44 protein-coding genes (1 of these 44 only partly in view) are annotated in these 43,235 nt (G+C 67.1%); 22 read left to right on the forward strand and 22 right to left on the reverse strand.

Annotation, left to right across the window (positions count from 1 at the left end):
• From rpsL to NN2_RS13630, 5 genes are all read right to left on the reverse strand, one after another.
• A protein-coding gene (rpsL, locus tag NN2_RS13610; RefSeq protein ID WP_014353064.1) for a 30S ribosomal protein S12 crosses the window boundary here: on the reverse strand, window positions 1-206 show its 5' portion. Its footprint begins 169 nt before the window's first position; only the first 206 of its 375 coding nucleotides appear in the window; the start codon lies at window positions 204-206; its stop codon lies beyond the left edge, outside the window.
• 422 nt (window positions 207-628) lie between these two features.
• A complete protein-coding gene (locus NN2_RS13615) occupies window positions 629-1,201 on the reverse strand; it encodes a DUF3558 domain-containing protein (protein WP_245658698.1) in 573 nt (190 codons plus the stop codon).
• An 11-nt stretch (window positions 1,202-1,212) separates the two neighbouring features.
• Window positions 1,213-1,743 carry a DUF3558 domain-containing protein gene (locus tag NN2_RS13620; RefSeq protein ID WP_063013630.1) on the reverse strand — a complete coding sequence of 177 codons (531 nt, stop codon included), beginning with the start codon at window positions 1,741-1,743 and terminating at the stop codon, window positions 1,213-1,215.
• 63 nt (window positions 1,744-1,806) lie between these two features.
• Window positions 1,807-2,499, reverse strand: a complete 693-nt coding sequence (locus NN2_RS13625) for a response regulator transcription factor (protein WP_280639212.1) — start codon at window positions 2,497-2,499, stop codon at window positions 1,807-1,809.
• Window positions 2,496-3,656, reverse strand: coding sequence for a sensor histidine kinase (locus NN2_RS13630; protein ID WP_063013634.1), 1,161 nt, complete (start codon window positions 3,654-3,656; stop codon window positions 2,496-2,498). The genes NN2_RS13625 and NN2_RS13630 overlap by 4 nt, the downstream gene beginning before the upstream one ends.
• 206 nt (window positions 3,657-3,862) lie before the next feature.
• On the opposite strand from NN2_RS13630, the gene NN2_RS13635 reads away from it, so the two are divergent.
• Complete coding sequence (locus tag NN2_RS13635) at window positions 3,863-4,540, forward strand: VC0807 family protein (RefSeq protein WP_063013636.1); 678 nt, start codon at window positions 3,863-3,865, stop codon at window positions 4,538-4,540.
• 14 nt (window positions 4,541-4,554) lie between these two features.
• Here NN2_RS13635 and hppD read toward each other — a convergent pair whose 3' ends face one another.
• Window positions 4,555-5,748: a 4-hydroxyphenylpyruvate dioxygenase gene (gene hppD / locus NN2_RS13640; RefSeq protein WP_063013638.1), complete on the reverse strand. Its 1,194-nt coding sequence runs from the start codon at window positions 5,746-5,748 to the stop codon at window positions 4,555-4,557.
• Between the two features lie 165 nt (window positions 5,749-5,913).
• Between hppD and NN2_RS13645 the strand changes: the two genes are divergently transcribed.
• A complete protein-coding gene (locus NN2_RS13645) occupies window positions 5,914-6,435 on the forward strand; it encodes an Lrp/AsnC family transcriptional regulator (RefSeq protein ID WP_063013640.1) in 522 nt (173 codons plus the stop codon).
• Window positions 6,436-6,443: 8 nt separating this feature from the next.
• On the opposite strand, the gene NN2_RS13650 is transcribed toward NN2_RS13645, so the two are convergent.
• The gene (locus NN2_RS13650) at window positions 6,444-7,562 is read right to left on the reverse strand and encodes a winged helix DNA-binding domain-containing protein (RefSeq protein ID WP_063013692.1); all 1,119 of its coding nucleotides are present in this window, start codon (window positions 7,560-7,562) and stop codon (window positions 6,444-6,446) included.
• 58 nt (window positions 7,563-7,620) lie between these two features.
• Window positions 7,621-8,595: an NADPH:quinone oxidoreductase family protein gene (locus tag NN2_RS13655; RefSeq protein WP_063013642.1), complete on the reverse strand. Its 975-nt coding sequence runs from the start codon at window positions 8,593-8,595 to the stop codon at window positions 7,621-7,623.
• 123 nt (window positions 8,596-8,718) lie between these two features.
• On the opposite strand from NN2_RS13655, the gene NN2_RS13660 reads away from it, so the two are divergent.
• Both NN2_RS13660 and NN2_RS13665 read left to right on the forward strand, forming a co-directional pair.
• Window positions 8,719-9,039, forward strand: a complete 321-nt coding sequence (locus tag NN2_RS13660) for a hypothetical protein (RefSeq protein ID WP_051756726.1) — start codon at window positions 8,719-8,721, stop codon at window positions 9,037-9,039.
• On the forward strand, window positions 9,036-10,250 hold the full coding sequence (locus NN2_RS13665) for a lytic transglycosylase domain-containing protein (protein ID WP_063013644.1): 1,215 nt from the start codon (window positions 9,036-9,038) through the stop codon (window positions 10,248-10,250). The genes NN2_RS13660 and NN2_RS13665 overlap by 4 nt, the downstream gene beginning before the upstream one ends.
• A 43-nt stretch (window positions 10,251-10,293) precedes the next feature.
• Here the strand turns inward: NN2_RS13665 and NN2_RS13670 are convergent, their stop codons facing one another.
• Both NN2_RS13670 and NN2_RS13675 read right to left on the reverse strand, forming a co-directional pair.
• On the reverse strand, window positions 10,294-12,159 hold the full coding sequence (locus tag NN2_RS13670) for a serine/threonine-protein kinase (protein WP_063013646.1): 1,866 nt from the start codon (window positions 12,157-12,159) through the stop codon (window positions 10,294-10,296).
• Window positions 12,156-13,991, reverse strand: a complete 1,836-nt coding sequence (locus tag NN2_RS13675) for a serine/threonine-protein kinase (RefSeq protein WP_169812406.1) — start codon at window positions 13,989-13,991, stop codon at window positions 12,156-12,158. The genes NN2_RS13670 and NN2_RS13675 overlap by 4 nt, the downstream gene beginning before the upstream one ends.
• Before the next feature lie 302 nt (window positions 13,992-14,293).
• On the opposite strand from NN2_RS13675, the gene NN2_RS13680 reads away from it, so the two are divergent.
• Complete coding sequence (locus NN2_RS13680) at window positions 14,294-15,067, forward strand: acyl-[acyl-carrier-protein] thioesterase (protein ID WP_181064150.1); 774 nt, start codon at window positions 14,294-14,296, stop codon at window positions 15,065-15,067.
• A gap of 81 nt (window positions 15,068-15,148) precedes the next feature.
• Here NN2_RS13680 and NN2_RS13685 read toward each other — a convergent pair whose 3' ends face one another.
• The gene (locus NN2_RS13685) at window positions 15,149-16,816 is read right to left on the reverse strand and encodes an FAD-dependent oxidoreductase (RefSeq protein WP_063013650.1); all 1,668 of its coding nucleotides are present in this window, start codon (window positions 16,814-16,816) and stop codon (window positions 15,149-15,151) included.
• A gap of 187 nt (window positions 16,817-17,003) precedes the next feature.
• Here NN2_RS13685 and NN2_RS13690 point away from each other — a divergent pair, with 187 nt between their 5' ends.
• A complete protein-coding gene (locus NN2_RS13690) occupies window positions 17,004-17,495 on the forward strand; it encodes a SixA phosphatase family protein (RefSeq protein WP_063013652.1) in 492 nt (163 codons plus the stop codon).
• Between the two features lie 23 nt (window positions 17,496-17,518).
• On the opposite strand, the gene NN2_RS13695 is transcribed toward NN2_RS13690, so the two are convergent.
• A complete protein-coding gene (locus NN2_RS13695; RefSeq protein ID WP_030517105.1) occupies window positions 17,519-17,719 on the reverse strand; it encodes a hypothetical protein in 201 nt (66 codons plus the stop codon).
• An 84-nt stretch (window positions 17,720-17,803) separates the two neighbouring features.
• On the opposite strand from NN2_RS13695, the gene NN2_RS13700 reads away from it, so the two are divergent.
• From NN2_RS13700 to NN2_RS13720, 5 genes are all read left to right on the forward strand, one after another.
• A complete protein-coding gene (locus NN2_RS13700) occupies window positions 17,804-18,172 on the forward strand; it encodes a VOC family protein (protein ID WP_063013654.1) in 369 nt (122 codons plus the stop codon).
• A 139-nt stretch (window positions 18,173-18,311) separates the two neighbouring features.
• On the forward strand, window positions 18,312-18,737 hold the full coding sequence (locus NN2_RS13705; RefSeq protein WP_030517103.1) for a MerR family transcriptional regulator: 426 nt from the start codon (window positions 18,312-18,314) through the stop codon (window positions 18,735-18,737).
• Window positions 18,738-18,801: 64 nt separating this feature from the next.
• Window positions 18,802-19,278, forward strand: coding sequence for a carboxymuconolactone decarboxylase family protein (locus NN2_RS13710; RefSeq protein ID WP_063013656.1), 477 nt, complete (start codon window positions 18,802-18,804; stop codon window positions 19,276-19,278).
• A gap of 4 nt (window positions 19,279-19,282) precedes the next feature.
• Window positions 19,283-19,594, forward strand: coding sequence for a GNAT family N-acetyltransferase (locus tag NN2_RS13715; RefSeq protein WP_063013658.1), 312 nt, complete (start codon window positions 19,283-19,285; stop codon window positions 19,592-19,594).
• Window positions 19,595-19,636: 42 nt separating this feature from the next.
• The gene (locus tag NN2_RS13720; RefSeq protein WP_063013659.1) at window positions 19,637-20,620 is read left to right on the forward strand and encodes a pirin family protein; all 984 of its coding nucleotides are present in this window, start codon (window positions 19,637-19,639) and stop codon (window positions 20,618-20,620) included.
• Here NN2_RS13720 and NN2_RS13725 read toward each other — a convergent pair whose 3' ends face one another.
• The gene (locus tag NN2_RS13725) at window positions 20,621-21,496 is read right to left on the reverse strand and encodes a helix-turn-helix transcriptional regulator (protein ID WP_063013660.1); all 876 of its coding nucleotides are present in this window, start codon (window positions 21,494-21,496) and stop codon (window positions 20,621-20,623) included.
• A gap of 101 nt (window positions 21,497-21,597) precedes the next feature.
• On the opposite strand from NN2_RS13725, the gene NN2_RS13730 reads away from it, so the two are divergent.
• Window positions 21,598-22,599, forward strand: coding sequence for an aldo/keto reductase (locus NN2_RS13730; RefSeq protein WP_063013661.1), 1,002 nt, complete (start codon window positions 21,598-21,600; stop codon window positions 22,597-22,599).
• A 33-nt stretch (window positions 22,600-22,632) separates the two neighbouring features.
• Here NN2_RS13730 and NN2_RS13735 read toward each other — a convergent pair whose 3' ends face one another.
• Window positions 22,633-23,103, reverse strand: coding sequence for a PaaI family thioesterase (locus tag NN2_RS13735; protein ID WP_063013662.1), 471 nt, complete (start codon window positions 23,101-23,103; stop codon window positions 22,633-22,635).
• Between the two features lie 227 nt (window positions 23,104-23,330).
• On the opposite strand from NN2_RS13735, the gene NN2_RS37150 reads away from it, so the two are divergent.
• Window positions 23,331-23,468, forward strand: a complete 138-nt coding sequence (locus tag NN2_RS37150) for a hypothetical protein (RefSeq protein ID WP_156055745.1) — start codon at window positions 23,331-23,333, stop codon at window positions 23,466-23,468.
• 81 nt (window positions 23,469-23,549) lie between these two features.
• On the opposite strand, the gene NN2_RS13745 is transcribed toward NN2_RS37150, so the two are convergent.
• Window positions 23,550-24,482: an AraC family transcriptional regulator gene (locus NN2_RS13745; protein ID WP_063013664.1), complete on the reverse strand. Its 933-nt coding sequence runs from the start codon at window positions 24,480-24,482 to the stop codon at window positions 23,550-23,552.
• Window positions 24,483-24,664: 182 nt separating this feature from the next.
• Here NN2_RS13745 and NN2_RS13750 point away from each other — a divergent pair, with 182 nt between their 5' ends.
• The 4 genes from NN2_RS13750 (at window position 24,665) to NN2_RS13765 (ending at window position 27,430) form a co-directional block, all read left to right on the forward strand.
• Window positions 24,665-25,219 carry a cupin domain-containing protein gene (locus NN2_RS13750; RefSeq protein ID WP_169812407.1) on the forward strand — a complete coding sequence of 185 codons (555 nt, stop codon included), beginning with the start codon at window positions 24,665-24,667 and terminating at the stop codon, window positions 25,217-25,219.
• Between the two features lie 13 nt (window positions 25,220-25,232).
• The gene (locus tag NN2_RS13755) at window positions 25,233-25,787 is read left to right on the forward strand and encodes a hypothetical protein (protein WP_146098790.1); all 555 of its coding nucleotides are present in this window, start codon (window positions 25,233-25,235) and stop codon (window positions 25,785-25,787) included.
• Between the two features lie 69 nt (window positions 25,788-25,856).
• On the forward strand, window positions 25,857-26,930 hold the full coding sequence (locus NN2_RS13760; RefSeq protein ID WP_104364588.1) for a DNA polymerase III subunit beta family protein: 1,074 nt from the start codon (window positions 25,857-25,859) through the stop codon (window positions 26,928-26,930).
• Window positions 26,927-27,430: a hypothetical protein gene (locus NN2_RS13765; RefSeq protein ID WP_063013669.1), complete on the forward strand. Its 504-nt coding sequence runs from the start codon at window positions 26,927-26,929 to the stop codon at window positions 27,428-27,430. The genes NN2_RS13760 and NN2_RS13765 overlap by 4 nt, the downstream gene beginning before the upstream one ends.
• Before the next feature lie 24 nt (window positions 27,431-27,454).
• On the opposite strand, the gene NN2_RS13770 is transcribed toward NN2_RS13765, so the two are convergent.
• The 3 genes from NN2_RS13770 to NN2_RS38160 all read right to left on the reverse strand — a co-directional run bounded on the left by NN2_RS13770 (window position 27,455) and on the right by NN2_RS38160 (window position 31,932).
• The gene (locus NN2_RS13770; protein WP_063013696.1) at window positions 27,455-28,585 is read right to left on the reverse strand and encodes an alkaline phosphatase family protein; all 1,131 of its coding nucleotides are present in this window, start codon (window positions 28,583-28,585) and stop codon (window positions 27,455-27,457) included.
• 78 nt (window positions 28,586-28,663) lie between these two features.
• Window positions 28,664-29,833 carry a GGDEF domain-containing protein gene (locus NN2_RS13775; RefSeq protein ID WP_082856976.1) on the reverse strand — a complete coding sequence of 390 codons (1,170 nt, stop codon included), beginning with the start codon at window positions 29,831-29,833 and terminating at the stop codon, window positions 28,664-28,666.
• 113 nt (window positions 29,834-29,946) lie between these two features.
• The gene (locus tag NN2_RS38160; protein WP_063013673.1) at window positions 29,947-31,932 is read right to left on the reverse strand and encodes a serine/threonine-protein kinase; all 1,986 of its coding nucleotides are present in this window, start codon (window positions 31,930-31,932) and stop codon (window positions 29,947-29,949) included.
• Window positions 31,933-32,068: 136 nt separating this feature from the next.
• Here NN2_RS38160 and NN2_RS13785 point away from each other — a divergent pair, with 136 nt between their 5' ends.
• The 4 genes from NN2_RS13785 to NN2_RS13800 all read left to right on the forward strand — a co-directional run bounded on the left by NN2_RS13785 (window position 32,069) and on the right by NN2_RS13800 (window position 36,129).
• Entirely contained in the window at window positions 32,069-32,746 is a 678-nt protein-coding gene (locus tag NN2_RS13785) for a hypothetical protein (RefSeq protein WP_063013675.1), read from the forward strand.
• Between the two features lie 79 nt (window positions 32,747-32,825).
• Window positions 32,826-33,263, forward strand: a complete 438-nt coding sequence (locus NN2_RS13790) for a helix-turn-helix transcriptional regulator (RefSeq protein ID WP_030517087.1) — start codon at window positions 32,826-32,828, stop codon at window positions 33,261-33,263.
• A gap of 17 nt (window positions 33,264-33,280) precedes the next feature.
• Window positions 33,281-33,691 carry a VOC family protein gene (locus NN2_RS13795; RefSeq protein ID WP_030517086.1) on the forward strand — a complete coding sequence of 137 codons (411 nt, stop codon included), beginning with the start codon at window positions 33,281-33,283 and terminating at the stop codon, window positions 33,689-33,691.
• Window positions 33,692-33,753: 62 nt separating this feature from the next.
• Window positions 33,754-36,129 carry an ATP-binding cassette domain-containing protein gene (locus NN2_RS13800; RefSeq protein WP_063013677.1) on the forward strand — a complete coding sequence of 792 codons (2,376 nt, stop codon included), beginning with the start codon at window positions 33,754-33,756 and terminating at the stop codon, window positions 36,127-36,129.
• 152 nt (window positions 36,130-36,281) lie between these two features.
• On the opposite strand, the gene NN2_RS13805 is transcribed toward NN2_RS13800, so the two are convergent.
• Window positions 36,282-37,124, reverse strand: coding sequence for an SDR family oxidoreductase (locus NN2_RS13805; protein WP_082856977.1), 843 nt, complete (start codon window positions 37,122-37,124; stop codon window positions 36,282-36,284).
• Window positions 37,125-37,204: 80 nt separating this feature from the next.
• Here NN2_RS13805 and NN2_RS13810 point away from each other — a divergent pair, with 80 nt between their 5' ends.
• The gene (locus tag NN2_RS13810) at window positions 37,205-37,828 is read left to right on the forward strand and encodes a TetR/AcrR family transcriptional regulator (protein WP_063013681.1); all 624 of its coding nucleotides are present in this window, start codon (window positions 37,205-37,207) and stop codon (window positions 37,826-37,828) included.
• A gap of 37 nt (window positions 37,829-37,865) precedes the next feature.
• On the opposite strand, the gene NN2_RS13815 is transcribed toward NN2_RS13810, so the two are convergent.
• The 3 genes from NN2_RS13815 to NN2_RS13825 all read right to left on the reverse strand — a co-directional run.
• Complete coding sequence (locus NN2_RS13815; protein ID WP_063013683.1) at window positions 37,866-38,468, reverse strand: Uma2 family endonuclease; 603 nt, start codon at window positions 38,466-38,468, stop codon at window positions 37,866-37,868.
• 158 nt (window positions 38,469-38,626) lie between these two features.
• Window positions 38,627-42,580, reverse strand: coding sequence for a DNA-directed RNA polymerase subunit beta' (locus tag NN2_RS13820; RefSeq protein ID WP_063013685.1), 3,954 nt, complete (start codon window positions 42,578-42,580; stop codon window positions 38,627-38,629).
• Between the two features lie 128 nt (window positions 42,581-42,708).
• A partial coding sequence (locus NN2_RS13825; RefSeq protein ID WP_501193551.1) for a DNA-directed RNA polymerase subunit beta occupies window positions 42,709-43,235 on the reverse strand: 527 nt, incomplete at its 5' end.

The following is a 43,235-nucleotide window of genomic DNA, read 5'->3' on the forward strand; positions in this document are numbered from 1 at the left end:
CCCGGGATGTAAGCCGTGACCTCGACCGCGCTGGTCAGGCGAACACGCGCGACCTTACGCAGCGCGGAGTTCGGCTTCTTCGGGGTCGTGGTGTACACGCGGGTGCACACGCCACGACGCTGCGGGCTCCCCTTCAGGGCCGCAGTCTTGGTCTTGGCGACCTTGTCGCGACGACCCTTGCGGACCAGCTGGTTGATGGTTGGCATATACCGGCTTTCCTTATTCAGTAACCAGGTGTCTGGAACTCTTCGATGTCTGTTTGTCGGCGGTGCTGCCCGATTCCCCGGAGTTCACACCGACGTCATAGAGCTGTCACCACTTGCCCGGATCGCGTTTCCACGCGTCCCGAGGTCGGGCGTGTCGCGCGCAGTACATGCCTACTTTTCCGGGCACGCTGAAACGGTCGGCCGCTCTCGCTGGCTTACGTTCTACGCACAAACCTGCCCGCACGCTTCCGGGCACAGCGATCCACGATACCCGTCGGCGCGGCGGGGGGCAAAAGTGGGGTCCGGCAAGCACGCTTCACCACTCACGATGCACAACAACTATCTCTCGAGCGCTCCCCGGCCCCACACGCGGGCACCCGAGGCAATACATCTACCCTGCCGGAGCGAAGCGGAGGCCAAAATTACCGCGCCAGGTTCAAGGTCAACTCCGCCAGCTTCTTCGCCCCGGCACACGGATCCGGATGACCACCCGGCCGGTAGTTCACCCACCAGCCGATGATCCCGGTGTCCGCGGCCGGCGCCATCACACCGCACGAATCCGGATCGCCCGGCCGCTGCACCTGCAGCGAGCGCCGGCCCTGCACGTTCACATCGGTGGTGGTGTAGCCGAGCCGATCGTTGTTGGCCTTCTCGTTCGGCAGCGAACCCATCTCGTACCAGTTCAGCGTGGCCATACCGTCGCCGCCGGGCGTACCCGACAGATCCCACATGCACACCGCGCCGTTGAACGAACCCTGCGCGTCCTGAGCACCGGTCGCCTTGGCGATGTCCTCCTGTTTGACGACCTCGCATTCGCGCAGCAACTTGTCGAAGTTCATGTTCACGCCGCCGCCGCTACCCGCCGGCAATGCGGTTCCCGAGACCGTGCGACCACAGCCGCCTACCGTCAGCCCGACCGCGAGTGCGAGGACCGCGATCCCGCCCGCCCGCACGCCGCGCCGGACGCGGCCCTGATCACGCATGGCGTCGCTCATTTCAGCCGCCCTCACTTCAGCCGCTGCACGGTCAGTTCGGCCAGTTTGCGGTTCTTGTCGCACGGTGTCGTCGACACCTGCCCGAATGCGCCGGCCGAGGTCGACCATTCGAAGAAGTCGTCGCCCAGCTGCACCGCGAAGTCACAGATGGTGCCGTCCGGGCTCGCATCCTGGAAACCCTGATGCCCGCCGACCTCGATCGACTCCGGATTGCGGCCCTGCGCGGTGACCCACGCCTTCTCCCGCCCGATCGGACTGCCCCGATACGACGCGAACGTCACGCTGGGACCGCCGATTCCGCCGGCCTGCCAATTGCAGCCGACCGAATTCTTGAACACCTGCGAGATCTGACCGAGCCCACCGAGATTCCGGACCTCGTCATCGGTGACATGCCCGCACTCCCCCACGAACGGGCCCAGCGCCGCCACCTTCGCGGGCGGACGAACCGACGGGGAATCACTGTCGGACTTGTCGCCCGAACCGCAGCCCGCCAGCAGTGCCGCGAGAGCCGTCCCGGTGACAATCGCCGCCGTCAATCGCATGATGGGCACTCTACTGGTTTCGGCGTCCTGGGCCCGGGTGTCGCGTAGCACAGGGCCACCACCTCAGTCGGCGGTCGGGTCGGCCAGGCCGTGGCGGTAGCCGTAGCGGACGGCGTCGGCGCGGTTGCGGGCGCCGATCTTGGCGAAGGCGTTGTTGATGTGAGTTTTCACCGTCGCCGGCGAGACGAACAGGTGGGCGGCTATTTCGGCATTGCTCAGTCCGCGCGTGATCAGCGCGACCACCTCCGCCTCGCGAGCGGTGAGGCCGTCGGGATTCGGCGTACCGGCGGCAGGGGCACTCGGCGCCGGCCGGTCCCGTGCTCCGATCAGGGCGTCCACCAGCCGCTGGGACACCGTGGCGTCGAAGGTGGACTGCCCGGCCGCCGCGGCACGGATGGCGGCGACGATCTCCGCCCGGCCGGCGTCCTTGGTGAGGTAGCCGCGCGCGCCCGCGCGCAGCGCGCTCACGATCGAGGCGTCGTCGGCGTAGGTGGTCAGTACCAGTACCGCGGTGCCGGGATGGTCGGCCGCGATCCGGCGGGTCGCCTCGACGCCGTCGAGTACGGGCATCCGCAGATCCATGAGCACCACATCCGGGCCGGTCTCGGCCACCGCCCGCAGCGCCTGTTCACCGTCACCGGCGGCGCCGACCACACGCACCTCGTCGACCAGGCCCAGCAGTGCGACCAGACCCTCACGCATCACCTGCTGGTCGTCGACCACCAGCACCCGGAGCGGTTCCTGTCCCTCACTCAAATCGGAACCTCCGCTGTCACAACCCATTCGCCGTCGGCCGCACCGGACGACAGCGTGCCCCCGGCCAATGCGATCCGCTCACGCATCCCGGTCAGACCGTACCCGCCGCCGGGCAGCGGCTCGCGATTCTTCTGCTCCGCGAACGCGTTTCGCACCGACAGTCGCACCTCGCCGGCCGCGAACTCGAGCGCGACATGCACCGGCCGGCCCGGTGCGTGCTTGGCGGCATTCGTCAGCGCCTCGCGCAGGGTGCGCAGCAGCGATACCGCGGCACCGGAATCCATCGGCCGGGCGGGGCCGTCGCAGCGCAGTTCCACCGTCATCCGGTGATCGCGCCGATAACTCTCGACCAGTTCACGCACGGCATCGGGCAGCGGTGGCACGTCGCCGCGCAGCGCGGCCACCGCACCGCGCGCCTCGATCAATCCGTCGCGGGCCAGCCGGTGCGAGCGCCGCACATGCGCCAATGCGCCCGGTATATCGCCCCTTTCGTCGAGCAGCAGCTCCGCGACCTCCAACTGCATACTCAGCGCTCCCAGCGAATGTGCCAGTACATCGTGCAATTCCCGCGCGATCCGGGCACGTTCGTCCAGCGCGGCCGCCCGAGCCTGTTCGTCCTGTGCGCGCCGCGTCTGTTCGAGCAGCAGCTGGGTCTGGCGTACGCGCAGTCGATGCTGTCGACGATACAAACCGAGCAGCAGCAGTATGACGAGCACGCCGACGTAGGTCAGCAGGTCGCCGAGGCTCTTCCCGGCCGCCGCACAGCCGACAATCAGAACCGCGACCTGTGCCGCGAAGCCGAGCAGGATGATTCGCGTAGCGGACCGGAACTGCTGGGCGAGCACACTGGCCGCCGCGCACAGCATGATGAACGCGGAGATGTCCGGGGCCGCTCCGACAACCGCCGCACTCGACAAGGCGCACCAGGTCAACGCCAGGGTGGCCACCCGGGGATACCGGGATTCGACCACCGCGAACACGAGCCACCCGGCATAGGCGGCCGCCAGCACCGCCCACAGCCACGCCGCCGGCGCTCCCCGGTGGTTGAACACCAGATTGGCCGCGAGCAGCGTCGCGCCGATCGAACGCATCAACGGGCTGGCGTCGGGATCGTTGCCGATCAGCCTTCGCCCGAACTCCCGCAGCCCCTCTCGCATAACCCTCCTGGTGGCATGTCGTGCCGGTACCACGACGGTAGGCGCGGTCGAATCGTTGCCGGAACGACCGTCGGGCCGAGATTCGGCCGCGCAGGCTCCACCCGTGGGTGGAGATCCCGTGGTCCATCTCCCGGCCGAGGCGCACACATGCGCGAAATCCCTAGCGTGTCAACGACATAGCGCCAGTACTCACAGGGGAGATTCCGATGACCGACACCGCCACATTCACCGCCGCCGACACCGGGAGCGAACCACGCCGGCTGTGGCGGGTGCTCGGATTCGCGGCCGATATCGGCCTGTCGCCCGCGACCTACTATCTGCTGCTCGCGGCCGGGTTCACCAGCTATCGAGCGCTGGTGGGTTCGACGATCGTCGCGGGCGGGTGGGCGCTCGGTGTCGCGGCGGCGCGCCGCAAGGCCGACGGCATCGCCGTGTTCGTCTTCCTGCTCAACGCACTGGGCCTCGTCCTGGCCGTACTCGGCGGTGACGAGCGAATGATGCTGGCCAAGGACCCGATCACCTCCGCTGTGATCAGTGTGCTGCTGGCGGGCAGCTGCCTGCTGGGCCGACCGGCGATGTTCGCGATCTCGCAGCGCATGCACGCGCTCGGGCCGGATTCCGCCGTGCACTGGGAGACGTTGTGGCACAACGACTCCGTCGTGCGCCGCGCGTTCACGATCGCCACGGCGGTGTGGAGCGCCGGACTCGCGGTCGATGCGGTGGTGCGCCTCCTGGTGATCTATTGCCTGCCGGTGCCGGCGGCGGTCGCGCTGATGAACCCGGTGCAGTGGACGATCATCGCCGCGCTGGCCGTCTACACCGTGCGGTCACGACGGCGCCTCGACATCAAGGCGCGCCTGCGCGCACTGCCCGGCGCCGGGTGAGGACGCGCGCCCGGTCACAGATTCCCGCGCGCGTGCTGTTCCCGCTCGATCGCCTGGAACAGGGCCTTGAAGTTGCCCTTTCCGAAGCCCAGCGAGCCGTGCCGCTCGATCAATTCGAAGAACACGGTGGGGCGGTCGGTGAGGGGCTTGCAGAAGATCTGGAGCAGGTATCCGTCCTCGTCGCGGTCGACCAGGATGCCGCGCGATCGCAGTTGTCGTACGGGGACGCGGACGTGGCCGATGCGGGCGCGCAGATCGGGATCGTCGTAATAGGCGTCCGGGGTGTCGAGGAATTCGATGCCCTCCCGGCGCAGGGCGTCGACGGTGCTCGAGATGTCGCCGGTGGCCAGCGCGATGTGCTGGACGCCCGGGCCGCCGTAGAACTCCAGATATTCGTCGATCTGTGAGCGTTTGCGCCCGGCGGCCGGTTCGTTCAACGGGAATTTCACCCGGTGGTTGCCGTTGGCCACGACCTTGCTCATCAAGGCCGAGTATTCGGTGGCGATATCGTCGCCGACGAATTCGGCCATATCGGTGAAGCCCATGACGCGCCGATAGAACTCCACCCATTCGTCCATCCGCCCGAGCTCCACATTGCCCACGACGTGATCCACGGCCTGGAACAGCCGATGCGGCGCCCGCGGCTGATAATTCGAACGGCGCGCGATATATCCCGGCAGATACGGACCGTGATAGCGCGACCGGTCGACGAGGGTGTGGCGGGTTTCGCCGTAGGTGGCCAGGGCAGCGATGCGGACCGTGCCGAATTCGTCGGACTCGTCGTGCGGCTCGACCAGGATCCGCGCGCCCTGCCGCCGGGCGTGCGCGATGCAGCGGTCCACATCGGGCACCTCGAGCGCGATATCGACGATGCCGTCACCGTGCCGGTCGTGGTGGGCGACCAGCGGACTGGCCGGATCCACCGCCCCGCACACCACGAATCGCGCACTGCCGCTGCGCAAGACGTAGGACTTGTGATCGCGGTTGCCGGTCTCCGGTCCGGAATAGGCCTCCAGCGCCATCCCGAAGGCCTGCAGGTAGTGCGTGAACTGGGTCGCGTTGCCGACCACCCACACCAGCGCGTCCCAGCCGAGGACGGGAAACGGATCCGCACCGGGATCGTGGTCGACCAGACCGACGAGCCGGCGCAGCTCCGCATCGCTCGCCACCGCGGGCCGGGTGTCCCGGGAGATGTCCTCGATCGTCATGCATCCAGATAATCTCCGAGGCGTGGTGCTGGGCAATATCGAGGATTTCGAGTAGACACCCTGGCGTAATTGGTCACCATATGCCGCCGAGTGCTGGACAATTTGAATAGCTGCACCCGGGCCTCGTCCGGTGGCGCGGCGCCGGACCGAATACAGGAGACGACGATGACGCGCACCCCCGCCAACCTGGACGAACTGGATCTGGCGATCCTCACCGCCATGCACGAGTACCAGAAGGCGGGCGTACTCGAGCTGTCGCGACGCACCCGGGTGGCGCGGGCGACCGTCCAGTCGCGCATCGCGCGCATGGAGGAGGCCGGGGTCATCGCCTCCTACGATCCGCGGGTCGACGTCACCGCCGCCGGATTCGATGTGCAGGCCTTCGTGAGTCTGGAGATCGCGCAGGGCGCACTGGACGCGGTGACCACCGATCTGGACGCCATCCCCGGCGTGCTCGAGGCCTACGCGACCACCGGTTCCAGCGATGTCCTGTGCCGCATCGGCGCCGATTCGCATTCGGGCCTGCAGGCGGTGCTGCTGAGTATCGACCGCAGCGCCGCGGTGGTGCGGTCGCACAGCGTGATCGTGCTGTCCACGGTGGTCGCACATCGGACGCTGCCGCTGCTGCGCACGCTCACTCCGGCGGGGACGAGCAAGGCTCCGGCATACCGGAATTCGACGCCCTGAGCGCGCGCCTACTTCCCGGTTCTGAGATTCGCTCCGGGTGCGAGGATTTCGACCTCCGGCCGCAAATTCGGTTCCAGAAAGCCCAGCAGATTCCGGGCCTCCGCTTCGACCTCGGACGCTTCCCGCGCCGACCATTCCCGGCTCGGTGCGATGCGCAACCGCGCCGCCGACTTGTCGGCGAATATTTTGTAGATGCCGGCCAGAAACCCGTCGATGAGCACCGGACACACCTGGGCGGCCATATGTTGCAGGGGCAGTGGGGCATTCCCGGGAATGATCCGGCTGCGATCCCGATGCGACAGCAGCACATTGTCGTACCACCCCAGCAGCCGGACGGGTGCGGGCAGATCGGGATCGGCGAGTTCGGCGTCGGCGGCGTCGTAGAGAACGCGGCCGCGCTCGTCGGTGTAGGTGCGTACGCGCTCGCCCAGCCCGGCCAGTATTTCCCTGATTCCGAGCAGCCGCGACCAGGTCTGCACATCCATCGTGGTCGCGGGACCGAAGGCACGCAGATAGCGAAGGACCAACTCCTGCACCGGATATGCGTCATCGAGCGGCACGTCCAGCCACGGTTCGATGCGCGACCACACCGGCCGGCTGTTGTTCCGCCACAGGCCGCGCGGCGGGGTCTGCAGCACCGGGAGCTGGTAGAGCCAGGTCTGGGTCACGGCCGTGGGGTCGCGGTCGGGATAATTCTCGACGGCACGGGCCCGCAGATCCGCCGACGACATCGGCTCCGCTCCCAGCACCTTCTCGCCCCGGGCGCGAACATCCTCCGGATCCAGCCCGACCATCGCGCCGTAGAAGAAGCCCTTGCGAAACGGGATCTTCTCCAACTCCGGCTGGATGTGCGGCGCGATGCGCACCGCATCGGCCGCCGTCACCAGGTGAATCGTGGCGCGCATCAGGGTGATTCGCACCAGCGAACGGTTCTCGAGGCCGACCGAGACCGTCGCCGGATCGAAATCGCTGATCCGGCTCCACAATCCGACGTAGGGCGGCGTCACATCCTGGGCCTGCAGCCCGACCAGATGTTCACACAGCTGCGAGACCGGCACCGGGGACCGCTCGAGCAGGTGCTGCCGGGCCAGCAGGGTGCGATTCAGAATCCGGTCGGACAGTTCCATGATGCGCACACCCTACGGCCCGGCACCGACATCCGGCGGGTGCCGAACGAAGGCCCGCTCAGCGGACGGTGACGACGACTTTGCCCTTCGCCGAACGGTTGTCGAGCGCGGCCACCGCGGCCGCCGTCTCCGTCAGCGGGTACAGCACGGGCTGCGGCGCCGCGATCTTGCCCGATTCCAGCAGCGGCGCCACCTCGTCCCACTGCTCCTGCAGATACCCCGGATGGGTCATCACCCATTCGCCCCAGGCGGCGCCGACCACCTCGACGTTCTTGAGCAGCAGGCGATTCACCTTCACGGTGGGGATCTCGCCCGCGGTGAAGCCGACCACGAGCAACCGGCCGGCCGGGGCCAGCGAGCGAATGCTGTCGGTGAACCGGTCGCCGCCGACCGGGTCCAGCACGATGTCGACGCCGCGTCCGCCGGTCAATTCCTTCACCGCGGCCAGCCAGCCGTCGGTCAGCACCACATCGGATGCGCCGTTGGCCCGCGCGACCTCGGCCTTCTCCTCGGTACTCACCACGGCGATCACCCGGCTCGCGCCCAGCGCCTCGGCCATGCGCAGCGTGGAGGTGCCGATGCCACCGGCCGCACCGTGTACGAGCACGGTCTCGCCCTCGGCCAGCCGGCCCCGGTTGCGCAGGCAGAAGTGCACGGTCAGATCGTTGAACAGAATTCCCGCACCCGCTTCGAGGGAAATGTTGTCCGGCAGCCGGAACACCATTTCCTTCGCGGTCACCGCGGTTTCGGCGACCGCGTTCCCCAGCATGGTCAGCGCCACCACCCGGTCGCCCGCCTTCACGCGCGCGTCCTCGGGGGCCGAGCGCACGATTCCGGCCACCTCGCCGCCGACCACGAACGGCAGTTCGGGTTTCATCTGGTAGAGCCCCCGGGTCATCAGCACATCCGGGAACGCCACCCCCGCGGCATGGACGTCGATTACCACGCCACCGGGGAATTCCGCCGGTTCGGGGATGTCCACGACCTCGATGGATTCGGGCCCCTCGAGCTTGCTCACCTGGGCTGCGCGCATGAAACGACCTCTCTGTCCGCGGCTGCTTTCCAACAAGTTAACCGGTCTTCGCGCACCCCTGTCCACAGGTCCCCGATTTGCTACGCTTGGGCCCGCTGAACTGAGCGAAGAGGGGGATTTCTCATGGCCGGTCCCAACGATCCACCCGCGAACGCGATGAAGATCGATCCCGCGGCCCTGCAAAGTTTCGCGAAGACCCTGCGCGACGAGTCCGATGCCATCGGCAAACTCGACTCCGGACTGGCCGACGCGGCCGGCGCGCTCCCGGGCACCGGCTGGGACGCGGCCTGCACCGGCGCCAAGGATTCGGTCGAGAACGCGTTGAAGCGAATCGGTTCGCGCGTAACGCATATCGCCGACACCGTCGAACAGGCCGGCAAGGTCATCATCGATACCGACCAGCAGTTGCGCGACGATCTGAACAAGATCGGCATCCGCGCATGAGCGGCGCGGCATTGACCATCGGCGATGTCGAAAAATGGGCGCCGGAAAAACTCACCACCGCCGCCACTGCCGTCGCCAAACTCTCCGCAGACCTCGACCAAGCCGTCATCACCGCCGTCGACAGCACTCAAAAACTCGGCCACGACCAGCAATGGGGCGGCGGCGCAGCCCAAGCCGCCGACGGGCGCATGCAACTGGAGAAGGGGCGTGCCTCGGCGGTAAGTCAGGCGGTGCTGGGGTTGCAGACGGCGTTGAACCAACAGGTCGAGAACCTGATACACGCGAAAGCCGAAGTGGCACGGTTGAAGAACATCGCCGAGACCCCGCCGAGTCCCGGCGTACCGGCGTTCAAGGTCAACGACGACGGCACCGTCTCGGCAACAGACCGCATCCAATGGCTTCGTGACAACAAGAAGGGCCCGCACGGCGAAGACCTGTTCAGCGACGCCAAACTTCAGCAGGAAATCCTGGTGGAGAACATCGACGCCTTGAACCAGCAAGTGGCGATTCAGCACGCCCTGTCCCAGGCGCAAGGCGTCGCCACCTCAGCGATCGACGCGCTCAATCAAGCCAAAACCACGGTCGACACGGCTTCGGTCGCGCTCGGCGACCCCGTGACCGGTGCGGGCGCCGCACCTCCGGCGCCACCCGCTCCCACCGCACCCGCCGCGGCGGCGCCGCCCGCCGCCCCGACCGCCACACCGGTCGCGAGCCATTCGGGCAGCCCGGCGTCCTCCAGCCTGATGGGCAACTCCCACCACGGCGGCGGCACCAGCGCCTACAGCGGCGGCAGCTACGGCGGCGGCAGCTACAACGGTCCAACCAGCGGTCCGCCGCCGACCGCACATCCGTCCGGTGATGTGCAGCAGTGGATCGCCCAGGCCAAGCAGGTCCTGATCGAGATGGGCTATCCCCCGGAATCGATTGACGAGAACGCGATCGCGCTCATCATCGAGCACGAATCCGGCGGCGATCCCAACGCGATCAACAACTGGGACAGCAATGCGGCGGCCGGTCATCCGTCGAAGGGTCTGATGCAGTGCATCGACAGCACCTTCAACGCCCACGCGGCCCCGGGCCACACCGACATCTGGAATCCGGTCGACAACATCGTGGCCGCCACACGCTACTCGATCGATCGCTACGGGTCCCTCGACAATGTGCCGGGCGTTTCCGCGGTGTCGGGCGGCGGCGGCTACGTCGGTTACTGATAGTGCGGTGAGAATAGACCGGCGATACGGCACGGGTCGTTGGCTATCGCGGTAGCTTCGCTGCTATCCCAGCGAGTATGTGCTCGGCTGTGGTACACGCGCCACCACTGGAACTGCGGTCCACGCGGACCGTCAAGAGATCGGCTTGGCCCGCATCGAGGATCTGATATTGATACGTCCGGGTACAGTAGTTCTCGGAGTCCGGTGTACTTTGCCTATACCCCACCAGGCCGTTTCCCAAGTCGACAGGGCGAGCGTCCGCGCCGTCGACGCGCGCGCCACGGCCACTCGATACCTCCAGCGAACGGGTGTCATCTCCCCATCGGCACCTGTGTGGCAGCGCCGAAGGAGCAGTCCCAATCGTCCCCATGGCGTCGGTCAGTAGATCAGCGCTCACCAGGGTGCATGGGTCGACTGCGACCAGAAGGGCGTCAGAACGCACCAAACGTGGTGGGAGAGTGCGTAATTGGCGGGCTATCGACGTCAACATCTGCTGCGCCGCCGGACATGAGTCACCTTCGTCGATCTTTACGATGATTCCACCCTGCGGCATCAGCGCTGCCGGCTGAATCGCCATGGCACAGCTGAGGTCCGACGGTGCCGCCGTATCGAGCAGCGTCACACCGTCAGCTGTCCGATTCGTGCGATGGAATCGGCTGGTGTCATCGAAACGGACTGCGACGCTGTGGTTGTCGTTCTTCCCCGTACACCCCGAGATTTCTGCAGTCTTCGTCAGTGTCCCCATCGAAGCGGGTGCAGCAGCACTGAGAAGCGCACACGTGTCGACGGACCGCATGTCCGCCACCGTCATACGGGCCAGCGGTTCAGCAGCGCCGCCGGCGCGGCTGGATGGCCGGTAGAACACCAACACAGCGGCCAATATCACGACAAGGGCGACAATCACTGTGGCCCAGAGGAATCGGGGGCTCATCAAGCCTGTTCGGGCCGGTGCATCTCCGGGAACAGACAGGGCCGCCGGCACCGCGTCGGGTTGGTGACGAATTCGAGTGGCGTCAGGGTCGGCCATCATGTCGCGGAGGCTGCGTTCCTGGGTCGTGATCGCCTCATGAACCTGAGGCGGCCAGGGGGCAGAACGCGGCCGCGCCGAGGAGAGGTACGCGAGTATCTGTGCCGCCGTGGGGCGCGCCGCTGGGTCACGGCGCAAGCACGGTGTGATCAACTCCCGCAGATCCGGCGAAAGGAACGACAGATCGGGCTCGGTATGGACGATGTTGTACAGAATCAGCGGCATGGACGTACCGGCAAACGGGCTGCGCCCGGACTTGGCCATCACCAGCACAGCTCCGAGCGCGAAAATATCGCTCGCAGGTGTCAGCGGCCACGATTGGGCCTGCTCGGGCGACATATATGCGGGCGAGCCGATGACTGACCCGGTATGTGTCAGTTCGGAACGTCCCTCGACGGCTCGCGCGATCCCGAAGTCGATGACGCGAGGGCCGTCCGCCGCCAGAATGATGTTCGCAGGTTTGAGGTCACGATGGATCAAGCCTGTCTGGTGAATGGACTGCAGCGCAGATGCCAGACCGGCGGCCAGCGAACGCACCGAATCGTCGGGCAACGGCCCATGCGAGCGAATGGCCGCTTCCAAGGACAGCCCGGTCACGAAAACCGAAGCCAGCCACGGAGATTCTGCCTCCACATCTGCGTCGATGACCGCCGCGGTATAAGCGCCGGACACTCGGGCGGATGCCTGTACTTCACGATGGAATCGGGCGCGGAAGTCGCTTTCGCCGAGAAGGTGTGAGTGGACCTGTTTGATGGCGACGGCCCGCCCATCCGGCCCGACACCCAACAGCACCCGGCCCATTCCGCCGGACCCCAAAACACCCAGTACCCGGTAGCGACCGATGACCGACGGCTCACCGAGCGGCAATGATTCGATCTTCACGATCCCTGCACCCTCGGAGCGACGGCGAGCAGAACCGTGCTCGCGCGATCACACGCGGCTCGGTAGTCGCCGGTGGGCGATCCGGGGAAGATTCCGACGACCAACGTGTCGAATCGGTTGGGCGATTTCTGACGGATCGGCAAGTACAGCTGGCACCCGAGCCTCGGGTTACCACCCTGGTATGCGGTGTAATCACCGATCCGTAACGGCGGAAAGATGTCGGACGCGCCGGTCTCATCGGTTTCGACGCTGAGCCCCATCCCCGAATCTCCCGACCACAGACAGTTGTGCGGCGTGGAGAGCGATTTGCTGACCGGTTTTCCGATCGCAGCGATGACCTCGCTTTCCTGGACCACTGCACAAGGATCCGCACTGAGCACAGAATTCGTCCCCACCCTCCGCAAGGGTGGATTGACAGCCAGCCGCAATACGACCGACTTCAACACCGACGCTACAACCCCGCAGCTGTCAGGGAGCTTGTGCGCCGTCACCGTTATTCCCAGTTGCGACGCATCGGGCATTACCGCAGTGGTCGAGCAGTGGTCACTTCCGCTGCTGCCGCCACCGAAGACGCGCATTCCACCGATCGAATTGCCGTTGTCCTGCCCCGCCAGCACTAGCGATGACGCCGACCCGCCTACCGTGAGATCGATCGTCGAATAATCGGTGCCGGGCGTATCTATCGAGGTGGAGCATTGACTGGACTGTGTGACGGCCGGAGTCGGCCGCCCGATTCGTTTGCCGATATTCCCGATGACGCGCTCATCGAGCAAAGCGCATGTATCGATCAACCGCAGTTGCTCGGATGACAGAGATAAAGGTGGATCTGCCAGCTTCGTCGCGACACCGGAGAGCGGCGTACGCGGAATCAGAATTCCCACTCCGATACCCGAAGTTGCGGCGACGGCAATAGCCGCCAGAGCCGCAACGGACCGGCGCGGGACAGGCGACCGCCGAGCCCACTTCTCACCGTCAACTGGACGCGAGGCCCAGTATGTGACGTCCCGCGTCTTTCGCTGAATCTGCTGCTGAACAGCAGACGGCCACACCGGCTCCGCCCGCATGGCGGCCGCGAAATCCAGGAGTTGGTCGACGGTAGGTCGTTCGGTCGGATTCTTGTGCAGGCAAGCGCGAACGACGGGCAGCAGAATCGGATCGACCCGACTGAGATCGGCGATGGCATGCGCCACGTTGTACAGGGTTTGTGGCGTAGAAGAGCCGAGGAAAGGGCTCACACCGGTCGAGGCCATGACGAGGATGGACCCGAGCGAAAAGACGTCGCTCGCCGCGGTGACATCTCGCCCCTCCGCCTGCTCCGGCGACATGAAAGAAGGCGATCCGATGACCGAACCTGTACCCGTCAGCTGGAATTCTTCATCTATCGTCCGGGCGATGCCAAGGTCGATTACCCGAGGTCCGTCCTGTGCGAGCAGTACGTTGCTCGGCTTGAGGTCGCGATGCACCATACCGGCCCGATGTATTTCCGACAGTGCAGCCGCCAGGCCACCGAGCAACAGTCGCAAGCCGCCGATACTGAACGGGCCTGCCTCCGCGATCGCATCTTCCAGTGTGGGTCCGGTGACGAACACCGAGGACAGCCACGGCGTGGGACCGTCCGGATCCGCGTCGATGATCGCCGCGGTATAGGCACCCGGGACCCGCCGCGACACCTCCACTTCACGACCGAACCTCGCCCGGAATTCCTGATCATGCGCGAAATGACGATGAATCTGCTTGATCGCGACCAGTCGCCCGTCGGGGGAACGACCGAGCAACACTCGTCCCATCGCACCTTGGCCGATGACAGCGAGAATTTCGTTACGGTCGATCATCCGCGGATCGTGTGGCCCGAGCGGCTTCATCGGTACTCCCCCTTGCTCCCTCCCGGGGGATCGTACCGGCGACCGCACCCCCTACGAAGTTCGGCCGGGGCCCGGATACGGCCCCTCGATAACGAAAGGCACGGTGGCGGTGGAGTTCTCATCGTTAGACTGCGAGGTGGGACGAAACTGACGATTTGCTACGTGTGAGTAGAGCCATCTCGACGTAACAGTGTGACCTGCGCCCCGTAAAGTCATGTCACAAGAAGCACCGCATGAAGTACGCGGCACACCGTGCAGCGCGAGGAGCACCAGTGTCACTCGATCAGCCACTCGCCCCGCTTCCCCAGGAGGGCATGGGCTTCGCCTCGGCGTGGCCCATCCGGGCTGGCGATGTAGATCCCTACAGCCGGCTGCGGCTCGACGCCGTGGCTCGATATTTGCAAGACATCGCGTGGGAAGAGTTGCACAGCACGTTCTTCCACCGCACCGACCCGGCATGGATCGTGCGCCGCACCGTCATCGACGTGGTGCGTCCGATCGTCTGGCCGGATCGGGTGCAGTTGCGACGCTGGTGTTCGGCGATGTCGACCCGCTGGACGAATATGCGGGTGCGGATCACCAGCGACAGCGGCGGCCTGATCGAGACCGAGGGCTTCTGGATCAATATCAACGAGTCGACGAATATGCCGACCCGGATCAGCGACCAGGGACTGGCGCATCTGGCCCGCACCACCGACGAACATCGGCTGCGCTGGCGGCCGTGGCTGACCGATGCGGTGCCGCCGGAGTCGGATACCGATCTGACGTTCCCGGTGCGCGCGACCGATATCGACCAGTTCAACCACGTCAACAACGCCATGTACTGGCAGGCGGTCGAGCACTTCCTGGTGGACTATCCGAAGCTGGTGGCCGGGCCGCATCGCGCGGTGATCGAATATGTGGCGCCGGTGCTGGCCCGTCAGCACATCAGCGTGCGCAGCCGCTACGAGCCCGGTGACCGCAACGGCCAGCCGGTGCTGCGGCTGTGGTTCATGGTCGGTGGCACCATCACCACCACCGTGCGGATCGGCGCGTTACCGACCTGAGTGTGGATAGCGGAGAGTTCGCGAAGGAGCCCCGCCGAGGTCCGGACCCTTCCCGCGGGGAGGGTCCGGACGCACCGGTGTTCAGCCGCGCGCGGCTTTGAGCAGATCTTCGATGGTGGTGAACTTGACCCGCGGGCGGCCGCCGGACTTGCCGGCGCTCTTCTCGGCCGCGTCGATGGCCTTCCAGCCCTCCCGGCCGACGGCGTCGGGCTGGCGCTGCGCGAGCAGGGCCTCGAGCGCGGCCCGATCACCTTGCGGGGCAGCCAGTTTGCCGGAGGTGAAATCCTCGAGCAGCTGTTCCACGGTTTCGGTGGCATCCACGCGGTTGGAACCGATCACGCCGCGCGGACCGCGCTTGATCCAGCCCGAGACGTAGACGCCGGTGACGTGAGCGCCGTCGGCGACGGCGCGGCCGTGCTCGTTGGGCACGATCCCGGCGCGCTCGTCGAACGGCAGATCCGCGATGGGAACACCGCGATAGCCGATCGAGCGCAACACCATCGACGCCGGCAGCGTCTCGGTGCGATCCGACGCCCGCGCCACGAGGCGGCCGTCCTCGCTGACGAGTTCGTTGTGCACGAACTCGAGCTCGGCGACGTGACCCTCGCCGCGGATCTCGGTCGGTGAGGCCAGGTAGCGGAACACGATGCGCTTGTTGTCCGGGTTCGGGGCCTTGGCCGCGTACTCCTGCGCCAGTTCGTACTTCAGGCGCAGCGAGGGCTCGATATCGGGATCGTCGAGCAGCGCCTGGCTGGCGGGATCCAGCTCCAGCTCGGCGGGGTCGATGATCACATCGACGCCCTTCAGATGTCCCAGCGCCAGGAACTCCGCCGAGGTGTAGGCGGCCTGCAGCGGACCGCGCCGGCCCAGCACCACGACCTCACGGATATTGCTCGAGCGCAGCGCGTCCAGGGCGTGGTCGGCGATATCGGTCTTGGCCAGCTCGTCGGGCGACAGCGTCAGCACGCGTGCGACGTCGAGGGCGACGTTGCCGTTACCGACGATCACCACGCGCTCACCGGACAGGTCGAAGCTGCGCTCGGCGTAGTCGGGGTGGCCGTTGTACCAGGCCACGAATTCGGTCGCCGAATGGCTGCCGGGCAGATCCTCACCGGGCACGTCCAGGCGGCGGTCGGTGGAGGCGCCCACGGCGTAGATCACCGCGTGGTGATGGGCGGCCAGTTCCTCGTGCGAGATGTGTTTGCCCACCTCGACATTGAGCCGGTACTGCAGGGTGTCACGCCGGAACGCGCTCTCGAACATGGCAGACACCGACTTGGTCCCCGGATGATCCGGGGCCACACCGGCGCGCACCAGACCCCACGGGGTGGGCAGCCGGTCGAACATCTCGACCTCGACATCGGCGCGGCGCAGCAGCTCGTCGGCGGCGTAGCAGGCCGCCGGACCGGCGCCCACGATCGCCACCCGCAGCGTGCCCAGCTCCTTGGGCGGGCGTGCCGGGGTCACCAGTGGGTCGAAATTCGACTCCAGCGGGTGGCGCTGGAAGTAGGCGGCGTTGATATCGCGGAAACGAGCCAGCGACGCCGTCAGATCGTCCTCGGAGAAGATGGCCTCCACCGGGCAGGCATCCACACACGCACCACAGTCGATACAGGTGTCGGGGTCGATGTACAGCTGCTCGGTCGTCGCGAACTCGGGTTGCTCCGGAGTGGGACGAATGCAATCGACCGGGCACTCGGGAACGCAGCTGGCGTCGTTGCAACAACGCTGCGTGATCACGTAGGCCATATCTCGCAGATCCTCGAAACATCATGGGACGTCCCCACCCGGGTTTGGACAGGGCGTGCGTCGCACCGGTTGCCTTCGGCCCCCGCTGTGACACTACCTTCAGTGTGCCTCGAGAGTGAGTTACATCTCTCATCAGGTAGCGATTTAGATAACACCGTTTACTTTCTACGGCGCTACGGTATTGCTCATGGCGCGGACGCTGATCCTGATGCGACACGGTAAATCCGCATATCCGCCGGGTGTCGACGACCACGATCGCCCGCTGGCGCCCCGGGGGCGGCGCGAGGCCGCGCTGGCCGGCACCTGGCTGCGCGAGACCCAGCCGGCGATCGACGCGGTGTGCTGTTCGGACGCGGTCCGGACCCGCGAAACGCTCGCCGCGACCGGCATCGACGCGCCGGTCGTCTACGAGCATTCGATCTACGAGGCCACGCCGCACACGCTGATCGAATTGATCCAGTTGACCGGCGACGAGGTGGAGACGCTGCTGCTGATCGGCCACTCGCCGGGGATGCCGTGGACGGCGTGGGAGCTGGCGGCCAATCGCGCCTCGCTGCCGGCGGAGGAGCTCAGCCGCAAATTCCCGACCTCCGCACTGGCGGTGCTGGAATTCGACCGGCCGTGGTCACGCGCGGACCCGGGCACCGGCGAATTGGTCCGGTTCCACGTGCCGCGCTGACGCGCTGGTGTCGAAAAGGCTTGTCAGCGTAGGAATTTGCCGCGCACGACGACGACCGCGCCGAGCAGCACGAGCACCAGCAACGCGACGAACCAGTTCGTCAGCGCCCAGACGACGCCCAGTACGACGATCACCGGGACCGCCGCGACGAGGGCGATGAACGGGCTTTCCTTGACCGTCTCCAGCGCCGACCGCGCCCGGACCCGATCGATTTCCTTGGCCATGTACTCAGAGTAGGTGCTCGGCGCTGGTTGCGCCCGAATTGTCCGGCAACCCGGATTGTCGGTGGTCGATGAGATGCTCCTCACATGGATTGGAAAATCGAACTCGTCGCCATCCCGGTCACCGACGTCGACCGGGCGAAGGACTTCTACACGAGCATCGGATTCAACGCCGACCACGACGCCAGCCCGACCGAGGACATCCGGTTCGTGCAGCTGACTCCGCCGGGTTCGGGGTGTTCGATCTGCATCGGCAAGGGCATCACCGACGCCGCGCCGGGCAGCGTGGTCGGTATGCAGATGGTGGTGTCCAGCGCCGAGGATGCCTATCGACAACTGGTGGCCGCCGGCGTGGAGGCCACGCCGGTCAAGGACGAGGGCTGGGGCCTGTTCACCTATTTCGCCGATCCCGACGGCAACAAGTGGGCCGTGCAGGAATTGCCGCAGCGGGGTTGAGCCGCCGCCGAGTCGAGCCCGGGCGGTGCGTTCCGATGCGCTCGGGCTTGCATGGAGTGCACTCCAGGTGGGTACTGTCGAAGCGCAGATCCGGCGCAGCCGGTGCGGGTCGGCAAGCGGCTCAGGAAGGCGAGGGGCGATGACGGCAACCACGGCGAATCCGCTCGAGCACACCGAGGATTACGAGCGCCCGAAGTATTCGATCGGCGATGTCGCGGAGCGGTCCGGCCTCACCCGCGACACGCTGCGCTGGTACGAGCGAATCGGCCTGATGGACTACATCGGCCGCGATTCCAGCGGCAAGCGCCGGTTCAGCGATCGGGACCTGAGCTGGCTGCACCTGATCGGCTGTCTGCGCACCACCGGGATGTCGGTCGCCGATATGGTCCACTACGCCGAGCTGGTGCGCGCCGGCGACGAGACCACTCCGGAGCGGCTGGAGATGTTCCGCAAGACCCGAGAGGGCGTGCTCGCCCAGATCGAGGACCTGCACAGCACACTCGCCGTGCTGGACCGCAAGATCGGCCTCTACGAGGGCAGAGTGGCTGCCATGCAAGACATCTGAACCCGCGTGACGTCGCATACATCCCGCGCAAGGTGACGCAGCGCACGGTTAGGATGCCTCCGCTATGCAAATTCCCGCCGCCGATGCCCGCATCTGGATCGACAAACAGAGTCCCGAGCCCTTCCGCGCGCTCAACAGCGTCGCACTGGCCGTCCGCAACGCCGCCGCGGCCGCCGGTCTCGACCGCTCCCTGGTCGAGCTGGTCAACGTGCGCGTCTCGCAGATCAACGGATGCGCGTACTGCCTGGATCTGCACTCCCAGGCAGCGCTGAAGGCAGGCGTGACCCGACGGCAACTCGACGTGTTGCCGGCCTGGCGGCGTACCGAGTTGTTCACCCCGTCCGAATGCGCCGCCCTCGCACTCGCCGAGACGACCACCACGTTGCCCGATGAGGACACCCTGCAACGTGTGTACGCCCATGCGCGGCAACAGCTCTCGGACGAACAGGTTTCGGTGATCGTCTGGGTCGCGACGACCATCGGCGCGTTCAATCGCGTGTCGATCATGAGCAGGCATCCGGTGCGGGAACGGAAGGAGTAACCCGATGATCGATCAGGCCGCGACCGCAGCAGTCGTCCGCAACGACGCGCAGCACCGCTACGAGGTGTGGTACGGCGACAAACTCGCCGGATTCGCCGAATATCGCGACAACGGCGAGGACACCACCTTCATCCACACCGAGGTGGATTCGGAGTTCAGCGGGAAGGGCCTGGCCGGCACGCTGGCGCAGCACGCGATCGTGGACACGATCGACCGCGGCCGTGCGATCGTGCCCCGCTGCTCGTTCATCAAGAGCTGGCTCGACAAGCACCCGGACTACGATGCTCACGTAGTGGGCAAAGGCATTCAGCGGTAACCGCGCCCGGCATCAGCGGTGACCCCGGACCGGAGGTGGCCGATGAGCGATCTCGAGGCGAATCCCGCCGAGGCGCTGTGCGAATCGTCGCCGGCGCCCGGCCCGCGGGCGGATTTTTATCCGGCGCGGGAGGTGCCACTGGGCGGCGTGCGCGGCGTCACGGTGATGCGGGTGCTGCCCCAGCGCGATCTGCCGACGGTCGGGGCCTGGTGTTTCCTCGACCACTTCGGTTCGACCGAGACCTCGCATCGGCTGCCGCCGGATATCGATCCCCATCCGCATATCGGATTGCAGACGGTGACCTGGCCGTTCGACGGCCGGATCCGGCATCGCGACAGCGTCGGATCCGATGTGGAGATCGAACCCGGCCAGCTGAATCTGATGACCTCCGGACGCGGTATCGCGCATTCGGAGTACACCGTGCCCGGTGCGCCCGCCGGGCAGGGGCTGCAGTTCTGGATCGCCCTGCCGGACGCGCACCGCGATATCGACCCGCACTTCGAGCAGCATCGCGAGCTGCCCGTGCTGGCCCGCCCGGGACTGCGGGCGACCGTGCTGATCGGCTCGCTCGGGGATGTGCGCTCCCCGGCGATCACCTACTCCCCGATCGTCGGCGCGGACATCACCGTCGGCCCGGGCGCGGACGCACATCTGCCGCTGGCACCCGAATTCGAGCATGCGGTACTGGTGATGTCGGGTGAGGTGCGCATCGACGACGTACTCGCCGAACCCGGTCCGCTGCTGTATCTGGGCAGCGACCGCGCCGAACTGCGGCTGCGCAGCGCATCCGGTGCGCGGGTGGTGCTGATCGGCGGCCAGCCCTTCGGCGAGGATCTGGTGATGTGGTGGAATTTCGTCGGCCGCAGCCACGACGAGATCGACGCCGCCCGCACCGCATGGGAGAAGCACGACACCGAACGCTTCGGCGACGTCGCGGGACATACTCCGCAGCAACGCATTCCGGCGCCGCCGCTGCCCAACCTGCGGTTGCGACCGCGCACCCGCCGCACGTTCCCGCCCCGCTGATCAGCCCCGATCGAAAACCGTGCTGCCCGAATCGGTCTCGTCGGTCATGGTCTGGGTTCCGATGACGCGCAACAGTTCCAGCCGCTCCTTGGCGTCGGTACCGGGGCGCGGATAGTAGACCAGCAGATGCTGGGCGGCATTCGGCGTCACCAGCGTTTCGCAGACCAGGTCGAGCAGCCCTACCTGCGGATGCCGGATCCGCTTGGCATCGCTGATCCGGACCGCCACCTCGTGCGCCGACCACAGCCGTTCGAATTCGGGACTGACCGCCCGCAGCTTGGTCACCAGTTCCGTCACGTCGGGGTCGCCCGCCCGCCGCGCGGCGGTCGCCCGCAGATCGGCGACGTGCCGGCGGGTCAGCCGGTCCCAATCGGCGTCGGGGAACGTCTCCCGGCCGGCCGTATCGGTGAACCAGCGCCACAGCAGGTAGCGATCCATGCCGGTGAAGCGGGTGTGGTCACCCATCATGTTGATGTGCATGCGGTTCTGCGCGAGGATCTCGCCGAGATCCGACACCACGCACGCGGGCGTGTCCTCCAGCTTGTCCAGCAGGTAGAGCAGCCCGGGTCCGACGTGCCGGTCGCCGCCGCCACGATGGGGCGCCGCATGGCCGCACAGGTGGTAGAGATGATCGCGCTCGTCGTCGGTGAGCCGCAGCGCGCGGGCGAGTGCGCCGAGAACCTGCACCGAGGGCCGCGGGCCCCGTGACTGCTCGAGACGGGTGTAGTAGTCGGTGGACATCCCGGCGAGCAGGGCGACCTCGTCGCGACGCAGGCCGGGAGTCCGGCGGCGGGTACCGGGCAGCAGTCCCACATCGGCGGGCTGTAGCTGTTCGCGCCGGCGCCGCAGGAAATCGGCCAGTTCATCGCGATCCATCACTCCACTGTGCCCCGGCGCGGCGGCCGCAGCCAGGGATCGCCGATCCCCCGATAAACGATCTCTGCCGAAGGCGGCGGATCGAGGCGCAGGATTCGAGCATGACTATCGAGCAGACACAACTGGGCGCGACGGGCCCGAAGGTCGGACGCATCGGTCTCGGCGCGATGGGGATGTCGGGCGCCTACGGGAAATCCGACGAGACCGAATCCATCGCCACCATCCACGCCGCCCTCGACTCCGGCGCCACCCTCGTCGACACCGGCGATTTCTACGGCGCCGGACACAACGAAATGCTGATCCACCGGGCCCTCGCCCAGCGCCCGCGCGAGGACTACCAGCTGAGCGTGAAATTCGGCGCCCTGCGCGGTCCGGACGGCAGCTTCGGCGGCGTCGACACGCGCCCCGAGGCGATGCGCAACTTCCTGCACTATTCGCTGCAGCGGCTGGGAGTGGACTACGTCGACATCTACCGCCCCGCACGGCTGGATCCGGCGGTTCCGATCGAGGACACCGTGGGCGCGATCGCGGAGATGGTGCAGGCCGGCTATGTGCGCCACATCGGACTGTCCGAGGTCGGCGCGCAGACCCTGCGGCGTGCGGCGGCAGTGGCACCGATCGTCGATCTGCAGATCGAGTACGCCCTCATCACCCGGGGCATCGAGCGCGAAATCCTGCCCACGGCACGGGAACTCGGCATCGGGATCACCGCCTACGGTGTGCTCTCGCGCGGCTTGCTGAGCGACTCCCTGCGCGCGAACCAGACCTTCGCCCCCGATGATTTCCGCGCCCACAGCCCGCGATTCCAGGGCGAGAACCTCACCACCAATCTCCGGCTGGTCTCCGCGCTGGCGGAGATCGGCGACCGGCACGGCGTGAGCGTGGCACAGCTGGCGATCGCCTGGGTCCTGACCCGAGGCGCCGATATCCTCCCGCTGATCGGCGCGCGCCGGGTCGACCGCTGGACCGAAGCGGTTGCCGCACTGGATATTCGGCTCTCCGAGTCGGAGCTCGTCGCGATCGAGGCGGCGGCGCCCGCCGAGGCGGTCGCCGGTGACCGCTACGCCGCCCCGCAGATGGCCATGCTGGACAGCGAGCGCTGAATCTCCTTCACCGCCCGCGTATTCGCGGCGCGGCTACTTGCGGCGCGGCCGGATCACCGCGGTGAACGTGGCCGCGGCGACCGACTTGCCGGTGCTGTCGGTGATGTCGACCGGCATCGCCAGTTCCACCGGCTGCTGCGCGGCGATATCGGCGCGGGCCTGTTCCAGTTCCGCCGCGGTCAACTCCGAGGTGGCGCGGAACGGGCCCGCCTCGCCCTTGGCCCGGGCCAGATATTCGATCCGGCCGTCGCGCGCGACGATGAACGTCTCGCCCATCAGGTCGACGATGCCGGAAATGGAGGCGCCCATCGCGGCCGTCTCCGCGAGGCCGAACAGGATCGCGGCATGCACGTCGCCGTTGTGATTGAGGTGTTCCGGCTTCGGCGCCATGCTCACCACATTGCGGCCGGGCAGATATTCCACCCCTTCCACCCCCGCGAACTGGATGAATCCCAGCTTCTGAAATCCGGCCATCACCAGCTCGCCCATGGCAGCGTGGTCCATTGCGTCTCCCGTCGCACCCAAAATTGAAACGTGTTCCACTTTTTTACTCTGTACGAGGAAACCTGTCCACAGCACGCCGCCACACCGATCCGACAGGAGTGCCCGAAAAATCCGAAAAGAAGGTTGTTCAGATTCGGCTGATTTTGGTTAAGCTTCATTCCACTGCGCTGAGCACGGCAGGACAACCAACCGGGTCCGCGGACCCATGATGCACGAGGAAGCAGTTCATGAACGCCTTTATCGCCCTGATCGACTCCAACTCCGCCGGCACAGTGAACTCGAACAGCGTCTTCACCAACATCATGAACCTGTTCGTGACGGGGTCGGCGGGGTCCGCCACCCAGGGCGGCGGCATCTTCAACTGAGCCGCGCTCCGCAACCTCGGCCCGCCCCCGACCCCATGCACGGAGGCGGGCCGTCGGCATTCCGGCGGACGACCGGGATGTTCAGGCGCGCAGCTGACCGGGAGTGGTGTGGAAGCGGCGGCGGAACGCCTTGGTGAAACTACTGGCCGAACCGAATCCCAGATCCGCGCCGATATCGGCGACGCTGCGCTGCCGGTAGGCAGGATTCCGCAGGCGGTCGCGGGCGATCTGCAGCCGCTGCTCCCGGATGACCTCGCTCGGCGTGGTGCCGGCCTGACTGAAGGCGAGTTGCAGCTGGCGCAGCGACCAGCCGAGGGCCGCCGCGACGCGCGCGCCGGTGAGCTCCGGATCGCCCGCATGCGTGCGGATGTAGCGCCGGGCACTCACCTCCACCTGCGCCAGCTGGGCGGGCGCACTCGGCGGTTCCCCGAGAATCTGCATACACAGCAGATCCACCAATTGTTCTGCGACCGTGTCGAATTGGTGGTCGGTGAGCGCTGCGCGCTCGGTGTACAGGGTGCCGGCCACCGCCCCGGCGACGCCGCCGATCCCGGTGCTGAGATCGAGCGGCCGCGGCGGTGGCTCCCGGCGGTTCAGACGATGCCGGATGTCCTCGCGCGCGATCGTGACGATGAGCCCGTGCGAGCCCTCACACATCGACATCTCGAAGGGTTCGTCGGTGGAGACCAGGCACGCGCTGCCGGGCGGCAGGGAACCGGTGTCGTCGCCGTGGCGGAAGGCCAGGGTCCCGGTGATCGGTACGAGCAGACGATAATCGTGGTCGGGGTCGGTGCGAATGAGCCGCGCACTCCGGAAATAGGTGACGGCATCGGATTCCCAGCCGACGAGTTGATACGACTCGGTACGGCGCAGCGAGGTCCGGCCGTGAAAGTCCGCGGAAGTCGGGAACCGGTAGCCCAGCGCGCACTGGTACGAGCTGATCAGATGAGCCCAGTAATCGACCCGCTCGTGCGGCTCGATCGCACTCGTCGTCTCCGATTCGGCAGTGGTCATCGTGGATATCATCGCCGGTTTTCCGATTCTGCGCACGCGAACAATGGCCGTGCGTTTCAGGACACGTGGGCACGCCCCAGCGCTCGCTACCGTGCCGGAGAGCTGATATCCGGAAACGGGCTGTACAACGGCGGAATACGGTTCCGGATCAGCGCGGAATGGATGAGGATCAGGAGGTTTTCATGCGCAGGATCGTGGTCGGGGACGACGGCGCCGGACAGGGCACAGTACTTTCCGACGAGAAGGTCGAGCCGCTGACGCTGGCATTGTTGCCGGGGGCGCAACTGCATCGGATGTGGGAGGTCGACGAGCTGCCCACACTTCCCGTCGACCGGATGCCGTCCGATGCCGACACCAGCTACTTTCCCGGCCCCGGCGGAGTGCGCTTCGGATTCATCTCCGTCCCACCGGGTTTGAGTTACGAGCCCGACGCCGAGCTGTCCGAGGCCGAGATGGCGGCGGTGGCGGCCGAGGCGGAGCAGAAGCTGCCGGGCATGATGGCGGCCTTCGACCCGGCTCGTCCCGGCGTGCACGCCACCGAGAGCGTCGACTTCGTGGTGGTGCTCAGCGGAGAGGGCCGCCTGCGGATCGGCGACGGTGAGGATGTGGCACTGCGACCGGGCGATTGTGTTGTGCAGCACGGCGCCCCGCATGCCTGGTTCAACGACGGCACCGAGCCGTTCGTGTTCTGCTACACCCTCTGCGGCGTCGAGCGGACCACGCCGGCCGCACCGTGAGGCGAGCGCGACGATGAGAATTTCCGGAAGTCGTTGGCGCAGCTTCGAATACACGCCCGTCGACGCCGGTCCGTGCGCGGTGGAACTGCCCTCCGCCGCCGTGGGCGTACCGCGGCGATTCTTCGACTGCCTGCTGGTGCGCATCGTCGTCGAACCCGGGGACTGCCCCATCAGTGGTGACGCCGTGCGCGCGGTCCGGCAACTGTGCGCCGACAGCGACGCATCCTTCGTCGTCCTCGCCGGCAGTCCGTTCTGCGTGGCGGGCGGCAGTCGTTTCACCTTCGCCTCCGGTCAGGCCGACGTACTGACCCATCTCGCCGACACCCTGGACGTGCTGGCCGAGTTCGCCGATCGCCTGGAGGAACACGGCGAACGCGCCCACGCGATTCCGTTCGGCTGGAACGTCGCGTGCCGGATGGAGATGCCGGCGCGGCCGTGGACGTCGACGCTGACGCTGCGCGCACCGGCCCCGCCGCTGCGCTTCGACGGATTCGCACCCGCACCCCGCGGCCGTCCGCATTGCCCGCACGCCCTCGTGTCGGCGCATTCGCGCACCTTCCGGCGGTGAGGTCGAGCCACCGCTCGTGAAATTCACCGCTCTTGACCTTCAGGTCGGCTGAAGCTTCATGATGGGGCGGTGGCGGAATCCGGAATGGTGACGATCGGGGCGTTCGCGCGGGCCAGCGGGCTCACGGCGAGCGCACTGCGGTTCTACGCAGACTCCGGACTGCTACCGCCCGCGATCGTGGATCCGGTGTCGGGATATCGGTACTACGCCGACGACCAACTGGAACGGGCGGTGGCGATCCGCGGTTTGCGCGAGATCGGCATGCCGCTGGACACCATCGCGGCGGTGCTGGCGGCCGGGGACGAGAGCGCGGGACAGCTCATCGACGAGCACGTCGCCGGGCTGGAACAGCAGGTGCGCCGCGCTCGGGGAAGGGCAGCCGAGATCAAGGCGACGCTCGGCACCGGGCGCGGGTGGGCGGTCGCGACGGTCAGTGGTCCCGTCTTCGCGACGGCGGTCGAGCAGATACTCGCCGCGACCGTGCACGAGCCGGAGCATCCCGTCTTGAGCGGTGTCCACGTCGAGGTCTCGGCGGAGGCGCTGACGCTCACGGCCACCGATCGCTACCGGCTCGCCACCCGCACCCTCGTCCCCGAGCGGCCGAGTTCGACCGAGTGGGCCGCGACCGTCGACGGTGACGATCTGCGGCTGGCCGTGCCGCGGATCCGCCGCCACCACCAGGTCCGGCTGGATGCCGGACCGCATTCGGTCCGGTTCCGGGCCGGTGAGTCGCCGGCCGGTACGTGCCGCATCCTGCCGGGACCGTTTCCCGACCACCGCATGCTGCTGGGTTCCATCGACACCGCCCGCACGCGCGTCGTGACGCCGAGGGACGCACTCGTCCGGGCGGTGGAATCGCTACGCGCACGCCATATCCGGCTGTGCGTCCGCACCGGGGCGATCGCACTCGCCGGGGCCGGTTCCGATGCGGCCGAACAGGTTTCGGCCGCGGTCACCGGACCGGATGTCGAGCTCACCTTCGACATCACCACCCTCTACCCGGCGATCGGCGCGGCCATCGGCCCGGACGTGATGATCGACATCGCCGGTCCGAAGCAGCCCGTCGTCATCCGATCCGCGGACGACGGCGACCTCACCACCCTGGCGATGCCCGTCGCCCCCGCCCAGTTCGAGGAATCATGACCGACACCGTTGCCCACGACCCCACCATGGCGGCCATCGGCGCGGCCGTGGAACGCGGCCGGCAGGGCGAAACCGACTCCGCCCGAGGGCAACTCGCCGAACTGTGGGAGACGATCGGACCGGTGGGCGATCCGCTGCACCGCTGCACCCTCGCCCACTACCTGGCCGACCTCCACACCGATCCGGCCCGGGCACTCGTGTGGGACATACGGGCCCTCGACGCGGCCGACGCCCTCACCGAGGCGCGGGTGCAGAGCCATCACGCGAGTCTGCACGTCGCCGGGTTCTACCCCTCGCTGCATCTGAACCTCGCCGACAACTACCGGCTGCTGGGTTCGTTCGACGCCGCCGCGGAGCACATCGCCGCGGCGCGCGACCATGCCGGCGCGCTGGCCGAGGACGGCTACGGCCGGCTCATCCGCACGGCGATCGACGAGGTCGGCGCGGCGATCGATCGACGATCGACCCGGCGCCGCGATTCCGCGCCGTCGCCGTCGTGACCGAAAGCCGCGGGGCCGGAGCCACTATCCGCCGACGACCACCGGTACCAGTTGTTCGTCGTCGGTCCACGCGCCGTGGTGCCCGAGCAGTGTCGATTCGACAGGTTCGCGACCGGGGCAGACGAGCACGCTGCGGTCGCGTGCCACGGCGATGATGTCGCCGATCCGTTCGGCGATCGCCGGACCGGGCGGGGTGGGCCCGAACCAGTGCTCGGCCAGCGCCTGGTCGCGACTCACCACACGTGCGTGCCCGGCCAGTTCCTCGGCCCACGCGGCCAGCACATCGGGCAGCGCGCCGGGACGTTCCAGGTAGACGTGCCGCGCCCGGGCCTCCCCGCCGATCAATCGCACCTCGCGATGCAGGTCGGCGCGTGCGTCCAGATCGACGACCTCGCCCGCGCGAATCATGCCGTGATCTCCGGTGACGATCAGCGTGCACGTCGCGGGCAGTTCGGTCAGCAGATCCGCCACGAGCGCATCGATCCGAGCCAGTTCCGCCAGCCATTGCGCCGATCCCGGACCGTACAGATGTCCGTTCGCGTCCAGCTCCGGATAGTAGGCGTAGGCGAATCGGGACCCGGAGCCGGAACCGGCCGCGACGGAAAGGATTCCGTCCCGGACGCCGTCCAGGTCTTCGGCCGGGTGCAGCGTGCCCGGGGCGCGGAAGACGGCGCGCGTCAGACCGGATCCGCCCTGATATCCGGGAACGACGTAGTGCACCTCGACGCCGTGCGCGGCGAGGTCCTGAACCCGGCTGCGAGCCGGCTGTATCTGCTCGGGCGGGTACTGCTCGCGGGCATCCGGACCGGTCGCACTGTCCAGACGCCAGCGCAGCGCGTTGAGCAGTCGCGGCCCCGCATCGGCGGGCACGGCGAAGCTGTAGCCGATGATGCCGTGGGTCGCGCACGGTGCGCCGACCGCAAGGCTCGCCAGGCCGACCGCGGTCGTGGCCGGGAATCCGGTGGCCACGGTGGTTGCCACATGTGCGGCCAGCGTCGGCGCGGTGTCGCGGTGGCGGGCGAGCAGTTCGGCGCCCAACCCGTCGACCAGCAGCACCACGACATCGCGGTTCGGCCTCAGGCCCAGCGGATTGTGCACATCCATCCCCAGGGCGGCGGCCACCGAGGGCAGGAGGTCGGCGAGTGAGTAACGCATCATCGCCCATGGTGCCGCATCGATTCCGCTGCGACGAGCCGATTTCCGAGCCGACCCGCGGCGGCTCCGGTTTCCCGCTCAAGCGAGAGGTTCGCGCAGTTCCCGGACGACGATGGCATTGCCGCCCCGTTGTTTCGCCCGATACATGGCGGTGTCCGCGAAGCCGAGAAGCCGCTCGGGCGAGACACCGTCATCGGTCGCCGCACCGAGGTCGACGACCACCACGCCGATGCTGGCGGTGACCGCGGCCCCATCGCTCGAATTCTCGACCGCCCGCCGCAGCCGCTCGGCCATCGCCCGAGCGGCTCCGGCGTCCAGCGGACCGACGATCGTGAACTCCTCACCACCGGTGCGCGCGATGGTGGCAGTGGGGTCGGCGGTGTCGCGCAACCGTGCCGCGATTCTGGCCAGCACCCGGTCGCCCTCCTGATGCCCGAAGGTGTCGTTGACCTCCTTGAATCGATCCAGGTCGATGACCATCGCGCAGAGCGGCGCGCCGGGGGCGAACACCCTCGGTAGGTGGTAATCGAGGCCGCGCCGGTTCAGCAGGGTTGTCAGTGGATCCGACAACGCGTTCGTGCGCAGCACCCAATAGAAGAACTGCAGCGTGGGGAGCACGAAAACGACGGCGAGGACCATGATCAGCGCGGTGGCCATCGCAAGGGGGACGTCGCGATCGGAGTCGGAAGAGATCGTCATTCGTCCCGTGACCAGCAGCACCGAGAACAGCGACCACCCCGCGTGCACGGCGAGAGCCTTGGCGCTGTGGAAGAGCGCGAGGTAGCCGCCGGTCAGGATGAGGGTGGTCGCGTTGATCATCGCCACGCGGCCGGAGACCAGCAGGCTGCAGATCGTGATGGCGATATCCGCAACTGCTATCAACGCCAGGGAAACCGAAGCAGTCGGCCAGGGCAGTAGATACCAGCGCAGGGCCGCCAACAGCGCCACAACGGCGAACAGGCCGATCACCGCCCGGCCGAACGCGCTCTGCGGGCCTTCGGGCGACAGCAGGAGCATGAGGGCGACGAAGCACAGGCCCAGCCCGGATGTGCCGATCGAGAATTTCAGCAGGCCGAGCGCCCCCTGGTTCCGGAGCGTGCTCAGCAACCAGCGATAGTCGATGGGTTCTCGCCACCACATCCGCACGGCGCGCAGTCCGCCGGAGTTCAGCGCGTCGGCGACACGTGTCCGCGCGGACACGCCCCTGCTGCGGCGAGGCTCGACGCCGACCGGCTCGGGTGCAGCCATCCGACAACGTTAGGACCGCGTCGGACGCCCTGTGAAGTGCCGCAGGACCAGCGATCGATGGCCGTTATGCCCTCCTCCGCCCAAACCTCGAACGAGCCGGCTCGGTGCCGGGGTCAGTTCCTGATTTCCCGGATGAACACCCGGCCGTCACGGGTGGTGGTGATGGCGGTGTAGGCGCGATAGAGGAAACCGCGGTCGGGGCGGCGCTCGAACACCTGCACCCGGTAGCGGTCCGGGACATCTCCACCGGTCACGTGCACGCAGTGCTGGGTGCCGACGGGGACCTGGTCGATCTGCCTCTGCAGGGTTTCGGCGGAGGGGACGGCGGTCGATTCCGGAGCGACGTATTCCCGGGCCGCCGAACCGCTTCGGGTGTCGTACCGCGCGTATTCGTAGCCCAGCACGGCGTCCGGGCCGGATGCGGTGCCGCCGGGCGCGTCGTCGTTGACGTCGGTCGCGGTCCGGGTGGCGTAGCACCACGGAACGCTGTCGGGCGCCGCGGCGCTCGCATCGGGGGTGGCTGTCGCATCCGGCGCGGCGACACCCATCGGCAGCTGCGGCCACCAGCGATCGTAGATCTCCAGCGCCGCATGTTTGGTCCAGCGCAGGCCGAGGACGAATCGGGAACGCTGCGCGTCCCGGGGGAACAATGTGTACAGGTCCTGCGTCCCGGTCGAGTCCGGCGTCGGCAACACCACATCCAGCGGATCCGCGAAACCTGGATGCTTCGCCAGCAGGTCCCCACTGTGTCTACTGGCGTCTGCGGCGAATTCAATTGCGGCATCGCTGTTTTCGAGATCGACGATCTCCACGCGCAGATCCCGATCCGGATTCTCGCAGGCGACGGCCGCTCGCTCTCCCGCCGTCGCATCGACCGCGCACCGCGTCCCCGACCACCCCGTCTCCCCGGGCCGATCGGACAACAGCTGCGGGAAACTGTCCACGATCAGCCGATGTTTCGCATCCCAGCCGACAGGAGCCGAACCCCGGCCCGACAGTTCCCCGATCGCCAGCCCCGCTCCGGCCACGAGGACCACGACTGCGGCGACGGCCGCGCCCCGCCGGATCCACCTCCTCGGCCGCGCCCCGACGCGAACCGCCGGCGAAGCGATCGACGGCTCGCCCGGCGTCGGTCGATGCCCCCGCCCCGGCACGTCGAATGCCTGCCGCACCGGAAATCCCGCCTGCGTGACTGCCACCGCCCCTTCCTCCTCGGCACGGTCCGGGGCGTGATACACATCGCGTACCGAACCAGATCCTCGGCCGTGGAAGGCATTTCGTAGATCGGCGGCGAATTCCCCACAGCTGCCGTACCGCTCGCCCGGGTGTTTCGCCATCCCCCGCACGAGCACCGCGTCGAGCGCCGGCGGCAGGTCCGATCGCACCGCGGTCAGCCGGGGAATCGGTTTGGTGACGTGCCCGGCGACCACCTGCCCGGGATTGGTTCCGGCATAGGGCGGCCGGCCGCACAACAGGGTGAACAGGGTGCAGGCCAGGGAATACTGGTCGCACCGATGGTCGAGCGGTTCACCGGAGAGCTGTTCCGGGGAGGCGTAGGCGAGAGTGGCGGTGAGGGTGCCGGTCACCGTGAGTTCGGTATCGGCGTCCTGTAATCGGGCGATGCCGAAATCGGTGAGGACCGCCCGTTCGGCGCGACCGGCGTCGGGTGTCTCGAGCAGGATGTTCGCCGGTTTGATGTCGCGGTGCAATACCGCCTTGCTGTGCGCGTAGTCCAGTGCCGCAGCGGTTTCGGTGACGATGCGCAACACCCGCTCGGTGGTGAGAGCCCGCCGGTCCAGCCGCGCCGCATCGGTACCGTGCACATACTGCATGGATATCCACAGGTGTCCGGCATCGGCGCCGCGGTCGTAGATCCGCACGATGCCCGGATGTTCCAGGCGGGCAACGATATCGGCTTCCTGATCGAACCGGCGGCGGCGCTCGTGATCGGCGGAGACCTCGCGGTCGAGCAGCTTCAGTGCCACTCGGCGCGGCAGCCGCGGGTGGCGGGCGAGATAGACCGTTCCCATTCCGCCACGGCCGAGGACGCCCTCGATGAGGTAACCGGCGAACGTCTCGCCGATCGCGAGTGCGGCCACGGTCCCCCTTCTGGTCGAGCCCACCGAGGCGTCAGCAGCTTACCGGGCGGATCCGCCGGCCCTCGCCGGGCGGTGGCCTCCTCCGATACCGTGGATATCCAGCGTCGCGTATGTCGATGAAGGTGGTGAGATCGCAGTGTTCGACCCGTTGGCCGATATCGACCGGGCCCTCGCCGACCGGGCCGGATGGACGTGGTTCGACGACCACCTGCTGTACACCTGCGGGGTGCTCGATCTGCTGCGTCGCGAGGAGTTGGCGCGGATGCCCGTCAAGTCCACCCGGATCCGGATCGACCCGGGCGAGGTCTGTATCGCGGAAGGCCCGGCGACCTGGTCGTTCTGGCGGGCGCCCGGGGACGGCAGCTGGACCCGCAACAACATCTACGTCGCGGGCAGCGCCTCCTTCGTCGCGGCCGCGCAACTGGGGAACGCGCTGGTGAATCAGGCCCGGCGCCAGCGTGCGGAGGCCGCGTCGCAACCGCGCTGGATCGCCGAACGCCCCGGTTCGGTGATGATCTCCGACCGCCGCATCCACCTCACCAACCCCGACTACTCCTTCCGGATCCGGTGGGCATCGCTGGAGACGATCGACCTGACCGCCGCCGATCAGGTGGTCGCGCGCTACGTCGACCGCAATCGGACCTTCCACCAGTGGCAGGTCCGAACACCTTGGGCCGTACTGATATTCGTCGTCGCCGCCCATCTGCACTTTCCGAATCATCCGCTGCTGCTGTCCGGAAATTGGCTACCCGCGGGTTTCGAGGACAAATGCCATCTCGCGGGGAAGAAATGCCCACCGGTCCGAGAGCGCTGACCTCGTCCGCCGCCACCCCTCGTCCCGCTCGTGGTGAGGGTTGCTGGGCAATGTCGGCGCCGCGTGGCACCATCGCGTTGTGAGCAGCACACCTGCCCCCGACCCGCGCCTGCGCGATCTCGCCCGGCTGCGCAAGGTCCGCGACCGCATCGACCGGGAATATGCGAAACCCCTGGATGTGGAGGCCCTCGCGCGCGATGTGCACATGTCCGCGGGGCATCTGAGCCGGCAGTTCCGCCTCGCCTACGGGGAATCGCCGTACGGATATCTCATGACGCGGCGAATCGAACGCGCGATGGCGCTGCTGCGCCGGGGTGATCTCAGCGTGACGGAGGTGTGCTTCGAGGTCGGCTGCCAATCGCTGGGCACCTTCAGTACCCGCTTCACCGAACTGGTCGGAGTGCCGCCGAGCGTCTACCGGCGCGAGGCCGCCGACGCCACTCTGGGCATGCCGTCGTGTGTCGCGAAACAGGTGACCAGACCGATCAGGAATCGAGAAGCGCAGGTTACCGAGTAGGAATTAGCGTGAGCGACATGGACATCACCATTCACGACACCTTCCTCCCGCAAGACGATCCGGAGGCCGCGCTGACGTTCTACCGCGACACGCTCGGCTTCGAGGTGCGCAACGACGTCGGCTTCAAGGGCATGCACTGGATCACGGTCGGCCCCGCCGGACAGCCGGACATCTCGATCGTGCTCTACCCGCCGAACGCCACCCCCGGCGTCACGGAAGAAGAGCAGCGCACCATCTCCGAGATGATGGCCAAGGGCACCTTCGCCAGCCTCAACCTGGCGACCAAGAACGTCGACGAGGTGTTCGAGCGGCTGCAGGCGAACGGGGCCGAGGTCGTGCAGGAGCCGACCGACCAGCCCTACGGACTGCGCGACTGCGCGTTCCGCGATCCCTCGGGCAATCTGCTGCGGATCCAACAGGCCTCCTGAGCCGACCCCGACAACCGAGCCGGCCCGGCGGACCAGGCCGCCCACCCTGAATTGGAGAAACCATGAGCAAGGCCTCGACGCCGGACCGGCACGTTGCCGACACCCACGACCTGATCCGCGTACACGGTGCGCGGGTCAACAATCTCAAAGACATCAGCGTCGAAATTCCCAAGCGTCGCCTGACCGTCTTCACCGGCGTCTCGGGATCGGGGAAGAGTTCGCTGGTCTTCGGCACCATCGCCGCGGAATCGCAGCGGATGATCAACGAGACCTACAGCGCCTTCGTCCAGGGCTTCATGCCGACGCTGTCGCGGCCGGAGGTCGACTTCCTGGACGGCCTCACCACCGCGATCTCGGTCGACCAGGAGCGGATGGGCGCCAACCCCCGCTCCACGGTCGGCACCGCCACCGACGCCAACGCGATGTTGCGCATCCTGTTCAGCCGCCTCGCCCAGCCGCAGATCGGCTCGCCGAACGCCTATTCGTTCAATGTGCCCTCGGTGACCGCCAGCGGTGCGATCACCGTCGAGCGCGGCGGTAAGACCAAGGCCGAGAAGGCGACCTTCCACCGGCTCGGCGGTATGTGCCCGCGCTGTGAGGGCATGGGCTCGGTCACCGATTTCGACCTGACCGCCCTCTACGACGAGAGCCTGTCGCTCAACGAGGGTGCGCTCACCATCCCCGGCTACAGCATGGACGGCTGGTTCGGCCGCATCTACCGCGGTTGCGGGCTGTTCGACCCCGACAAGCCGATCCGCAAGTACAACAAGCGGGAACTGCACGACCTGCTCTACAAGGAGCCGACCAAGATCAAGGTCGAGGGCATCAACCTCACCTACGAGGGGCTGGTCCCGAAGATCCAGAAGTCGATGCTGTCCAAGGATGTCGATTCGCTGCAGCCGCATATCCGTGCGTTCGTCGAGCGTGCGGTGACCTTCACGACCTGCCCGGAATGTGAGGGCACCCGGCTCAGCGCCGAGGCCCGGTCCTCGAAGATCGGCGACAAGAGCATCGCCGACGTCTGCCGGATGCAGATCAGCGATCTCGCCGAATGGGTGCGCGCTCTCGACGAGCCGTCGGTCGCACCGCTGCTGAAAGGTCTGCAGCACCTGCTCGACTCGTTCACCGAGATCGGCCTCGGCTATCTGTCACTGGATCGGCCGGCGGGCACGCTCTCCGGCGGTGAAGCCCAGCGCACCAAGATGATTCGCCACCTCGGCTCGTCCCTGACCGATGTCACCTACGTCTTCGACGAACCCACCATCGGCCTGCATCCGCACGATATCGAGCGAATGAACAACCTGCTGTTGCAGTTGCGCGACAAGGGCAACACGGTGCTGGTGGTGGAGCACAAGCCGGAAGCGATCGCGATCGCCGACCATATCGTCGATCTGGGTCCGGGGGCCGGAAGCCAAGGCGGCACAGTCTGTTTCGAGGGCGATATCGAGGGGCTGCGCGCCAGCGACACGATCACCGGCCGCCATCTCGACGATCGGGCGAAACTGAAGGACGCGCCCCGGAAGTCGGCCGGCGCGTTGGAGATTCGCGGCGCCTCCACCCACAACCTGAAGGATGTCGACGTCGACATCCCGCTCGGGGTGCTGTGTGTGATCACCGGCGTGGCCGGATCCGGTAAGAGTTCGCTCATCCACGGGTCGGTCGCCGACCGCGACGATGTCGTGGTGGTCGACCAGGGCGCGATTCGCGGCTCCCGGCGTAGTAATCCGGCCACCTACACCGGACTGCTCGAGCCGATCCGCAAGGCATTCGCCAAGGCCAACGGCGTCAAGCCGGCGCTGTTCAGCGCGAATTCCGAGGGCGCGTGCCCCACCTGCAACGGCGCCGGCGTGATCTACACCGATCTGGCGATGATGGCCGGCGTGGCGACCACCTGCGAGGAATGCGACGGTAAACGCTTCCAGGCGGCGGTTCTGGACTATCACCTCGGCGGGCGCAACATCAGCGAGGTGCTGGAGATGTCGGTGGCGGAAGCCGAGGAGTTCTTCGGCGCGGGTGAGGCGAAACTCCCGGCGGCACACAAGATTCTGCAACGCCTCGGCGATGTGGGACTCGGCTATCTGAAACTGGGTCAGCCCCTCACCACGCTGTCGGGTGGTGAACGCCAGCGCATCAAACTCGCCACCCACATGGGCGAGAAGGGCGGGATCTACGTTCTCGACGAGCCGACCACGGGCCTGCATCTCGCCGATGTGGAGAACCTGCTCGGCCTGCTCGACCGCCTCGTGGACTCGGGCAAATCGGTGATCGTCATCGAACACCACCAGGCGGTCATGGCGCATGCCGACTGGATCGTCGACCTCGGTCCCGGGGCCGGCCACGACGGCGGGCGCATCGTCTTCGAGGGAACGCCGGCCGATCTGGTCGCCGATCGCTCGACGCTCACCGGCGAACACCTCGCCGCCTACGTCGGCGGGTAATTCGCGCCCCCCCGCGACAGCGATCGCTTCTCCGAGCGCCTGCCGGTTCCGGTCGACCGGAACCGGCAGGCCGGGTGCGTCGGCGCGGGCGGCTCAATGCTGCGCCGACGCGGTCTGTGGTCGCCCGAATCAGCGAGCGGGCGGGTAGGGCGTCATGCGGTGTCCCCACCGGTGGGATCGGCCAGGCCGCGTTCGTAGGCCGCGCGGGTGGTGGAACCGCGGGTCGCGGCGACCTGATCGGGAACCATGCGCCGGAAGGTCAGGTCGCGCAGGCGCTGCGGGAGCAGTTCGGCGAGCCGGACGAGCGGACCGATGTATCGCGGCACGGTGACCTCGAAACGAGGGTGTTCGATGGTCCGCAGCACCGCGCGGGCGACATCGGCGGGCTGGAGCAGTTTCGCGGCGCCGGTGGCGGTTCCCGCGGCCAGTTCGGTCGCGACCACCCCCGGCATGATCACCGAGATCCGCACGCCGCTGCCGCGCAGTTCCTCGCGCACGCCCGTCAGATAGCCGAGCACCCCGTGTTTGGTCGCGGCGTAGGTCGATTCGCCGGGCGGGGACAATCGCGCGGCGGCCGAGGCGATCGTGACGATGTGGCCCCGCCCGCGCGCCCGCATGCCCGGTGCGACCAGCCGCACGCCGCGGATGACGCCGTGCAGATTGACCTCCAGCATGCGCACGGTCGCGACCTCGGGTTCCGCGTCGAACGGGCCCACCCACATCACCCCGGCATTGTTGACCAGCACGTCGATCGGACCCCACAGCGATTCCACGGCGGCGACGAAGCCGCGGAAGGAGTCCGTGTCGGTGACGTCGAGCGCGAAACCGCGCACGGTACCGGACAATTCGGCCGCGGTGGCGACGGCCGCCGGTTCGTCCCGGTCGCCGATGGCAACCCGGGCACCGGCCTCGGCGAGCACGCGCGCGATCTCCCGGCCTATGCCCCGCGCCCCGCCGGTCACCGCGACGACACGACCGGCAATCGGTGAGGTCATGGATGTTCTCCATTCTGACATGCCTGCGTGTCAGCAACGATGCTCTAGTGTGCCATAGGCCGGGACGTAAGGACAGGGGCATGTCGGGACGGAAGTATCAGGGACTGATGCCGGACGAGCGTCGAGTGCAGCGGCGCGCGGCGATCCTGGACGCCGCGCTGGAGGTTTTCGGCACCACCGGGTATGCGGGCAGTTCGGTCAAACAGATCTGCCGGGTCGCGCGGCTCACCGAACGGTATTTCTACGAATCCTTCGCCGACCGCGAAAGTTGCCTGGCCGCCTTGTATTCCGAGGTCGTGGACCAGGTGCGCGCCGCCACCACGGCCGCGATGATATCGGCGGGCGACGACATCGACGACCGAACCCGTGCCGGAATACAGACGTTCATCGAATATCTGACCGAGGATCGGCGACTTGCCAGAGTGGCCCTGATCGAGGCCGTCGGCGTGTCCTCCACCATGGAGGAACGCCGCCACGAGGTACTGCGCGAATTCGCCGAGATCGTCACCACCACCTGGGCCGCCGCCCGCTCCGAACCCCTGTCGGCCAAACAACATGCGGCCGCGGTCGCCCTCGTCGGCGGCGTCAACCACCTACTGGTCGACTGGCTGATGAGCGGCACACCCCACACCCCCGCCGCACTCACCGACGTCTGCACCACCCTGTTCATCGCCGCCCGCCACACCCTCGAAGCGGAAGCCTGATCGGCGGACCGACCCGCCGGCGGGTTTCCGAGGCCGCCTACCAGGTTATTTCGGGCAGTTCCACGTCGATCGGGAAAGGCTTCTCGATGCGCAACTGTTTGCGGAAGACGCCACTGGGCGCGTAGCAACCGCCCTCGGGCAGCAGCTCGAACGTGTAAACGACCATCGCGTCATCCTCGTTCTCGACGCGCCAGAAGCACTTGATGCCTGCCTCGGCATACTGCGCGGGACGAAGTTTACGATCCTTGGTCTTCGTGCTGGGCGAGACGATCTCTACGGCGAGATGCACGTCCCCCGACTGGTAGACCGACGTATGCGGCCCGAACGCGGCCCGCGACACGATCAGAACGTCCGGCTCCGGCACGGAATGGCCCAGGTCGATGCCCTTCTCGGAGATCACGACCATCTCCGTCGGCAGGATCGGTCGTAACGCGGCCTTCAGCGTGTCCCGGACCTCGTCGTGCCAGGGATCAGCAGGGGCCATCATCACGACTTCACCGTCCAGCAGCTCGAAGTTGCCATCGACTACTTCCATCAAGCGAGGTAGATCTTCGGCGGTGAACCCGCCGGGTGGCGGCGTCGGCAACAGCACCATCCGACCGCGGATCGGTTCGTCGTGGTGATGGTGGGCGACGGTCATACCTGAAGGCTACCCGCTGGATCGATCGTGATCGGGTCCGTTTCCTCGCTCATTCGACTCGGTTCCACCCGAAGGCGCTCGCACCGAGCGAACCGTGAATACGATTCGGCCCCCGTTCCGTTCGGAACGGGGGCCGAATGTGGTTGTCCTCTACCGGATTACCGGTAGTCGCTGAAACCGTAGTCGTCCAGCGGGACCGCGGCACCGGTGGTGGTGCCGAAGCCCTCCGGGCTGTAGTAGGTGTCGTCGTAGGACGGCACCGCGTACGCCGCGGCACGGGCCTCTTCGGTCGGCTGCACCTGGATGTTGCGGTAGCGGTTGATACCGGTACCGGCCGGGATCAACTTACCGATGATCACGTTCTCCTTCAGGCCGATCAGCTTGTCGGAGCGGCAGTTGATCGCCGCGTCCGTCAAGACACGAGTCGTTTCCTGGAAGGAGGCCGCCGACAGCCACGAATCGGTGGCCAGCGACGCCTTGGTGATACCCATCAGCACCGGGCGACCCGACGCGGGCTCGCCACCCTCGGCGACGACGCGGCGGTTGGACGCCTCGAACTCCGAACGCTCCACCAGCGAACCGGGCAGGAACTCCGTCGCACCCGAGTCGATGATGGTCACGCGGCGCAGCATCTGGCGAACAATGACCTCGATGTGCTTGTCGTGGATGGACACACCCTGCGACCGGTAGACCTCCTGGACCTCGTGGACCAGGTGGATCTGCACCTGACGCGGGCCCATCACACGCAGCACCTCGTGCGGATCGGCCGAGCCCTCCAGCAGCTGCTGGCCGACCTCGACGTGGTCGCCGTCGGCGAGCAGACGCTCGGAGCCGTCCTCGTGCTTGAACACCCGCAGACGCTGACGCTTCGACAGCTTGTCGTAGACCACCTCGTCCGAACCGTCGTCCGGAATGATCGTGATCTTGTAGAAGCGGTCGTCGTCCTCGAGCCGCACCCGGCCCGAGACCTCCGCGATCGGCGCCTTGCCCTTGGGCACACGAGCCTCGAAGAGCTCCTGCACGCGGGGCAGACCGCCGGTGATGTCGTCACCCGCGACACCACCCTGGTGGAAGGTACGCATGGTCAGCTGGGTACCGGGCTCACCGATGGACTGGGCGGCGACGATACCGACGGCCTCACCGATGTCGACCAGCTTGCCGGTCGCCATCGAGCGGCCGTAGCAGGTCGCACACACGCCGGTGCCGGTGGTGCAGGTGAGCACCGAGCGGACCTTGACGTCGGTGATGCCGGCCTCGAGCAGCGCCTCGATGGCGGGGTCGCCGAGGTCGTGACCCTTCTCCACGATGACGTTGCCGCCTGCGTCGACCGCGTCGGCGGCCAGCGTCCGGGCGTAGGTGCTGGTCTCCACGTGCGGATCGCGGATGAGCAGGCCGTCGGGCTGCTTCTCGGCGATCGCGACGAGGATGCCGCGCTCGGTGCCACAGTCCGTCTCGCGCACGATGACGTCCTGCGACACGTCCACCAGACGACGGGTCAGGTAACCCGAGTCGGCGGTACGAAGCGCGGTGTCGGCCAGACCCTTTCGCGCACCGTGGGTGTTGATGAAGTACTCCAGAACGGTCAGGCCCTCACGGAACGAGGACTTGATCGGCCGCGGAATGAACTCACCCTTCGGGTTGGTCACCAGACCCTTCATGCCCGCGAGGGTACGAGTCTGGGTGAAGTTACCCGTGGCGCCCGAATCGACGATCGTGATGATCGGGTTGTCGGCCGGGTAGTGCGCACGCAGCGCCTTACCGACCTCTTCGGTCGCTTCCTGCCAGATCTTGACCAGGGCGTTGTTGCGCTCCTGGTGGTCGAGAGCACCACGCTGGTACTTCTTCTCGATCTGGTCGGACTGCGCCTCGTAGCGCTCCATGATCTCGGCCTTCTCCGGCGGAACGAGAACGTCCGACATGGAGACGGTGACACCCGAACGCGTGGCCCAATAGAAGCCGGCGTCCTTGAGCTTGTCGACGGTCTGCGCGACCACGATCATCGGGTAGCGCTCGGCGAGATCGTTGATGATCGTCGCCTGCCGCTTCTTCGGCATCTGCTCGTTGATGAACGCATAGTCCGCGGGCAGCAGCTCGTTGAAGATGACCCGGCCCAGGGTGGTCTCGCACAGCCACGCGTCGCCGCGCTGCCAGCCCTCGGGGAACAGCTCAGCCTCGATGTCCTTCGGCGGGCGCTGATCGGTCAGGCGCACCTTGATCAGCGAACGAACCGTCAGCTCGCCGCGGTCGACGGCCATCTGGGCCTCGGCCGGCGACGCGTAGACGCCCTGCTCGGGAGCATCCGCGGTGGCAGGCCGGTACTCGCCCTTGGCGCCCTCTTCCAGGCGGGTCAGGTAGTACAGACCGGTCACCATGTCCAGACGCGGCATGGCCAGCGGGCGGCCGGACGCCGGGGACAGGATGTTGTTCGACGACAGCATCAGGATGCGGGCCTCGGCCTGCGCCTCCGCCGACAGCGGCAGGTGCACGGCCATCTGGTCACCGTCGAAGTCGGCGTTGAAGGCCTCACAGACCAACGGGTGCAGCTGGATGGCCTTACCTTCGACCAGCAGCGGCTCGAAGGCCTGGATACCCAGGCGGTGCAGCGTGGGCGCACGGTTCAGCATGACCGGGTGCTCGGCGATGACCTCTTCGAGGACGTCCCACACCTGGGCACGCTGCCGCTCGACCATCCGCTTGGCGGACTTGATGTTCTGCGCGTGGTTCAGGTCGACCAGACGCTTCATCACGAACGGCTTGAACAGCTCCAGCGCCATCAGCTTGGGCAGACCACACTGGTGCAGCTTCAGCTGCGGACCGACGACGATGACCGAACGGCCGGAGTAGTCGACGCGCTTACCGAGCAGGTTCTGACGGAAACGACCCTGCTTACCCTTGAGCAGATCGCTCAGGGACTTCAGCGGGCGGTTACCGGGGCCGGTCACCGGGCGACCGCGACGGCCGTTGTCGAACAGCGCGTCCACGGACTCCTGCAGCATCCGCTTCTCGTTGTTGACGATGATCTCGGGGGCGCCGAGGTCGATCAGTCGCTTGAGGCGGTTGTTGCGGTTGATCACGCGGCGGTACAGGTCGTTCAGGTCGGAGGTGGCGAAGCGGCCACCGTCGAGCTGAACCATCGGGCGCAGCTCCGGCGGGATCACCGGAACGGCGTCGAGGACCATGCCCATCGGCGAGTTGCCGTTGGACTGGAAGGCCGCGACGACCTTCAGGCGCTTGAGCGCGCGCAGCTTCTTCTGGCCCTTACCGGTGCGAATGGTTTCGCGCAGGTTCTCGGCCTCGGCGTCGATGTCGAAGTTCTCCATCAGCTTCTGGATGGCTTCGGCACCCATCGCGCCGGTGAAGTACTCGCCGTAGCGGTCCTGCAGCTCGCGGTAGAGGACCTCGTCCACGATCAGCTGCTTGGGAGCCAGCTTGGTGAAGGTGGTCCAGATCTCGTCGAGCCGGTCCAGCTCGCGCTGGGCGCGGTCGCGCAGCTGGCGCATCTCGCGCTCGCCGCCGTCCTTGACCTTGCGGCGGACGTCGGACTTGGCACCCTCGGCCTCGAGCTCGGCCAGGTCGGCCTCGAGCTTCTGGGCGCGGGCCTCCAGGTCGGCATCGCGCTGGTCGGCGATCGCCTTCTTCTCGACCTCCATCTCCGCCTCGAGCGTGGACAGCTCGTTGTGGCGCAGATCCTCGTCGACGGTGGTGATGACGTAGGCGGCGAAGTAGATGATCTTCTCGAGATCCTTCGGCGCCAGGTCCAGCAGGTAACCGAGGCGGCTCGGCACACCCTTGAAGTACCAGATGTGGGTGACCGGCGCGGCCAGCTCGATGTGGCCCATCCGCTCACGACGCACCTTGGCGCGAGTCACCTCGACGCCACAGCGCTCACAGATGATGCCCTTGAAGCGGACGCGCTTGTACTTGCCGCAGTAGCATTCCCAGTCCCGGGTGGGACCGAAGATCTTCTCGCAGAACAAGCCGTCCTTCTCCGGCTTGAGCGTGCGGTAGTTGATGGTCTCCGGCTTCTTGACCTCACCGTAGGACCAGTTGCGAATGTCTTCGGCGGTCGCCAGGCCGATCCGGAGTTCATCGAAGAAGTTGACGTCTAGCACGTAACTTCCTTTCCCCTGTTCGGGTTCAGTATCGAGCAAAGTTCGCTAGTTCGTCCGCCGTGGCGGACCACTTCCGCGGAGCGGGAAACTATGCCCCGGCGCCCAATGCGGGCGCCGGGACCGATCGGCTACTGCGCGAGGTCGTCGACCGTCGCAGCTTCGTTGCGGGACAGGTTGATGCCGAGGTTGGCCGCGGCACGCTCGAGGTCCTCGTCGTCACCGTCGCGCATCTCGATCGCCGCGCCGTCGGAGGACAGTACTTCGACGTTGAGGCACAGCGACTGCAGTTCCTTGAGCAGAACCTTGAACGACTCCGGGATACCCGGCTCGGGAATGTTCTCGCCCTTGACGATCGCCTCGTACACCTTCACACGACCGACCACGTCGTCGGACTTGATCGTCAGCAGCTCCTGCAGCGTGTAGGCAGCGCCGTAGGCCTGCATGGCCCAGCACTCCATCTCACCGAAACGCTGACCACCGAACTGCGCCTTACCACCGAGCGGCTGCTGAGTGATCATCGAGTACGGACCCGTCGACCGCGCGTGAATCTTGTCGTCCACCAAGTGATGCAGCTTCAGGATGTACATGTAACCCACCGCCACCGGATACGGGAACGGCTCACCCGAACGACCATCGAACAACACCGACTTACCGT

The organism is Nocardia nova NBRC 15556, from assembly GCF_001613005.1.
GTDB lineage: Bacteria > Actinomycetota > Actinomycetes > Mycobacteriales > Mycobacteriaceae > Nocardia > Nocardia nova.

Bases quoted from the DNA above. Each gene is read 5' to 3' on its own strand.
- NN2_RS13615 (WP_245658698.1), bottom strand. From the start codon at position 1,201: ATGAGCGACGCCATGCGTGATCAGGGCCGCGTCCGGCGCGGCGTGCGG.
- NN2_RS13730 (WP_063013661.1), top strand. From the start codon at position 21,598: ATGACTATCGAGCAGACACAACTGGGCGCGACGGGCCCGAAGGTCGGA.
- NN2_RS13665 (WP_063013644.1), top strand. From the start codon at position 9,036: ATGAGCGGCGCGGCATTGACCATCGGCGATGTCGAAAAATGGGCGCCG.
- NN2_RS13815 (WP_063013683.1), bottom strand. From the start codon at position 38,468: ATGACCGTCGCCCACCATCACCACGACGAACCGATCCGCGGTCGGATG.
- NN2_RS13775 (WP_082856976.1), bottom strand. From the start codon at position 29,833: ATGGCTGCACCCGAGCCGGTCGGCGTCGAGCCTCGCCGCAGCAGGGGC.
- NN2_RS13720 (WP_063013659.1), top strand. From the start codon at position 19,637: ATGAGCGATCTCGAGGCGAATCCCGCCGAGGCGCTGTGCGAATCGTCG.
- NN2_RS13725 (WP_063013660.1), bottom strand. From the start codon at position 21,496: ATGGATCGCGATGAACTGGCCGATTTCCTGCGGCGCCGGCGCGAACAG.
- NN2_RS13705 (WP_030517103.1), top strand. From the start codon at position 18,312: ATGACGGCAACCACGGCGAATCCGCTCGAGCACACCGAGGATTACGAG.
- NN2_RS13690 (WP_063013652.1), top strand. From the start codon at position 17,004: ATGGCGCGGACGCTGATCCTGATGCGACACGGTAAATCCGCATATCCG.
- NN2_RS13695 (WP_030517105.1), bottom strand. From the start codon at position 17,719: ATGGCCAAGGAAATCGATCGGGTCCGGGCGCGGTCGGCGCTGGAGACG.
- NN2_RS13795 (WP_030517086.1), top strand. From the start codon at position 33,281: ATGGACATCACCATTCACGACACCTTCCTCCCGCAAGACGATCCGGAG.
- NN2_RS13805 (WP_082856977.1), bottom strand. From the start codon at position 37,124: ATGACCTCACCGATTGCCGGTCGTGTCGTCGCGGTGACCGGCGGGGCG.
- NN2_RS13650 (WP_063013692.1), bottom strand. From the start codon at position 7,562: ATGGAACTGTCCGACCGGATTCTGAATCGCACCCTGCTGGCCCGGCAG.
- NN2_RS13685 (WP_063013650.1), bottom strand. From the start codon at position 16,816: ATGGCCTACGTGATCACGCAGCGTTGTTGCAACGACGCCAGCTGCGTT.
- hppD (WP_063013638.1), bottom strand. From the start codon at position 5,748: ATGACGATCGAGGACATCTCCCGGGACACCCGGCCCGCGGTGGCGAGC.
- NN2_RS13770 (WP_063013696.1), bottom strand. From the start codon at position 28,585: ATGCGTTACTCACTCGCCGACCTCCTGCCCTCGGTGGCCGCCGCCCTG.
- NN2_RS13745 (WP_063013664.1), bottom strand. From the start codon at position 24,482: ATGACCACTGCCGAATCGGAGACGACGAGTGCGATCGAGCCGCACGAG.
- NN2_RS13630 (WP_063013634.1), bottom strand. From the start codon at position 3,656: ATGCGAGAGGGGCTGCGGGAGTTCGGGCGAAGGCTGATCGGCAACGAT.
- NN2_RS13715 (WP_063013658.1), top strand. From the start codon at position 19,283: ATGATCGATCAGGCCGCGACCGCAGCAGTCGTCCGCAACGACGCGCAG.
- NN2_RS13645 (WP_063013640.1), top strand. From the start codon at position 5,914: ATGACGCGCACCCCCGCCAACCTGGACGAACTGGATCTGGCGATCCTC.
- NN2_RS13810 (WP_063013681.1), top strand. From the start codon at position 37,205: ATGTCGGGACGGAAGTATCAGGGACTGATGCCGGACGAGCGTCGAGTG.
- NN2_RS13655 (WP_063013642.1), bottom strand. From the start codon at position 8,595: ATGCGCGCAGCCCAGGTGAGCAAGCTCGAGGGGCCCGAATCCATCGAG.
- NN2_RS13710 (WP_063013656.1), top strand. From the start codon at position 18,802: ATGCAAATTCCCGCCGCCGATGCCCGCATCTGGATCGACAAACAGAGT.
- NN2_RS13675 (WP_169812406.1), bottom strand. From the start codon at position 13,991: ATGATCGACCGTAACGAAATTCTCGCTGTCATCGGCCAAGGTGCGATG.
- NN2_RS13750 (WP_169812407.1), top strand. From the start codon at position 24,665: ATGCGCAGGATCGTGGTCGGGGACGACGGCGCCGGACAGGGCACAGTA.
- NN2_RS13660 (WP_051756726.1), top strand. From the start codon at position 8,719: ATGGCCGGTCCCAACGATCCACCCGCGAACGCGATGAAGATCGATCCC.
- NN2_RS13635 (WP_063013636.1), top strand. From the start codon at position 3,863: ATGACCGACACCGCCACATTCACCGCCGCCGACACCGGGAGCGAACCA.
- NN2_RS13620 (WP_063013630.1), bottom strand. From the start codon at position 1,743: ATGCGATTGACGGCGGCGATTGTCACCGGGACGGCTCTCGCGGCACTG.
- NN2_RS13765 (WP_063013669.1), top strand. From the start codon at position 26,927: ATGACCGACACCGTTGCCCACGACCCCACCATGGCGGCCATCGGCGCG.
- NN2_RS13735 (WP_063013662.1), bottom strand. From the start codon at position 23,103: ATGGACCACGCTGCCATGGGCGAGCTGGTGATGGCCGGATTTCAGAAG.
- NN2_RS37150 (WP_156055745.1), top strand. From the start codon at position 23,331: ATGAACGCCTTTATCGCCCTGATCGACTCCAACTCCGCCGGCACAGTG.
- NN2_RS13800 (WP_063013677.1), top strand. From the start codon at position 33,754: ATGAGCAAGGCCTCGACGCCGGACCGGCACGTTGCCGACACCCACGAC.
- NN2_RS13755 (WP_146098790.1), top strand. From the start codon at position 25,233: ATGAGAATTTCCGGAAGTCGTTGGCGCAGCTTCGAATACACGCCCGTC.
- NN2_RS13700 (WP_063013654.1), top strand. From the start codon at position 17,804: ATGGATTGGAAAATCGAACTCGTCGCCATCCCGGTCACCGACGTCGAC.